We start from the raw sequence: 42,448 nt of genomic DNA, 5'->3' as shown, positions 1-42,448 counted from the left end.
CTAGAACTACTGGCGGCTTTGCACTGGTATTTCTACGCATTGCAAAAGACACAATGCTAGAACTACTGGCGGCTTTGCACTGGTATTTCTACGCATTGCAAAAGACACAATGCTAGAACTACTGGCGGCTTTGCACTGGTATTTCTACGCATTGCAAAAGACACAATGCTAGAACTACTGGCGGCTTTGCACTGGTATTTCTACGCATTGCAAAAGACACAATGCTAGAACTACTGGCGCAAGCCAAGTTTTGTTTTATCATCTGGTTTGATCTAACTGATAATTAAGATCTTATTTCAATTTAGGGGGAGAATAATGTTAAATGTTGGAAATAGCATTAAAAGAATTGATGCCATTGCTAAGGTACGCGGTCAAGCTAAATATGTTGATGATCTCGTTTTAAAAGAGGTTTTAGTGGCTAAGGTGTTACGCAGTACTATTGCAAACGGGTGGGTTAAACGAATTGACGTCAGTAAAGCCAGAACTGTTCCAGGTGTTGAGGCCATAGTTACCTATGAGGATGTTCCCAGACACACTTTCCCTACAGCGGGCCACCCCTACTCTAAAGATCCCAATCATCAGGATGTGGCAGATAGAAACCTGCTTTCTAGGAGAGTACGTTTTTATGGTGATGAAATAGCCGCAGTTGTAGCAGTAGATGAATTAACTGCAGAACAAGCATTGAGACTGATTGAAGTGGAATATGAAGAGTATGAACCAATTTTGACAGCAGAAGATGCTCTCAAGGAAGGTGCTGTTGAAATACATCAAGGGACAAAAAATATTATTAAAAATACCGGGTATGAATTAGGTGATCTAGAAGCAGCTTATGCAGAAGCAGATTATGTTTTTGAAGACGAATTTAAGACCAGTACTGTGCAGCATTGTCATTTGGAAAACCATATTTCTTACGCTTACGTGGAAAGTGATGGACGTATTGTTATTAACACTTCTACCCAGATACCCCATATTGTAAGAAGAATAGTTGGGCAGGCACTAGATATTCCCTGGGGTAAGATTCGTGTGATTAAACCTTATGTGGGTGGTGGTTTTGGCAACAAACAAGACGCAGTACAGGAACCCCTCAATGCCTTCCTTTCACTTGTTGTACATGGACGTCCTGTTAAGCTGGAGTATTCCAGAGAGGAAGGCATGGTTGCGACCAGGGTTAGGCATGCTATAAATTTTAAAATTAAAACTGGTGTAAAAAAAGACGGCACCATAGTTGCTAGGGAACTTGAAGCAGTTTCTTTAAATGGAGGTTATGCTTCCCAAGGACATGGAGTAGTATCTAATTCAGGGACAAAGTTTAGACATCTCTATTCTCAAGAGGCAATTAAATTTAATGCCACTACAGTATATACTACCATGCCTGTGGCAGGAGCCATGAGAGGTTATGGAATTCCTCAGGTTAAATTTGCTCTTGAATCTCACATGGAAGATGTAGCCATATCACTTGGTCTGGACCCTATAGAGTTTCGCAAAAAAAATCTTGTGCAGGAAGGGTATGTGGATCCTCTTACAAATATCCGGGCTGGAAGCTGCAAGATTAGGGAATGTATTGCAAAGGGTAAAGAACTCATCCGTTGGGATGAAAAGAAGGATAAACAAAAAGGTGAAAAACCATTAGAAAAAGGATCGAAACGACGCGGTCTTGGTATGGCCTGTTTCAGCTATGGTTCTGGTACTCATCCCATAGGATTGGAAGTAGCAGGTGCACGGATAGTCTTAAACCAGGATGGTTCCATACAGCTGCAGATAGGTGCTACTGAAATTGGACAGGGTAGCGATACAGCTTTAGGTCAAATTGCTACTGAAGCTATTGGCATTCCAATGGATATGGTTCATGTTATTTCTACTCAGGATACAGATATTACTCCATTTGATACGGGATCTTATGCTTCGCGTCAGACATATATTTCAGGTATGGCCGTAAAAAAGGCAGCTGATGAGATCAAGACAAAGGTCTTGAATTATGCTTGGGGCATGACAGATATTCCAGCTGATTCCATGGACATAGTTAATGCCTGGATTGTCTACAAGCATAATGGTGAACAAATCATACCCCTTGCAGAAGTAGCTCTGGATTCTTATTATAACCAGGTCTTTTCAGCACCTATTACTGCTGATGTTTCCAACAATGCCAGGGTTAATGCGCTTTCCTTTGGCTGTACCTTTACTGAGGTAGAGGTGGACATTACCACAGGGAAAGTAGAAGTACTAGAAATCTATAATGTCCATGATGCCGGAAAAATAATTAACCCGCAGCTAGCAGAAGCCCAAATACATGGAGGCGTTAGCATGGGACTTGGGTATGCTCTCTCTGAGCAGTTGCTTTTCGATCCCAAAACTGGTAAACCTTTAAACAATAATCTCTTGGATTATAAATTACAGACAATCATGGATACACCTGAAATTGGTGCCAGCTTTGTAGAAAGCTATGAACCAACTGGCCCGTATGGAAGTAAGTCGGTAGGCGAGCCCCCTGCTATTAGTCCGGCTCCGGCGATTAGAAATGCAATTTACGATGCTACAGGTATTAAATGTAACCAATTACCCATGAACCCGCAAACCCTATTTAATAAATTTAAAGATGCAGGATTGATTTAGAAAGGATGTGATGACATGTACAATATTGTCAAATTTGAGGAGGCTCATTCCGTCAAGGAAGCTATTCAATTATTGCAGGAAAATCCTAAAGCACGCCTTATAGCTGGGGGCAGCGACGTGTTAATTAAAATTCACGGAGGGAAAATTGAAGATACTGAATTGATAAGTATTCATGGGATACCTGAACTTTCTGGTATTTCCTATGAAGCAGATGGTACCATTGTTATTGGGTCAGGTACTACTTTCAGCAAGATAGCTAATCATCCTCTAATTATAGAAAATGTACCTGTTTTAGGTGAAGCAGTAGAGATGGTAGGTGGCCCTCAGATTCGTAATATTGGTACCATCGGTGGGAATATTTGCAATGGTGTTACTTCTGCCGATAGTGCTTCTACTCTCTTTGCATTAGATGCTAGTTTAAGAATTCAAGGTGCCTCAGGCATCCGAATTATTGCTATTGAGGATTTTTATCAGGGTCCTGGCAAAGTAGATTTACAACATGATGAAATTCTAACAGCTGTGTTACTTTCCCAGGAAAACTACAGAGGTTTTGGAGGCCACTATATTAAGTACGCCATGCGTAATGCCATGGACATTGCTACTCTAGGATGTGCAGTTGTTTGTAAAATAAAAGATAAAATGTTGGTTGAAGATTTCAGGCTGGCCTTTGGAGTGGCTGCCCCTACTCCTGTTCGCTGCAGAAAGGCTGAAAAGTTGGCAATTGGAAAAACCTTTAGTGAGGAATTGCTAGATGAAATTAGCAAAGCAGCTGTCGCAGAGGTGAATCCGAGAACATCATGGCGTGCTTCCAAGGAATTTAGACTGCAATTGGTTGAAGAATTGAGCAAGAGAGCATTTAAAGAAGCCTTTATCAAAGCCGGGGGGGAGCTATAATGACTACTAAAAAAATTACTTTTAAAGTAAATAACAAGGAAGTGACTGTGGAGGTTGATGTACGTGAATCCTTGTTGGAAGTACTGCGTAATGAACTCAATTTAAAAGGCGTGAAAAAAGGTTGTTCTGTGGGTGAATGTGGTGCCTGCACGGTGCTTGTCAATGGGGAGGCAATTGATTCCTGTATTTACCTGGCTATATGGGCTGACGGTAAAGAGATAAAGACTATTGAAGGGGAAGAAACAGAGGGTAAATTGTCTAAATTACAGCAGGCTTTTGTAGATGAAGGTGCAGTACAGTGTGGTTTTTGTACTCCTGGATTTGTAATGTCTGCCAGAGCCCTTCTAGATAGTGGTAAAAAACTATCCAGAGAAGATATTAAGAAGGGCATGTCCGGTAACATGTGCCGATGTACAGGCTATCAAAATATAATCAAGGCCGTAGAAAAGAGTATAGAGGACTGAACCTCCTTTTTTGTTAATACGTAAATTGGGTTAAGCAATTAGCCCAATTTTTTTGTTTTTTACTATCAGAAACTTCAACTTTTGTCGGTAAATAGTATTCACAAAACTAAGGCTTCCATCTGCATTAAAGACTTGGAGCACTATAGTACTGGTATTTCTACGCATTGCAAAAGACACAATGCTAGAACCACTGGCGCAAGCCAAATTTTGTTTTAATTGCAGGGCCTATTCCCATTGTAGAAGCTTTCTGAATAGGACTAAGCACCACTGCATATATTGTACAAAGCCTTAACCTAATTTTTAAAAAATTACTACACTAGGGCCATTAAGTAAAGGAGCGATATCATGAATGCAGCTACAGTATTAATGCTAGTTATTCTAATACTTGGAATAGTTGGAAGATCAAATGTAGTAGCCGCTGCCGCTGCTATTATGTTGCTCATACATTTTACAAATTTGCAAAGGTTGTTTCCAATCATAGAAAGACGTGGATTGGAGATGGGCTTGCTTTTTTTAATGTTATCAGTCCTTGTTCCATTTGCCGCTGGGAGAGTTCCCGTAAAAGAAATATTTAAGTGTTTTATCTCTATACCTGGTCTAATAGCTATTGTGAGTGGGGCTGTTGCAACATATATGAATGGCAAGGGATTGGATATGCTACAACATGCCCCCGGACTAATGATTGGGCTGGTAATTGGTGGTATTATTGGTATTGTTTTTTTTGGAGGTATTCCTGTTGGACCCCTTATGGCAGGAGGAATAGCTGCAATATTGATGCATTTCTACCAAATGTTCCGATAACATAGTATAATAGAAAAAACTGCTGGAATATTTAAGGATTGTGCATTATCTATTGAGAGATATATCCAATATTTTGTTACAGTTACCCTAATACTAGGAGGGGAGAAAGTGAATGTTTTTGATATTATTATAATTTTCATTGTGGTTTGGGGTTCCTATAAGGGATTTAAAAATGGGCTTATAAGAAGTCTAGGTGGTGTGTTTGGGTGGATAGCTAGCATACTAGTAGCTGTAAAATATAATCAAGCATTGGCAGGTTACTTGGACAAGCAGTTTGATGTGGTTGCTAGTTTTGGAGAAATTATAATTAAGGTTCTCCCGCTACCCAATTTTTCCTTTGAAGCAGAAAATATTAGTCAAGCTATAGTAAATGCTGGGGTCCAGGAAATGGCTCTGCCAGATTTTTTGAAAACAAGTTTAATTAAAAATATAGAGCAATTAATAGTTACCGGTAATTATTTTGATGTAAGCTTATCTGAAATAATAGCATATGGTTTGGCAGGAATGTTTCTTAAAGGCTTCAGCTTTCTTATTTTATTTGCAGTTACAGGAATTATAGTTAAATTAGCAGTTAATTTTTTATCTGGATTATTTGCTTTTACTCCCCTTGGACCAGTAAATAAATTGTCGGGTGCGGCTTTGGGATTTACAATTAATATAATAGTCTTAGCGATAATTTTTGGATTACTTTCACCCATGGTCATCCTTTCAGCTTCACAAAATGGTAGTATAGCAGGTATCATTGAATCCTCCTATGCGTTTTCTTATTTATTGGATTTATTTGTTCTAATAGGCAACTATATCTTTGGGTTAATAAGTATATAATGCATAGAAAAACTTGGCAATAGCCAAGTTTTTTCTAGATCGGCGCTACATTTGCTCTAATTCTTACAATAATAATGCCTTTGTTATTTCTTCGATTTTTTTCTTTATTTCCTCGGTTTCTTTTGCATACTCCTTATTAAGGTATCCTGGAACGTGTTGACTGGTGGTTTTGCCCAAAACATAATATCTTTCCGCTTCAACTTCTTCAAGAAGTTCTTTTTGCTCCTTAAGTTTTTGTTCAAGTTCTTCCTTAGATAGTTTTGTATAATCCATAAAAGACCTCCAGTACTAAGATATAGATTCAATCTCGTATATCTTTTAGTTTAACAAAACTTTAGTTATTGATAAAGTACATGAATGAACAAAATTATTTAGTTGTTTTAATAGGCCTAGAAATGGTATCCGCTGGCAAAACTATTAAAAAACGTGTAATATATAATTAAATACTAGATAAAGGGAGGTGTTAGGGCATGAAGGCTAACAAAATACGTTTAACAGAAATGGTTAGGGCAGCTGGATGAGCAGCTAAAGTCGGTCCTCAAGTACTCTCTCAAATTCTTGGGAGATTACCGAAAATTGAGGACCCAAACCTGCTGGTCAGCGGGGAAAAACTGGATGATGCTGGTGTCTATAAAATTAATGAAACTACTGCCCTAGTCCAAACACTTGATTTTTTTACTCCCATGGTAGATGATCCTTACCTATTTGGGCAAATTGCTGCTGTCAATTCCCTCAATGACGTTTATGCAATGGGTGCTAAACCATTGACAGTTATGAATATAGTTTGCTTTCCCAACTTTTTGGATATTCAAGTATTAGGTGATATTCTCGAAGGAGGGTGTTCTAAAATACAAGAAGCTGGAGCAGTTCTTGTTGGAGGTCATACCGTTGAGGATAATGAACCTAAATATGGACTTTCTGTAACCGCTCTTATAGACCCTAATAAGATTATTTCCAATGCAGGTGTAAAACCTGGCCAGACCATTGTTTTAACAAAACCCATAGGTACAGGTATCATAAGTACTGGAATCAAAGGAAATGTTGCTGATGAAAAATCCATTAAAAAGGCTATCCAAGTAATGACTGCCTTAAATGATAAGGCCTGTCAAGTAATGATAGAAGTGGGAGCTACTGCTTGTACTGACGTAACAGGGTTTGGTTTACTTGGCCATATGATTGAAATGGCAGAGGCTAGTAATGTTACCATTGAAGTTGAATTATCATTAGTACCCATAATTGATGGAGTAATTGATTTAGCAAAAATGGGTATTGTTCCAGCTGGGGCACGAGAGAATTTAAAATATATAGAGTCCAAAGTAAAATGGAGTAAAAATGTGAATGAGGTATACAGGGATATTCTAGCTGATCCCCAAACAGCTGGGGGCCTTTTGATTGCTGTAGATTCTCATAGATCAAGGGACTTAATTAGTGGATTGCAAGCAGCAGGGGTAGAAGGCTATATAATAGGCCAGGCACTAGAATTCACCGGAAAATACATAACTGTGGAGGGAAAATAATGGATAATTTGGTAGATGCGAGGGGTATGGGTTGCCCTAAGCCAGTAATATGCACTAAAAAGGCTTTAGAAGAAATAAAGTCTGGTGTTTTAACAACTATTGTAGATAATGATATAGCTAAAGATAATGTAATAAGACTTGCCAATAGTTTTGATTATCCGGTTGAGGTTGAAAAGAAAGAAGATAATTATTATATCAGGATAAAAAAAGAAAATGTTATGCTTGAAGAAATAGATTCTGGCAGAGACATCGCGGTATTAGTTTCGTCTCAGTATATAGGTAAAGGCAATGATGAGTTAGGAAGAGTACTTGCAAAAAGCTTCTTCTTTACGTTAACTGAGACATATCCACTACCTAAAACAATAATATTTATTAATAGCGCAATCATTCTGACCTGTGAAGGCTCCCACGTATTAGAGGAAATAATACAATTAGAGAAACAGGGAGTAGAAATACTTTCCTGTGGAACTTGTCTAGATTATTACCAGGTAAAAGATAAGCTTTGTGTAGGAAGTATTTCTAATATGTATACCATTGTAGAAAAAATGTATAATAACAAATTAATTAGTGTATAAACAGGTGAGTTAATGAGAAATTTTTTAGGTAGTCTAAAAAATAAAATCAAAAATGCAAAGGTAGATAAGCTTATTAGAAATTTCTTATCAATGGAGCAACAAATTTCCCCATGGGTTATTAATTCCTTACAAGAGCTTTCTGAAGAAGAGGTAACTTATGTTTTAAAGGAAGTATATCCAAATTTAGAGTCCTACCTACAGAAACAATTACTTGTTGTGTTAGAAGATATAGGTTATATGAAGATGATCTATAACAAGTTAAATAAAGGAAGCGAAAAAGAAATTCTTTTTTCATTAGATTTATTAGGACTTTTAAAACCATTTAAAGCTTTAGATTTTATTTTTAAAAGGCTAGCTGATAACAGAGAGTCTATTCGGTTTGAGGCTGCACATACCTTAATTTTATATAAAAACAAAAAAGTAGTTGAATTGACTGTAAAAGAGCTGAAAGAAGATAGCTCTTGTTTACCTGCTAGACTAGCGCAGATCCTTGTTGGATATGGATCCATTGCTGCTTTAGAATTAATCAATAATATAAACAACCCAAAATTGAGCAATGTAGTTATTATAGAAATTCTTGGACTTCTGGAATTTGAAAAAGCCAACGATATAACAAATGACATAATAAATTATAAAATAAATGGGGAAATGTTGAAATGCTTAGATTCGCCAAACATTGAAACTAGAGTGGCAGCTTTAAAATATTTGGCAGGAAAAAAAGATATTAGTTTTAAAAACGTTTTTGAAAAGGCAATTTCTGGGTCATCTGATCAGATTAAACAACAAATGTATAAAAGCTTAAAAAATTTAGGAACAAAGGAAGCTATGGATGTAGTAATGAATAATCCAGTAATCATTGATACTGTGGAACAGTCAGCTGTTGCGTATCCACGTAGGGTTATTTATCAAGGAAGGGAGAAATAATTCTATGAGTAAATACAAGATTTATCCATTTCAAGTAGGGGATGTTGTAAGGATGAAAAAAGTTCATCCATGTGGAAGTGATAAGTGGGAAGTGCTTAGAACAGGAGCTGACTTTAGAATTAAATGTCTTGGGTGTACAAGAAGTCTTATGATTTCAAGGCCCAAATTTGAGAAATCTGTGAAAGACATAGTTTCTAGCAAAAGCACAATTAATGAATGAAACTACTAAACCTCCTAAACGGAGGTTTCATAAGTTGCATAAGTTGGGGACATTGAAAGGAGGGTTTATCTTTAATGTTTTGGGATATGAAAGTTTTTTCAAAAGATCAAATTGAAGAACTACATTTTCAAACCATGGATTTGTTGAATGATCGTGGTATTGCTATTCACCATCAAGCAACAAAAGAATTGTTGGTTGAAAATGGTGCTGTGACTGGGAATGGGGACATAGTTAAGATTCCTAAAAATCTCATTGAAGAAATGATTAAATTAGCTCCAAGCTTCTTTGAAATTACAGCTCGCAAAAGAGTTAACAGCATTACTATTGGAAAAGGCGAAATAGTTATGGCTCCTACTGGAGGGCCAGTATTTGTTCATGACCATAAATTAGGAAGAAGAAAAGGAAAGTTAACTAATGTGGTAGATTTCTATAAATTAGCTCAGACTAGTGAACAGATACAAGCTGTATGTGCTGGTATATTAGATCCATCAGATATAAAGGAGGAATACAAGCACTTGGTCTTCATGAAAGAGTTGCTACAGCATTGTGATAAACCCCTTATGGGAATGTCTATGGGTACAAAAGTTTCCACACATTGTATTGAAATGGCAAAACTAGTAGTTGAACCGGCATCTGAAAAAGACAGCTTTATCTTTGGTGTTGTAAATGCTTTATCTCCAATGGCATGGGATGAGAGAATGCTTGAAGCTATTTGGGTTTACTCAAAAAATAATCAACCTGTAGTGGTGACCTGCTGTTCAATGGCTGGGTTTACATCTCCAACTAGTCTATGGGCAACTATACTCCAAAATAATGCAGAGATTATGACAGGTATTTTAGTGACTCAACTGGTTAACCCAGGAAGTCCTGTAGTATATGGAAACACCTCAACTATTACAGACATGAAAACAATGAACCTCTGTATAGGCGCTCCGGAATATGGTTTGCTTACTACTGCTTTTAAACAATTAGCCAATTATTATGGTATTCCATATAGAGGTGGTGGAGGGCTTACCGATAGTAAAGAGGTTGATATTCAAACAGGGATAGAAGCGACTACTAATTTATTATTTACTTTTGGAAATGGCGTGGATATTGTGCTACATGGTGTAGGTGTCATGGAGTCTTTCCTAACAATAAGCTTAGAAAAATGGATTTGGGATGAGGAGATTAGCGGTAGGATAAAAAGAATACTTCAAGGTATCAATATGGTTGATAGAAATGATGCTATTTCTCTTGCCAAAGATGTTGTGACTGGAGGTCATTATCTAGAGCACTCTGACACTTTGGCTAGGTATCGTACTGAGTTTTATACTCCAATGGTATCTGATAGAAGCAATTGGAGTACTTGGCAGGATAAGAAAAAAAATGCCATAGAAATTGCATGGGAAGAGGCTCAGCAGCGTATAAAGAATTTTGAACAACCAGAGTTGGAAGAATATAAGATGGTTTCTTTACAAAACTACCTTAAAGACAAACTTCCTTCATAAGTAAATAAGTGAACGGATATTATACAAGTAATTAGAAAATTAGAAGTTATTATTCAACAAGCTTGTGTTAGAAGGTGCCTTGTGCTATAATTTTTATGGTATTCCCTGCTCCATTTTAGAAATGGGGCCATAGACCATAGGGAGGAGGTGTTAATAGTGCGTAATTATGAATGTATGTATATTTTACATCCTGAACTGTCAGAAGAAGAGACTACTCAGAATATAGAAAGATTTAAAAACATAATTGTTGATCAGGGCGGGGTTGTAGAAAAAGTGGACTTGTGGGGCAAAAGAAGATTGGCCTACGAGGTAAAGAAAATAAAAGATGGATACTACGTACTACTTCTATTCCAGAGTGAGCCTGCAGCGGCTCAGGAATTAGAAAGAGTATTTAAGATAACTGAGAATGTTATTCGTTATCTAATTGTCCGATTAGAAGACACAAAAGTTGTAGAAGATATAAAAGTTGTAGAAGATACAAAAGTTGTGGAAGACACAAAAGTTGTGGAAGAGGATAAAGGGTAATTCATTTGGGGGGTGTCTTGGTTGCTTAATAAAGTAATTCTCATTGGGAGATTAACTCGTGATCCAGAATTAAGATATACAGGCTCAGGTATACCTGTCGCTAATTTTTCTCTTGCCGTTGACAGACCTTTTGCTAATAAGCAAGGAGAAAGAGAAACGGATTTCATCAGAATAGTAGTTTGGCGTAAGCTAGCTGAAGTTTGTGCAAAAAACCTTGGTAAAGGCAGGTTAGTAGCTGTTGACGGACGTATACAGATAAATAGCTACGAGGCACAAGATGGAAGCAAAAGGCAGGCTACAGATGTTGTAGCAGAGAATGTACGATTCTTGGATTGGCCAAAGGATAAAGTAGGAGCATCCAATGACACAAATTTCGGAGAAGAACTTGGAATACCAGATGATAGTGAGTTTCCATTCTAATATAAAGGAGGCAAACCATGAAAAAAGATCGTAGGCGCTCACGGCGTAAGGTTTGCGGCTTCTGTGTTGATAAAGTAGAGCATATTGATTACAAAGATATAAACCGTTTACGTAGACATATAACAGAAAGAGGCAAAATTCTACCTAGAAGGATTTCTGGTAATTGTGCTCAACATCAACGACAGCTTACAGCTGCTATTAAAAGATCTAGACATATTGCATTACTACCATATACAATCGAATAAACAGGATTCTTTATTCAGGTGGAGTTAGCCATCGGATAAATGCAGTAGTATTACGGGGAGCAAAAACTTTGCTCCCTTTTATATAAGTTAAAGAGGCAGGAGGCATGATGCAGGATTCAGGATTTTCTCATGCTTCTTGTTTCTTGCATTTTATGCATTGCTAATGCAAAATCTATCAGAAACCAAGAAAGCTGTATATAGGAGCGTTGATTGACATGGATAGTCAAATGAAGTTAAAAAACTACATAGAAGGAGCTTTAATGGCTGCTTTAGCAGCAATGATTGCCTTAATTGGTTTTTACATTCCCCCATTTCAAGTTATAACAGTTTTTGTATGGCTTGTACCCATAATAGTTGTAGCTGTTCGGAGAGACTTTTATACTGGAATATTGGCCTTGATTACTTCTGCAATTTTGCTAATGATATTGGCTACTCCGTGGAGAGCATTTATTTTTATTGTTCAGTTTGCAGGTCTTGGTGTAGTTTTTAGTTATTATTTTAGTAAAAGGGCCGAATTTTCAAAAATAATAATGATGGGAACTATAGTAGTTGCTATTTCTACTGTAATATCTTTTCTATTGAGTTTTCTAATAATGGGATTTAGTATAGCTGATCTTACAGCTGCCTTTGAAGAAACTACTGATAGTGTTATTATAATGTATGAGAGTATGGGGGTTCTTGATAGACTTCAAGAACAAGGTCTAACTATAGAAGAAATACGAAATACTATCATGTCCATGTCAAACTTGTTAGTTAAATTAATACCTGCTACTATGGTGATATATGGGATGACTGTTGCATTTATAACCTATTTTATAACTAGAAAGGTTTTACAAAAGCTAACTATACAGGTTAGCCAGCTCCCAATGTTTCGCTACTGGCAGATACCATGGTATTTTATTTGGGGAGTAATAGTGGGTTTAGCCCTACTGTTGTATGGGGATTTTAGAAGTTGGGAAGTTGGTTCGATAATAGGCATGAATATTATGTATATGTATTTCCCTATACTTTTTATTCAAGGGTTATCAGTATTGGCCTTCTATTATAATAAATGGAAGATTTCCATCTTACTTAAAGTTCTTTTATTGGTTATAATTGTTTTAAACATTCCATTAACTTTAATGGTATTATTAATAACAGGATTGTTTGACCCCTTGTTTAACTATCGTAAAATAGGATACATGAAAGAAAAAAATAATAAGGAAAAAGGTTAGAAGGGTGTGTTGGAAATGAAGGTAATTCTAATTCAAGATGTTAAAAAGCTGGGAAACAAGGGAGACATAGTAAATGCAGCAGATGGATTTGCCCAAAATTTTTTGTTTCCAAAAAAATTAGCTATTGAAGCTACTCCACAAAACATTAAGAATCTAGAAACCATGAAATTAAAGCAGCAAAAGGAAAAAGAATTGGAAAAGGAAAAAGCAAAAGCCGTTGGTGACGACTTAAGCAAAACCCCCTTGGTTATAACCGCAAAAGCTGGTGAAAAGGGAAGACTATTTGGGTCCATTACAAGTATGGAAATTGCTTCTGTTATTAAGGAGCAACTTGGTAAAAAGATTGATAAAAGAAAAATAGATCTGCCAGAGCCAATAAAAAATCTTGGTGATTATCAGGTTAAAATCAAACTACATCCCGAAGTTCATAGGGAAATTAACATAACGGTAAAAGCAGCAGAATAAAGGGAAGGAGTTATTTATGCCTAGTATTCTTGAAGATGTAACAAAAGATTATGAAAAAGATATCAAACTACCATCACTTAAAAAAACAGGATATAAGATTGAAATAATTGATAGGATAACAGCCATCTTTACCATTTTATGTGATTTATATGGGACTGATAGGCTAGTCTTAAAAGCAAGCAAACTCAATGCTTTAGATTTGTTGAATTCAAATCATGTTGGTAAAAGGCTATTAGCTTTGCAAAAAATTGTTTTAGAGGATCCCACATTAGATGAAATTCCTGGGGCAAAAAAAGCAGAAAAAACCCTAGACACACTTGAAGAAGCAATAGCAGAACAGATTGCATTACGTTCTGTGGAAGAAGAATTAGAGCGAAAAATTGCTACTAAAATGTTAGAACGCCAAGAAGAGTATTATCAAGAAATAAAAATGCAGATTCTTAAAGAAAATCAAAATCCTGAAAATGCTCAGACATTAAAAAAACTGGCAGTTTTGGAAAAAATGGATTCTATAAGCCTTGCCAAATCTGCAATGGAAATGTTAAGGCCTAAGGAACTAGATGAAATTGTTGGTCAGGAGAAGCCAGTAAAGGCATTGATGTCAAAACTTTCATCTCCTTATCCACAGCATATTATACTATATGGACCTCCAGGAGTAGGAAAAACTACAGCGGCTAGAATTGCACTTGATGCTGCAAAGAAGTTAAAGAAATCTCCATTTGAAACGGATGCTTCATTTATTGAAGTAAATGGTGCAACATTAAGATGGGATCCAAGGGAAGTAACTAATCCATTACTTGGTTCCGTACATGACCCTATATACCAGGGTGCGCGTAAAGATTTGGCCGAAAGTGGAATTCCAGAACCTAAACTTGGTCTTGTAACAGAAGCTCATGGTGGAGTGTTATTTATCGATGAAATCGGAGAGTTAGATCCTATTTTACTAAATAAGCTGCTTAAGGTTCTTGAGGATAAGAGAGTTGAATTCGAGTCTTCTTATTATGATCCAAGTGATGATAGGATACCTCAGTATATTAAAAAAATATTTGATGAAGGTGCACCTGCTGATTTTGTTTTAATAAGTGCTACCACTAGAAGCCCGGATCAGATAAATCCTGCTATCAGGTCGAGGTGTGCAGAAATATTCTTTGAACCCCTGTCGCCTACTCATATAAAGCAGATAATAAATCAATCTTCCATGAGGCTAGGGATAGATTTACATCCAATGGTAGCAGAAATAATTAGTGAATATACTATAGAGGGCAGAAAAGCAAATAGTATCCTAGCTGATGCCTATGGTTTGGCTTTATATAAGTTACAAACCAAAAAGGGCAGGCCTCCTAAAAGAGTGTATATTACTGAAGAAGATATTTATGAGGTTATCCAAAGTTCAAGACTTGTCCCCTATGTTACATTAAAAGCTAATTCCAAACCTGCCATAGGTAAAGTATTTGGTTTAGGGGTTTCCGGTTTTGTTGGTTCAGTTCTAGAAATTGAAGCTGTTGTTTTTACTGCCAAGGACGAGGGAAAAGGTACCATAAGGTTTAATGATACCGCTGGGAGCATGGCGAAGGACTCTGTGTTTAATGCTGCTTCAGTAATTAGAAGGCTGACTGGAGAAGAGTTATTAAACTATGATGTGCATATAAATGTCATTGGTGGGGGAAATATTGATGGGCCTTCAGCTGGTTTAGCAATCTGTTTAGTATTGTTAAGCTGCATGCAGGAAGTTCCCCTTATGCAAAATATCGCTATTACTGGTGAAGTATCAGTACAAGGCAAGGTAAAACCTGTTGGGGGTATTTCAGAAAAGATTTATGGCGCAAAGCAAGCGGGAATGAAAAAGGTTTTAATTCCCAAAGAAAATGAAAGAGATTTTCCTGCAGACCTAAAGGGAATAGAAATTATTGTTGTATCTACAGTTGAAGAAGCTCTTGAAGAAATAATTGTTAAGGTTACCAAAGAAGAAAAGGTTTGCTAGACCAGGAGGCAAAGATATAGATATGAGTGTTCTTGAAGAGAGATTGCCACCACACAGTATTGAGGCAGAACAGGCAGTATTAGGTGCCCTAATGATTGACCCGGAAGCCATTTATTCAATAGGGGATATTCTAAAGCCTGAGGACTTTTATAGGCAGGCGCATAGGGTTATTTATCAGGTTATTCTTGAACTGGTTGAAAAAAATAAGCCTGTAGATATGCTTACTGTTGTTGAAGCACTCAGACAAAATAATAAAATAGAAGAGATAGGAGGAGCAACTTATATAGCTACGCTATCTTCATCTTCTCCTACTGCAGCCAATATAAATTTTTACGCCGGAATTATTGTAGAAAAAGGAATTATACGTTCATTAATTAGTGCTGCTTCTCAAATAGTGCATAAATCATATCACGGTGGTCTTGAGGTTACAGAACTTTTAGATGAGGCAGAGAAGTCCATATTTGAAATCGGGCAGAAAAAACACAAAGAAGGATTTAGTCACATCAAAGATATTCTTGTGGAGACCTTTGATCAAGTGGAGAAGCTCACCCATCACAAAGGTGACGTTACGGGCATAGCAACTTTTAAAGACTTGGACAAGCTGTTATCGGGATTACAACCAAGCGATTTAATCATTTGTGCCGCTAGGCCTGCAATGGGGAAAACTTCTTTTTGCATGAATATTGCTCAGAAAGTTGCTTGTGAGAGTAAAACGACTGTAGCAATATTTAGCTTGGAAATGTCAAAGGAACAGTTAGTTCAAAGGTTATGGGCGTCAGAGGCAATGGTGGATCAGCATAAGTTAAGAAGCGGCAACCTAAATGAGGACGACTGGAAAAGGCTAATTCAAGCTGCTGAAGGTATTGCAGATGCTCCCATATATCTTGATGATACCCCCTCTATTTCAGTTATGGAGGTTAGGGCAAAGGCAAGAAGACTAAAATCAGAAAGTGGTCTAGGTCTAATAATTATTGACTATTTACAATTAATGAGAGGGTCCCGTAGAACAGAAAATAGGCAGCAGGAAATCTCAGAGATATCGCGATCTCTGAAAAGTCTTGCGAAAGAGTTAAGTGTACCAGTTTTGGCACTTTCACAGTTAAGTAGAGCTGTAGAGCAAACGCACGATAAAAGACCTAACTTAAGTCATTTACGAGAATCAGGCGCATTAGAACAGGATAGTGATGTGGTTATGTTTATTCATAGACCAGATTACTTCGATCCTGAATCTGAAAGAAAAGGTATAGCAGAAATAATTTTAGCAAAACACAGACATGGTCCTACGGGAACAATAGAGCTTGTGTTTTTACCTGAATTTACTAAGTTTGTTGATTATGCAAAGGGTAGCCCGGAAGAGTAAAACAATATAGCCAAGAAGTGAACTCGTTCAGCCAAAGCTGAACATCGGGGAATCAGATGGAGACTCTACTCCACCTGATTTAGCCATATTGGGGACATTCCTGGTTCTACTCACAGGTGTGTCCCTTTCCTTAAAAGAAGTGGGGGTCTTAACCCATATAGAGTATTTTTGGATGAAGGTAAAGGCACGGTGCTTTTACCTTTTTTTAAGTTTATAAAAAAATCATAAAAAGTTCATAAATTTTAAACATTATATGCAACGACTAAATGATATTCTTAGGATAAATGGTATGTTAAAAAAAGAGTTTAATTTCAGATTATTATGGTATAATATGGAAATGGGTGAAACTTTTTTTGTATTTATAGAGTCTATTTAGTAAGGAGGAATAATCATGAAAAATTCAAACAAGTACATAATAATAATCTGCATCTCTTTAATATTACTTTTTGGTTGTTCACCTTCCAATATAGGACTTGTTGATTCTGAAGAAACCCCTAGTAAGGACCTAGGAAAAGACATAATTGTTGATAATGGTTTGGGATTAAATGGCCAAGATGATCAGGTTAAAGATGAACCTGATTTTAAAGATCCCCAGGAAGAGGTTAAAGATAAAGATAAGGATAATGCGGGTGAATATTCTCCGCCCGAGGGTTCTTTTGTACTAGGAGAATATTTTTCGCCAAATGAACTAAAAAGTATAACTCTTTTGGGATGGCATGATGTGCATAGTAATAATCTGCAGATAGATTATATTTATTGGGATTGGCATAATAAGAATAATAAAAAACTATTAACTTCATATAAAGAAAATACAAGAGACGATAATGCACCTATAACTTGGTTGGATAATAGCAGAGTATTAATTGAAGGTGTTAACTTGTATAACGAAGCTACTCAAAAGCTAAAAGAGCTTTTGCCTGATGAAGTCAGTTGGGTTATGTCTTATGAAGTTGACACAGAAAAGACTAAAGTTGCCATACTTGGTGAAAGTAATGATTATATGGGAGTTTGGCTAATTGACCTTGATACTGAATATATTCAAGAAGTATATTTATTTGATAAAGATTATTCAGGAGAGTTGGGACAGTTTAGGATTTCTTGGGGAGCTGATGAAACCATCTACTTTGACTCTGTAGATACAGGAGGTGTAGCTACAATATATAAGTATAAGATCAATGATCATGATCTTGTACCTGCATATGAAGACGCTAAACTAATTGATGTTGATAGGAAAACTGGTATAGTTAACTATTTGCATTTGGAGAGTAAAAAAAGCCAGGAGAAGGAAATAGCAGGTTCAGATATAGAGAAGGCGATTACTGAAGCAACCGCTGAATATTTGAATAAAATAGGATTTAAGGTTGGAAATGATCCAGGGGAAATATCGGTAATTGTTGATAGTATATTTGGAGATAAAGCAGTAGTGCTTTATGGGTTTTGGTCTTCTGAATTTTTGGGGGAGGTAGTATTAAAGAACGTTGATGAGGGTTGGTTGGTACAATTTGAAAGGCAAAGATATTATCTACCATATCAAGAGAGATTTACAGAAGCTAGTGATTTCTTAGCCGGAAAAGAAGGTATTCGTTATGGTGAAGAACATGGGAAAAGCATTGTAGGTACTCCGTATTGGAATGAAGAACTTATAGTATTCCTTGTTGGAAATTACGGAGAGCCTTGGCAATGGGAATACCATGTTAAATGGGAGAATAATTCTTGGAAAATTGATAACAAAATTCAATTAAAAGGTGATATGACTCAATGGTGGTCTTCGGATTCTCCAACTAATGTGGTAAATGAATTTTTAAAGGACTTTTTTAGAAGTAATTATTCCTCTGCATATGATAGAGTAGATTTTGGTAGTAAATCTCTAACTCTTGAAGATTTCAAAATAGAATTAAATGACCTGCAAACAAAAATGAATGCTATTGAGTTTGATTTAGGTGAAGTTCGTATTCAGCAAGAACAGGGATTGGCAAGTGTTCAGATCTGGTTTGTTGGTGAAAAAAACAATCAACACGAGATTTTCTATGGAAGATTGAATCTTATAAGAAATGAAGGCAACTGGAAAATTAGCTGGCCTCTAAATACACTCGGAATCTAGCTAAGGCGCCTAATCTAAAGAAAGAGAAAAGAGGAGTATTGGAATCCAAAATAGAAGTAGTAATAAGTATTCTTGCTGATGAAATAGTTGGAGGTCCAAAATTGAAGACAGCAGTTATAGTTAACCCTGTTGCAGGTAGAAGGAAATCATTTGAAAAATGGAAAGAGATTAGACAGAGGTTAATTGATAATCAATTAGATTTTGAGGTGTTCTTCACAAGTGCAAGAGGTATGGCGTCAAACTTAGCTAGAGAAATTCAAAAAGCAGGGTATTCAAGAATTCTAGTTGCCGGTGGTGATGGAACTTTACACGAAGTTATAAATGGACTTGATTTGCCTGGGGATATTGAAATAGGAGTTCTTCCAACAGGTACGGGTAATGATTTTGCAAGGGAGTTAGGAATTACATATGATAAGGATTTAGCTTTAAAATTAATGACAAAGGGTAGAATAAGAATCATCGATCTAGGAGAAGTAAACCAAAGGAAATTTATTAATATAGCTGGGGTAGGATTTGATGCTCAAGTAGCCCATGAAGTAAATTCTGGGTTCAAATTTGTTACTGGAACTGTAGCTTATCTTTTCGCTTTAGTAAAGGTCTTACTAACTTATAAATCATTACCAGTAGACATCTTCATTGAAAATACAAGACAAACAGAGGAAGTTCTTTTCTTGTCTGTAGCAAATGCTCCTTATATTGGCGGAGGAATGAAAATTGTTCCGCAGGCAAAAATAGATGATGGTTTTCTCCACATATGCTTAGCGAAAAAGGTAAGTAGAATGGATATTTTGAGAACTTTACCGAAGATTTATAAAGGAACCCATGTTAAGCACCCCAGAGTTGATACATTGATTACTAAGGAAATAAGAATTAGTTCAAATTCTCCATTAGTGTTGCATGCTGATGGAGAGATAATCGGTACTTTACCAGCTTATTTTAAAGTTCTTCCTAGTATCCTGCACTTATTAGTTCCCTGAAAGGATAATTACTGTGATATTAATAAGCGGTTGCTTGGTAGGGATAAATTGCAAGTATAATGGTGGTAATAACCTAAAGCCAGAGCTTTTAGAGCTTATGAATCAAGGTAAGGTTATTCCTATTTGTCCTGAACAATTAGGAGGCGCACCTACTCCCAGGATTCCTTGTGAGATCACGGGAGGAAGTGGTCTTGATGTCTTAAAGGGTCAGGCAAAGGTCATCAATGAATTGGGAGAAGATTTAACGGAACTGTTTCTTAAAGGAGCAGAAGAGGTCTTAAAAATTGCTTTAGATGCAAATGTCTCTCAAGCCATACTAAAGGAGAGAAGCCCATCATGTGGAGTGGCGCAAATCTATGATGGTTGTTTTACAGGAAAAACTATTAGTGGAATTGGAGTTACAGCAGCTTTATTAAGAGAAAATGGTATTAAACTTTGGACTGAGGAAAACTATTAGCCATCGGATAAATTAGGAACATTCTATTCAAGAGGCACATACGATTCAGGTATGTTGTCCCCTTCCAAAAGTTGACTATCAAACATAGATATGGTAAAATGTTACGGGTTGAGAAGAAATATACAAAAAAAGGTGGTACTCAAATAGAAGGCTAATTTCTAAGTCTGTATTTGAGTAATTTTATGTAAAAATGCTTGTGTAAGGCAATATAGTGAACTCGTTCAGCCAAACCCGAACATTGGGGAATCAGATGGAGACTCTACTCCACCTGGTTTAGAGTCCACTTATAGTAGTGGGGGTCTTAACCCATATTGAATATTTTTGGATAAATGCTACGATGTTTAAGAAATGTGTAAAATAAATATTAAGATATTAATAGTTGAAAAGGGTAATGATATTATAAAGGGCCTGAGGTCTAGTTATGGAGGTGAACTGCAAATGTCTGCAGTTGTATTGGTAGGAGCCCAATGGGGAGATGAAGGAAAAGGAAAGATCACAGATTTTTTAGCTGAGAAGGCAGATGTTATATGTAGATATCAAGGGGGAAACAATGCAGGTCATACAGTAGTGGTAGGTAATAAAACTTATAAGTTACATTTGATTCCTTCTGGGATCTTGTATCCAGGTAAAACGTGCATTATTGGTAGTGGAGTTGTTCTTGATCCGGCCATTCTATTCAAGGAACTAGAATATTTAACAGAAAATCATATTGATAGTAATTCATTAAAGATTAGTACAAATGCACATCTTATTATGCCATATCACCGATTATTAGATGAGTTACAGGAAGAGAAACGAGGAGACTTTAAAATTGGTACTACTAAAAGAGGTATTGGTCCATGTTATATGGATAAAATCTCTAGATTGGGAATAAGAGTTATTGATGTAATGGATTCAGAAGATTTTAAAGGAATCCTTGGTAGAAATTTAGAGGAGAAAAACTTCTTTTTAGACAAGATTTATGGGCATAAAGGCTTTGATTTTAATGAAATGTATGAGAATTATCTTGAGTACGGGCAAAAGATGAAACCATATTTAGTTGACTGTTCATTGCAGATAAATACTGCTCATAATGAAGGTAAGGATATTCTTTTTGAGGGTGCCCAAGGTACATTATTAGATGTGGATCATGGTACATATCCATTTGTCACATCTTCGAACCCTACATCAGGTGGAGCTTGTATAGGCTCCGGAATTGGGCCCACAAAGATTAAAGGGGTTATAGGAGTAGTAAAAGCATATACAACAAGGGTTGGGGAAGGGCCGTTCCCAACTGAATTGAATGATACTATAGGTGAGCAATTACTCAAGGCAGGACAAGAATTTGGCACTACCACAGGGAGAGCCAGAAGATGTGGTTGGTTTGATGCCATTATTCTCAAATATTCTGTACGTATTAATGGGATATCTCACCTAGCTATCACAAAGCTTGATGTGCTAGATGAACTTGATGCAATAAAGATATGTGTGGGTTATAAATATAATGGGGAATTATTAAAAGAGTTTCCTCAATCCTTGAAAAAACTTGCTGACTGTGAACCTGTATTTGAAACCTTGCCAGGATGGAAACAGTCAATTTCAGGGCTTAGTGACTACAAGAAACTACCACCTAATGCTAAAAGATATATTGAAAGAATAGAAGAGTTAGTAAAGGTTAAAGTAAGTATAGTTTCTACTGGACCCGGAAGAGAAGAGACGATGGTTATTGATAAAATATTCTAGAGGATAAGTGGAGAGCAATTCCTGTCACCAAGAAGGGATTGTTTTTTTAGTTGTTTATTACCAATTTATGGGGAAGCTATAAGAATATTTTATAGAAAATAGAAAAGAATCTGACTTTTTAAGAAGGAATCTTACCAGAAACGTATAATATATCTGTTAAAGGTGGTCGGGAAGGATACTTGTCCGATGGTCGGACCATTCGGCCAGGACGACGGTTCTTAAGGTCTTTTTAAATTTTAGTTTCTAAAATCAATTATAACCTGACTACCTTGAACAGTTTGAAGGGGGTGGAGAATAAGGAGCATAGTTGGGAAAGGCTGTATACTATATACAAGCGTACAGTTTTAAGAATGGTATAAAAAAAGGAGGATTTATTTATGGCGTTTTTGGCTTTTACACCTATACTAGTGGTATTCATTTTCTTAGTATTCTTAAGATGGCCAGCAAAACATGCAATGCCAGTCGCGTGGGCATATACAGGAATTATGGGTTTGTTCGTGTGGAAGATGGATATAGTAGATGTTGCTGCTTCTAGTATACAGGGGGTAATTGTTGCAATTACTCTTCTATACATTGTATTTGGTGCTATCTTATTACTTAATACCTTAACATATAGTGGTGCCGTTACTACTATTCGTCGTGGCTTTATGGATATTACTCCTGACCGCAGGATTCAAGCTATAATTATCGCTTTCTTGTTTGGTGCCTTTATTGAGGGTGCCTCAGGTTTTGGTACTCCAGCTGCTGTTGCCGCTCCTCTGCTAGTGGTTGTTGGTTTTCCGGCAATGGCTGCTGTTTTAGTATCATTAATAATTCAAAGTACTCCAGTTTCCTTTGGTGCAGTTGGTACTCCAATGCTTGTTGGTGTAAGGACAGGTCTTGATAACCCTGTTGTCCATGATTATATTGGTGTTGCAAGTGCAGCTGATCCTCAATTTCTGGACTATGTTTACTCTGTTGCTGCAAACGTTGCAGTATTTCATGGTATTATTGGAACATTGATACCATTAGCAATTTGTATGATGTTAACAAGGTTCTTTGGCAAAAACAAATCATTTAAAGAAGGGCTAGAAGTTGCTCCATTTGCAATTTTTGCTGCTTTATGTTTCACAATTCCATATATGCTAGTAGGTGTATTCTTAGGACCAGACTTTCCATCATTATTAGGTGGTTTAATAGCTCTACCAATAGTTATTACTGCTGCCCGTAAAGGCTTTTTAATGCCAAGCAAAATATGGGACTTTCCACCAGAAAAAGAGTGGGAATCTGATTGGATGGGTACTTTAAGGCCGAAGCTAGAGGAAGAAAGAGCCAATATGACCCTTATCAAAGCATGGGTTCCATATATTATAGTGGCTGTATTGCTTGTACTTACAAGAATATGGACGCCGCTTAAAGGCTTCTTGACTGGAGAAAGTACTACTTTTTGGGTACGAGATATATTCGGAACTGGAATTAGTCAGAACTGGCAAATTCTATATTCTCCAGGTTCGGTTTTTCTTGTAGCTATTGCCATTACTTTCTTTATTCAAGGTATGAAGGGGTCGGAAATGTCAGAAGCACTTTCCGTATCTCTTAAAACTATGGTTGGAGCAAGTGTTGCTTTAGGTTTTGCAGTACCTATGGTTCGTATCTTTATTAACTCTGGTATGAATGACGCAGGTCTGCTTAGTATGCCTATGCAGTTAGCCCAAGGTGTTGCTTCAATTGCAGGAGGTGCTTGGCCAGCACTTGCAGCTGTAATCGGTGCTTTAGGAGCATTCATTGCTGGAAGTAATACGGTTAGTAATATGATGTTTTCATTATTCCAGCATGGTGTTGCTACTGAGATTGGTGTAAGTGGTGCAACGGTAGTTGCTCTCCAGGCTGTTGGTGGAGCTGCTGGTAATATGATTTGTGTTCATAATGTTGTTGCTGCCTGTGCTACAGTTGGTCTAGTTGGTGTAGAAGGTAAATTAATTAGATGGGCATTAATCCCCATGACCTATTATCTTATCGCTACAGGTATCCTAGGTATTCTGGCTATATATGTTTTAGGCATTGGTTTTGGATTTTAAATAACAGATTAAGAAAAATATGAGGAGTATATGACAAATGCGGGAGGTTTTTTTCCGCATTTGTCTCAATTTTATGTTTTAATACAAATCTTATGGAATCATTCTTTAACTATTAGTCAATTATAAGTATAACTATTATTAAGTCGCAACTATCTAACCTATGCTAATGATAATTAGTTTTATTAAACAGAAGAACATGGTACAATATAGTCGTCAAATAAGATAACATATAAGATAATACTACCTGGTTTGGTCTGACCACTAGACTGCTAGAAATGTATATAGTTCTATTTAAACGAAGGGGGTTTTTCAATGGACAAAAATATTATTAATGAGTTGACCAACCTGCTGGGCCAAGGCAACGTGATTACTGATAAAGAATCTCTTCATTGCTATTCTTACGATGCTACTGCCGATATGCCATCAGAAATGCCTGATGTAGTCGTTACCCCGAGCAAGAAAGAACAAGTTGTAAGTATTGTAAAATGTGCTGCTAAGCATAAAGTGCCTATGTATACAAGAGGTTCTGGGACAAATTTAAGCGGAGGTACTATACCAATTAAAAAGGGTATAGTTATGTCTATGCTAAAGATGAATAACATCCTAGAAATAGATTCTGAGAACCTGACAGCTACTGTAGAACCAGGAGTTGTTATTCAAAATCTGAATGATGCAGTAGCTAAGCATGGCTTGATTTATCCACCAGATCCAGGAACAGTTACTACCGCAACCATGGGTGGCAGCGTGGCGGAGAACTCCGGTGGCTTAAGGGGCCTTAAATATGGTGTTACTAAACATTATATAATGGGTCTTGAAGTAGTTTTGGCAAATGGTGAGGTCATGAAATGTGGCGGTAAAACTGTGAAAAATGTTACTGCTTATGATATGGTTAAGTTGTTTACAGGCTCAGAAGGAACTCTAGGAGTTACTACTGAGATAATTGTAAAGCTAATACCTGCACCTGAAGACAGAAAAAGTATGTTAGCAGTATTCAATAATCTTGATGATGCAGCTAAAACAATAACAGGTATTATTGCTAATAAGGTTATACCTGCTACTTTAGAAATAATGGACAATGTAACTATTAGGACAGTCGAGAATTATGCTAAAGTTGGATTACCTATAGATGCAGAAGCAGTTCTATTAATAGAGGTAGATGGCATTCCAGAAGTGGTAGTTAAAGAAGCAGAAGCTGTAGCAAAGGTATGCAAAGAGAACAACGGCGAACTTAGAATAGCAGAAACTGCAGAGGAAAGAGAAAAGTTGTGGACTGCTAGAAGGGCAGCTTTACCGTCTTTAGCTCAGGTAAGTCCAACTACTGTTTTGGAAGATGCAACTGTTCCTAGAAGTAAAATACCTGATATGTTAAAAGCTTTGAAAGAGATTGCTAAAAAGTATGACTTGACTATTGGTACTTTTGGTCATGCAGGTGACGGGAATTTACACCCTACTATCCTAACTGATGAAAGAAATAAGGAAGAAATGGAAAGGGTGCATAAAGCTGTAGATGAAATCTTTACAGTTGCCTTAGAATTAGGTGGTACCTTATCAGGAGAGCATGGCATTGGAATAGCGAAAATGAAATATTTGGAGCAAGAGTTTGGAGCCGTAGGTATTGAGGCTATGAAAGCAGTTAAAAGGGCTCTGGATCCTGATAATATATTTAACCCTGGCAAAATTGTTAATATCTAAAGGGGGAATTAAGCATGGCAATCTATGATGATCTTAAAAATATTGAAAGTGAAATTATAAAATGCATGAACTGTGGCAACTGCCAGGCTGTGTGCCCTATTTATAATGAAACACATACAGAAACAGGTGTAGCCAGGGGCAAAATCCAACTAGCTAAAGGCTTACTTGAAGGAAAGTTGGAATACACAGATAAAATGGCTGAGATATTAAGTCTTTGCTTAACATGCAGGGCTTGCGGAGCTAATTGTCCTTGTGGTGTTCAGCCTGAAAAGATTATTCTTGCTACCAGGGCAGCTATGGCTAAGAAAAAAGGAATCCATCCATTAAAAAGAAGAATCTTTGATGTTCTTAAAAGACCAAAACTATTTAAGTTTGGTATGATAGCAGGTAGTAAGTTTCAAGGTATGGGGATGAAAAAGGTCAAGGGGAAAAACCTTGCGTCACCTAGATTGCCAATTGGGTTAGATATGAGGAGAGTTATTCCTCCATTGGCAGATAGGTATTTGATTAAAGAATTACCAAGGGTTAGTAAAGTTGACAATCCTAAATATAAAGTAGCCTTTTTCATAGGATGTGTTAATAACTATATCTATACGGATGTAGGTAAGGCAGTTGTAAATGTTCTTTTAGCTAATGATGTTGAAGTTATTATACCTGAGCATCAGCACTGTTGTGGTATCCCAACCTTAATGCACGGGGATGTTGATACAGCTAAGAAGATTGCAAAATACAATTTAAATGAGCTTAGCAAAGAGAATGTCGACTATATTGTTACAGCTTGTGGAACGTGTGGAAGTGCCCTGTCTCATCATTATCTTGATTTATTGGCAAATGAAGGTGGATATATAAATGTAGCAAAAAAGATAGCGCCAAAGGTATATGATATTTCTGAGTTTTTGGTAGAAGTTATTGGGTATAAAAAACCACAGGGGGCTATTAAGGAAAGGGTAACGTATCATGATCCTTGTCACCTTGTTCGAGGGGATAAAGTGGTAGCTAAACAGCCAAGGGAGATTTTAAATTCAATACCTGAACTGGATTTTGTAGAAATGTCCAAGCCAGATCGTTGTTGCGGAAGTGCCGGTTCCTTTAGTTTGACCCATTATGAAATGTCTAGCTCGATTAGAAACAAGAAAACTGATGATATTCTGTCAGTTAAACCCACAATGCTTGTAACAAGCTGTGGTGCTTGTAGGATGCAGTTGGAGGATGGCCTACATCAAGCTGGAGAAGATATTCCAGTACGTCATGTAGCCCAATTGTTAGAGATGTCATATGAAAATGCAGAAAAGAAAAACAAGTAAATATGTAACTAGAATTCAGATGAAAACCGAAAATCCATCTGAATTTACATCACCTTATATATGGAGGAGTGAGAGTATATGGGTCAAGTAGCTCAAATTATAGACTGGCAGAAGAGTATTCCAGCAAACCAGGATATTGAAGTGTTATTTAATACATTTAAAGAAAAAGCAGAAGCTCTTACAGTTAAGGTCATCAGATGTTCATCTGTTCAGGAAGCTGAAAATGCTGTCAATAGAGAAATTAAAGAAGGCGGCTATCAGAAAGTGGTAGCAGTACCACTTGAGAAAATTAATTTTGATAATGTTAAGAAACAGGCTGAGCAAGATGGAGTTGAATTTATTACAGACCTAAATAGAGATGTTGTGGAAAAAGCTGACCTAGGTATTACCGAATTTGATCTTGGCATAGCTGGCTTAGGTACAATTGTGCAGGATGCTACAGATGTGTATAAAAGGCTAGTTTCCTCCTTAACTCCAACTCATTTAGCCATTATAAATACTAGGTCATTAGTGGAAAGCTTTGAAGATTCGTTAGATGTTATTCAAAAGACCTATGGAAACCAAGTGCCTGGATATATATCTTACATTACAGGGCCAAGTAAGACTGCTGATATTGAGCGGGTATTGACCGTTGGTGTTCATGGCCCTGGACGACTGATAATTGTATGTGTTGAGTAGGGTTTTAAAAAACTGAGCAATTTTGGTTATGGGGGAGTGTGAATTATGCCTATAGATCAAGCATTTAAAAAAAGTGTTAATAAAGCACTTAATGATCCTAATTTAAGAGGTGCTTTGGGAAAGTTTGGAGACGAATTCCCAGTTTCAAGGGAAGCTGTATATACTGGCATTGATTTTGAAGAACTAAGAAGTCAGATTGCTGAATTAAAATCCTCGGCTGGATCGCGTGCTGAGGAATTGGCATGTGAATTTGAAGAAAATATTCTTAAAAAAGGTGGTCACGTTCATAGGGCTGCTGACGGTGATGAAGTAGTCAAAATTTTAACTGGGATTGCACAAGAAAGAAACGCAAAACTATGTGTTAAAGCAAAATCTATGGCAACAGAAGAGATAGAACTTAATGAAAGAATGAAAGATGTTATGGAAATGGTTGAAACTGACCTCGGTGAATGGATTATCCAACAAGTTGGTGAAAAGCCTTCCCATATGGTAATGCCAGCTATTCATTTGAGTAAGGAACGGTGTGCAGAAATTTTTACAGAGGCATTAGGAAAAGATGTTGAACCTGATATTGGATTAATGGTTAAGCTTGCTAGACAGACTTTAAGAGAAAAATTTTTAAAGGCTGATATCGGTATATCAGGATGTAACGTGGCTATAGCTGAAACTGGTACTATGTGTATATTTACGAATGAAGGTAATGGACGATTGTCTACTACTGTGCCACCAGTACACGTTGCAATTTTTGGTTATGAAAAACTCGTAGAAAAGTTCAAAGATCTAGCTCCTATAGCTAAGGCTCTTCCAAAAAGTGCTACAGCACAACCACTAACAAGTTATGTAACAATGATTACTGGGGCTGTACCAACCCTTAAGGATGGATCAGGAACAGAAGTTGTTGATAAGGAACTTCATGTAATTATCTTGGATAACGGCAGAAAAAAGTTATTAAAGGACCCATTATTTAAACAAATAACACAATGTATTCGTTGTGCAAGTTGTCTAAATGTATGTCCAACCTATCAATTAGTAGGAGGGCATGTTTATGGACACATCTATGCTGGTGGTATTGGAGTTCTGCTAACTTCCTATTTTAATAGTATGAAGGATGCAGATAAGCCCCAAGAAATGTGTATTGGATGTGGACGGTGTAAAGAGTTTTGTCCTGGTAAAATTGATATTCCTGGTCTCATAATGGAAATGAGAAATAGGATTAGAAAAGATATACCTTTAGACTTTTTACAAAACTTTATTGTAGGGTCAGTTCTGAAAAACAAGGGACTATTTCATTTTGGAATGCGCCAGGCTTCTTGGGCACAGAAGCCTTTTACTGCAGAGGGGAAGGATGGAAATAAGTTTATCCGTAATCTACCATTAGGGTATTCTAAACTTTCTCATTGGAGGAGCTTGCCCGCAATTGCTCCAAAGCCATTTAGAGATATCATAAAATCCATGAAACAAAATGTGGAGAATAAGAAAGGGACAATTGCTTTTTATGGAGGCTGTGTTATAGATTTTGCTTATCCCGAAATAGGTGAATCATTGGTTAGGGTTTTAAATAAAAAGGGATATGGGATTGTTTATCCACAAGATCAAACATGTTGTGGAGCACCAGCAAAATATATGGGAAGGCAGGATGTGGCTGCAGAGATTGCCAAACAAAATTTAGCTGGTTTTGCAAAAGATGAATACGACTATATTGTTAGTGCTTGCCCAACTTGTACATCAGCACTTAAGCACGATTGGGTTCAGCTATTAGAAAATGATTCTAAAGCAAAGGCTGATGCTGAAAAGATTTCTGAAAAAGCAGTTGACTTTATTAAACTAATCCATATGCTAGATTCAAATGAACAAGGACTTAGTGAAAAGGAAGTTGCAACTACATGTGATGTAGCATGTACTAGTGCAATCAAGGTTACCTATCATGATGCATGTCACTTAAATCGTGGTATGGGTGTTAAGGTAGAACCGAGAGAGATATTAGAATCTTTGTCGCATTTAGAATATAAAGAAATGGATGAAGCTGATCGTTGCTGTGGTTTTGGAGGATCCTATTGTATTAAGCTACCTGAAGTATCCGCAGAAATGTTAAATAGGAAGCTAAAAAATGTACAAAATAGCGATGCTTCAATAGTTGCTGTAGATTGCCCTGGTTGTTTAATGTCATTAAGGGGTGGCCTAGATACTAAAAAGTCAAACACTAAGGTATTACACACGGCACAGATTTTAGATGGCAAATATTAGGATAAAATGCCCTGTTAAGTGCAAACTTTCAGGTTTGTTTTATCGAAATAAGTTTGATTTTATCCTTTTGGGTCGAATTTTGTGTAGACGGTGATAGTAAGAAATGCTACTATTAAATTTAAGTGAAATAAGTAATTTATAATCTACAAAAAAGAGATTAAATGAGGGATATTTATGCAATTTACACCCATTAAACCCAGAAAGATATACGAGCAAATTGTGGAACAAATAAAGGCAATGGTAACAGAAGGAAACTTAAAACCTGGAGACAGACTACCATCGGAAAGAGAGATGGCTGACAGGCTTACGGTTAGTCGAGCTTCGGTTAGAGAGGCACTAAGTGCATTACACCTAATGGGCCTTGTTGAGATAAAATCCGGAGAGGGGACCTTCATTAGGCAGACCAGTATAGATTCAATTATTGAGCCATTAGCTATGATTTTATTAATGGAAAGAGATACAGTATTAGAAATATTAGAGGTGCGTAAGGGGTTAGAGGTTGAGGCAGCTGGGCTAGCTGCTATGAGGCATGACAAAGAGGACCTGGGGAAGATGAGAGAAGCCTTAGATGAGATGCACAGGGACATTGAATCTTTAGAAATTGGTGAAAAAGCAGATTGGAAATTCCATTATACAATAGCCCAGGCTTCCCGAAATGTATTATTGGCAAGGCTAATGAATACAGTATCAGATACCATTGAAAATACAATGCGTACCAGTCGCCAGAATCTTTATGCAACTAAAAATATGCCCAAAACACTCTTAGATGCACACGAGGGAATATATGAAGCAATATCACAAGGAAATTCACTCGAAGCTCGCAGGAGAATGTATGAGCATTTATTGATGGTAGAAAATAATATAGTCATGGAATAGTCTTTTCTTAAAGAAGGTGTTGACACATATTGTCGAATAGTGTAGAATTATAAACTGTTGGTAAGGGCCATTAGCTCAGTCGGTAGAGCACCTGACTTTTAATCAGGGTGTCCCGCGTTCGAGTCGCGGATGGCTCACCATTAATCTCAAAATGGCCCGTTGGTCAAGCGGTTAAGACACCGCCCTTTCACGGCGGTATCAGGGGTTCGAGTCCCCTACGGGTCACCAATATTTGCCTCGGTAGCTCAGTCGGTAGAGCAGAGGACTGAAAATCCTCGTGTCGGTGGTTCAATTCCGCCCCGAGGCACCATATTAATTTAAAAGAGCTAACAAAAACTGTCATTGGAAACTATAACCTGGCAGTTTTCTTGTACAAGGAGACAAATGGACGTTTCGCTTGTCATATAAAAATTTGTTTACATGTTGAATTACCAAATCATGAGACAAAGGGACGTTTCGCTTGTCATATAAAAATTTGTTTACATGTTGAATTACCAAATCATTAAAGATCTTATAGGAATGGAGTAGTGGATTTCATGAATGAGATAAAAGACACTATTGAAAGTACAATCAAAGGAGCTGTAAAGAAAAATTCTTATGGTATTAAGGAACCTTTGATTGGTTACGCCAGCCCAAATGATCATTTGTTTCAAGAGTTGAAGAGATTGCACCCTCATCATTTAATGCCGGAGGATCTCTTAGGGGATGTAAAATCTATTGTAGCTTTCTACTTGCCTTTTGACTTAGAAATTGCCAGGTCCAATAGAGGAGGAAATAAAGTATCAGAAAAGTGGGCAAGTGCTTATATTAATGCAAATTCTCTGATAAATAAAATATGTACATTGTTAACTGATAGGTTAAAGGAACTAGATGTAAAAGCAACATATCAGAAGGCTACTCATAATTTTGATGAAGAAACCTTAAAAGCTGCTTGGTCTCATAGAAGCATTGCTTATATAGCGGGTCTAGGTACATTTGGTGTTAATAAAATGCTTATAACCCCAGTTGGGTGCGCAGGTAGATTTGGCAGTATTGCAATCAATTACTTAATCGAGCCTACAGTTAGACCTGATAAAGAATATTGTTTATTCTATCAGGGAAGAGGTTGCTTAAAGTGTGTAAAAGCCTGTCCAGTTGGGGCTTTGACTGAGAATAGTATTGATAAGTATTTATGTTATGATAGACTTCTAAAGGTAGCTGAAGATTACAGCTCCATGGGACTTGCAGATGTATGTGGTAAATGTATAGGGCCATGTGCTAATTACTAAAATATATGAGATATTATTAACTTTTGCATGAAGTTGTGAATAATTATATTGATATTTATATCGGGTTTAGACTATAATATAAGTATATGAATATCTAATATGTTAGGTGCCCGTAAAGGGGTAATAGGGAAGCTGGTGAAATTCCAGCACGAACCCATCACTGTAACCAACGAGTTAGGCTATACCACTGGACTATATCTGGGAAGGTAAGCCGCGTGACGATTGAGTTGGAAGTCAGGAGACCTGCCTAAACCATATTACTTTAAGGATGATGGAAAAGTTCTTGAGCTGTTATTTAAGCTTGAGGACTTTTTTTTATTAGTTGGGGACATTCCTCAAGGACAGAATATAACTTTAAAAGAGGTGTGTCCCCGTACATTAAAAAGGAGGTAGTAACATGAAACTTATGAAAGAAACGCTAGAAAAAATTGTCAGAACTAATCCAGAGGTAGGAGTAGAAGCACAAAACAGATTGGATAATCTAACGAAGCCACCTGGGAGTTTGGGAGTATTAGAAAAAATAGCAGTAAAGCTTGCCCGTATCCAGAATAATCCAATGCCAACTTTAGGCGATAAAGTAGTTATGACAATGGCAGGTGACCATGGAGTAGTAGAAGAAGGTGTTAGTGCTTTTCCACAAGAAGTAACTCCCCAGATGGTACTAAACTTCCTTTACCAGGGTGCGGCTATAAATGTATTAACAAAGCATGCTGGGTCCAGAGTGATAGTAACTGATGTAGGAGTTGCAGGAGAAACAATTAATCATCCAGACTTAAATAATTGTAGGATTAGAAGTGGCACAAGAAATATGGCTAAGGAATCTGCAATGACAGAAGAAGAGGCTGTTGCAGCAATAGAAGTTGGAATTAAAATGGTTAATAAAGAAATAGATAATGGGGCTACTTTAGTAGGTACTGGTGAAATGGGAATTGGAAATACAACTCCTAGTAGTGCCATTTTAGCATGTTTTAGTGGAAAAGATATTGAACTTTTAACTGGAAGAGGTACTGGAGTAAATGATGCAGGATTGGTTAAAAAGCAGCAGGTAATTAGAAAGGCCCTTGAAGTAAATAAGCCGGATGCAAGTAATCCACTTGATGTCTTGCAGAAAGTGGGTGGTTTGGAGATAGCTGCTTTAACAGGTGTGATTCTAGGAGCATCTGCTAGAAGAATTCCCGTTGTAATTGATGGTTTTATCTCAACAGCAGCAGCACTGATAGCATACAATATGAAAAATGAATGTAAAGAATATATGCTAGCATCCCATGTTTCTCAGGAACCAGGACATAAGATTATGTTGGATATGATGGAACTACAGCCAGTACTATATTTAGATTTAAGGTTAGGAGAAGGCACAGGGGCAGCTTTAGCTTTCCACCTCATTGAAGCATCTGTTAAGATTATTCATGAAATGGCTACCTTTGCAGAGGCTGGAGTAAGCAATAAACAATAATTAGGTAAATGGTGACAATTTCGATTGTCACCATTTTGATTCGCTTAATCTGCATAGGGTAAATGGCCATAATCTTAAAAAAAATTAGTAAATATATGTAGAATAAACAGGTAATTGTAATATTATGTAGAATTCTCAATAATGTCTTTTGTTTTAAACGGAGGTAAAAAATGTATAATACAAGCCAAAGCAAAAATGAAACGGGAATTTACATAACAGAAAACAAGCATTTTGAAGCTCTTTTCAAAAATGCAAGCGATGCTATTATATACTTTGACCTGGAAAATAGAATAGTAGAGGTCAACTCAAAATTTCTAGAGCTATTTGGTTATTCTATTGAGGAAATCAAAGGTAGAAAAATTGAAGATATATTGCTAAGTGATTTAGGAGATGAAACTTATTCTTACGAATATTCCATTGCAGTTGAGACTTCCAAGGAGATATTAGCTGGAAAAGCAAATTCCTTTGAAACAATAAGATACGGCAAGGGAAATATCCCAGTCAATGTTATAGTAAAAGGTGTTCCTGTGATAATTGATGACGCGATAATAGGTGGTTATGGAATTTATACAGATATTACTCCTCAAAAACAAGTAGAAAGTGCCTTAAAAGAGAGTGAGGCACGGTATAGATCATTCTTTGAAAATGCATCTGTAGGAATCGGAGTTTCTAATTTTGCTGGCTTTATAATGAACGCAAATGAGGCTTTATGTAGATTTTTGGGATATTCATTAGAGGAACTCTCAAAAATCCATTTTACTGAGTTTACCCATAAAGCGGATATAGAAAAGGATCTTGCGTTACATAATTCCCTTATAAATGGTGAAATATCTAGTTACGTCATGGACAAAAGATATATTCGTAAAGATGGTCAGGTTGTATGGGGCCGACTAAATATATCTATCATAAGAGAAATCGATGGTGAATTTAAGTATTTAACTACTGCCATTGAGAATATAGATGAAAGAAAATGTGCAGAAGTAGCTCTAAAGGAATCAGAGCGGCGTTTAGCAGATATAATAGACTTTCTTCCAGATCCAACATTTGTTATTGATAAAGATAGCAAAGTGGTACTTTGGAATAGAGCAGTAGAAAAAATCACAGGTGTAAAGGCAGAAGACATGCTAGGTAAAGGAAATTATGAATATTCCTTGCCTTTTCACAACTCTAGAAGGCCTATATTGATAGACATGGTTTTGGATTATGATAAAAAAATGGAAACTGAATATAAGTATATAAAGAGATTTAATAATGATTCGCTAATTGCGGAGGTTTACTCACCTTTCCTTGGTGAGGGAGGTTCTTATCTTTGGGTTAAAGCAACACCGTTGCGCGATATTGATGGAAGTATTGTTGGTGCAATTGAATCTTTTAGGGATACTACTGAGCGTCATAAGTCCGAAAAGGAACTAATATATCAAAAGCAATGTTTCGAGACATTGTTTAAAAATTCTTTTGAGGCGATTACACTTTTGGACAGGAATCACAGAGTAATAGATTTAAACTCGGAATTTCAAAATCTTTTTGGTTATTGTGTGGGAGATATTAAAGGAAAGAATATTGATTCCTTGCTAGCACCTGGGGAAAGAATTACCGAAGCAAAGGAAATAACCAATAAAGTATGTAGTGGGCAACCAGTATCGTTAGAAACAATCAGATATTCCAAGGCGGGCCGACCAATAAATGTACAAATAAAAGGAGTTCCTGTGACTATAGAAAATGAAGTGGTCGGTGTATACGGAATCTATGACGACATAACAGAAAGAAAGCTTCATGAAGAAAGATTGAAATATCTTGGTATGCATGATGTATTAACAACTTTATATAACAGAAATTATTTTGAAGAAACCTTAAGACGCATCGATACCGAAAGGCAACTACCTATAAGTATTATAATTGGCGATGTAAATGGGTTAAAGCTTGTTAATGATGCTTTTGGCCACAATGAAGGTGATAAGCTTCTTAAGAGGATTGCTAAGGTTTTTAAAAAGATATGTAGAGCAGAAGATATAGTATGCCGCCTTGGTGGAGATGAATTTGCATTTATTTTTCCTAAAACAGATGAGTATGTAGCAGAGGAAATTTGTAACCGTATTAAAGATGAGTGTCATAGAGCTGGAGGTGAGCCTATACCCTTAAGTGTTGCATTTGGAGTTGCGACAAAAAAGCTTAATACTGACAATATGCTCGATACTCTTAAGGAAGCTGAAGAAAGAATGTATAGAAATAAGCTTCTAGAAAGTAAGAGTTCTAGAAGTTCCATAATATTGTCACTTCAAAAAACTCTTTCAGAAAAAACACATGAAACAGACCAACATTGTCAAAGGTTGAAGGAACATGCGGTAACTATTGGTAAAGCCATAGGTCTAACAGTTAGTGAACTGGATGAACTAGTTCTTTTGACAACCTTACATGATGTGGGTAAGGTTGCCATTCCCGAACATATTTTACAAAAACCTGGACCGTTGGATGATGAAGAATGGGAAATCATGAAGAAACATACTGAAATTGGACATAGGATAGCCCAGGCTGCTCCAGAGCTGGTTCCTATTGCCGACAAAATTCTTTACCATCATGAACGCTGGGATGGAACTGGTTACCCTCATGGTTTGCGAGAAACACAAATACCGCTTGCTTCAAGAATTTTAGCAATAGTTGATGCTTTTGATGTTATGACAAAGGGAAGACCATATAAAAGAACCCTTACACTTAATGAAGCTTTAATAGAATTAGAAGAATGTGTAGGTACCCAATTTGATCCAGACTTGGTTGAAGTGTTTATTAAAAGTATAGAGATAGGATTTCATCAATAACTAAAAAAGGCAAACTGAATTATGAATAACCCCATTAAGATATACATTACCAATCCTACTTCGTTTGACCTTCCAGCTAAGGTTTTAAAGATTGCGTAAGATGTAAATCCAAAAGCAATGCCTTGCGCAATACTAAAAGTTAGCGGCATCAGAATGATTGTTAAAAAGGCTGGGATCGCTTCTGTAAGGTCAGTAAAATTGATATTTAAAACATCAGTCATCATTAAAACACCAATTAGTATTAAAACTGGGGCTGTGGCAATAGCTGGAACAGAGGTTACAAGGGGAGCAAAAAAGAGAGCGGCTAAAAAGAGTAGTCCAGTTACTAGAGAAGTTAGACCAGTTCTTCCTCCTTCTTCAATACCTGCGGCACTTTCAATGTATGAGGTGGTTGTACTAGTACCTACTACAGCACCAAATAATGTCCCAATAGCATCACTTGTTAGAGCCTTATCCATTCCTGGAACATTACCATCTTCGTCCATAAGCCCGGCCTTTCGAGTAACACCCATAAAAGTTCCAATAGTATCAAATAAATCAACAAATGTAAAAGAGAATATAACTGTAATTAAACCTACTCCTAAAGCGCCCATAATATCTAATTTTAAGAGTGTAGGTCCGATACTTGGTGGTGGTCCAATAATATGAGTAACAGCTATTGGAAGTGTAGCGTTACCTATATTAAATACCATGGAAATTAATGTAATTATAACTACTCCAATCAAAAATGCACCCTTAATTTTTCTAATTACAAGAAAGCCAGTAAAAATTAAACCAAATAATACTAATTGAACACTTGGATCAGAGAGATTACCAAGTCCCACAAGAGTATCTGGATCGGATACTATTATTCCAGAATTATTAAAGCCGATTGTGGCAATAAATAATCCTATTCCTACAGCAATAGCACTTCTTAATGACCTCGGGACTGCTAGAATTATGGCTTGTCTAACTCTTGTGATTGTTAAAATAAGAAAAATAATTCCTGATATAAAAACAGCTCCAAGGGCTGTTTCCCATGGAAGTCCCATTCCTAAGACGATTGTGTAAGCAAAAAAGGCATTCAACCCCATTCCAGGTGCTAAAGCAATTGGAAAATTAGCATACAAACCCATAAGAATAGTAGCAAAGGCAGATGCTAAAATAGTGGCACCAATTGCAGCTTCATGGGGCATACCAGCATCAGCTAAAAATAGCGGATTCACAAAAATGATATATGCCATGGTTATGAATGTAGTAAAACCAGCTATTATTTCCGTTCTTATACTAGTACCATGGTCCTTTAACTTGAAGTAATTTTCCAAGAAACCTTGATTTGAATTTTGCATCTGCTACCTCCCAATGAATCTATTTGAAGATTATTTTACCCATTACACTAAGAGTTATTATAAATCTAATGACTTTTTATATAGGTGTTATGCTAGAATAGAATAATACCAACTGTGAAGGGAGAAGAAAGATAGATATGGATGCAATCATAATACGCCCTTTAACTGAAATGAAAGAATTTCGGGATTGTCATCAACTTCAGGCTATTGCTTGGAATCTTAAAGACATGGAGGAGGTAGTTCCTGATCACCAATTACTTACCGCCCAAAAAAACGGTGGACTCGTTCTGGGGGCTTACCTGGATCAAGAGATGATAGGGTTTAGCTATGGATTTGTTGGTTTAAACCTACAAAAGCAAGTTATCTTCTGTTCTCATCTTTTGGCTGTACTTCCACAGTACAGGGGGCTTAGTATTGGATACAGTTTGAAACTAGCACAAAGAGAAGAGATTTTAAAAAAAGGAATAAGCATCATAACCTGGACCTTTGATCCACTAGAAACAGCTAATGCAAAGCTCAATTTAAAAAAATTAGGAGGTGTAGCAAATACATACTATATTAATCATTATGGAAGCCTTGATGGAATTAATAAAGACTTACCCTCTGACCGCCTGGTAATTGAATGGCATATAAATAGTGAAAGAGTTAGGAGTATTATTCAAGGCAATGATATTGAAATGCCCAGGGAAATTTACAAACCACTTGAGCTACTACCTGCGGAGGATGGTACAGAACCCCTAATGAAAGAGTTTGAAGAAAAAGAAACAATTTTACTTGAGGTTCCCACACAAATTCAAAAAATAAAGAAAGATAATAGCTCACTAGCCTTAAGATGGCGATTTGCACTAAGAGAAGCTATGTGTAATTACTTTGCTAAGGGTTATTACGTTGATAATTTACTTAATATGTCGGATGATTCAGTATCATATGTTTTAAAAAAAGGAGGAGTCCTATCATGAAAATAGAGAAAATTGAAATTAGGCAGGTTGATTTACCATTTATCAGCTACTTCGAAACAAGTTTTGGAAGGGAAGAGGTCAGAGATGCTATAATTATAGGCGTTCATGGAGATGGACTAGTGGGATACGGTGAAGTAGTAGCTTCAGAATTTCCTGGGTATAGTTATGAAACCCTTAGTACTGCTCGGCATATAATTAAGGATTTTTTAATTCCTATTTCCCAAAGAAATAACTGGAATACACCCGAGGAGCTATCTGACCTTTTTGAGGTGGTAAAGGGACATCCAATGGCCAAAGCGGGATTTGAGGGGGCTGTATGGGACTTATATGGAAAACAGCAGGGAAAATCATTATCTCATTTAATAGGTGGAGTTAAAGACAAAATAGCAACGGGAGTTAGCATTGGAATACAGGAGAGTGTTCCAAAACTTGTTAATCTAATAGAGGGTTATCTTGAAGAAAACTATCAAAGGATTAAGGTTAAAATAAAACCTAAATGGGATTTGGAAATGCTCAAGGAGATACGCAAGAGGTTTCCCAATATTAAGTTAATGGCAGATGCAAACTCAGCCTATAGCTTAAGTGATGTTGATCTTTTTGTAGAAATGGAAGATTTAAATCTAATGATGATTGAGCAGCCTTTAAGTCATGATGATATCATTGACCATTCATTTTTACAAAAGGAATTAAAAACACCTATTTGCCTTGATGAAAGCATTCTAAATCCGGAAGATGCAAGAAAAGCCTATCAGTTGGGAAGCTGCAAAATAATTAATATTAAAATTGGTCGTGTTGGAGGGTTAACTAGGTCAATCAGGCTTCACGATATCTGTTCTAATCTTGGAATTCCAGTATGGTGCGGAGGAATGCTTGAAACTGGCATTGGCCGAGCTCAAAACTTAGCAATTGCTTCTTTACCTAACTTCACAATTCCAGGGGATACGTCAGCATCTAAGAGATACTTTCTAGAAGACATTGTTGATAATCTTGCAGCAATCAATCCTGATGGAACCATAGATGTGCCAACAGGACCTGGTATCGGTGTCAACCCAATATTAGGAGTTATGGATAAATTTACCGTTGCAAAAGAAGTCATAAAGCTCTAAAAGACAAAGGAAAGACAAAGGGACGTTTCGCTTGACATATAAAGGAATAATTAGTGGTTAGTTATTTTAATAGGAAAGTTAAAGATCAAAGGGAGTCTTCAATGGGCTTCCTTTAATTTTTTCTCTAGAATTAAATTTCTAAGGTAGATTAATGATAAAATTAGCAAAAGAAAGTGTAACTTTCTTCATCAGTCAAACGTTCTTTATAGGAAGGAGGGTGGCCATGGAAGCAAAGTCTTTAGAAGATGTTTATAAATATTATATGAATGATTTGTACAAATACCTGCTTCAGCTTTCAGGTCACCCTCAAATTGCTGAGGATTTGGTGCAAGATACTTTTATCAAGGCCTATGAACATTTAGAAGGGTATCAAGGGGAAAAAGTACGCCCATGGCTTTTTCGTGTAGCATATAACGCATACATTGATTGGTACCGTAAAAATAAAAAACTAATCCACACAGATCCCCAACTACTAGCAGACCTGAGCAAAGATATGGAAACAGGTCCCGAAGAAGACTACTTAGAGCAAGAGAGATTAAGGAATTGGTTTAGGGTAGTGAATTCTTTACCAGAAAAGGGCAGGCAGGTTATTCTCTTAAGAGATTATTACGACTTTACATATGAGGATATTGCTCAGGTTCTAAAGCTTAACTTATCTAATGTAAAAGTAACTTTATATAGGGCTCGTCAGAAAATTAAAGAGGTGATGGGAAATGAAAATGAGCTGTGAAAAATTTAGACAATTAAAGGATAGATATCTGCAAGGTGTAATAAGTGGAGAAGAAGAGCAAGCGATTGAAAAACATTTAGAAGGTTGTCATGAGTGTCAGCAATTATTTGATGAATGGATTAAAGAAAGTGAAAAACGAAAAATCCTTCCAAATGGATTTATGAATAAAGTAACAACCCCTTACAACAGCCTAGATGATAAAAAACAACAGAGAATTCTCAGATGGGCTAAATACAGAAATCGGTTGAGCATGGCTACTTCCGTACTTCTGCTATTTCTAGTAGCTAGCTTTGTCGGTTCTCTTCTTTCAAGCTTATATTTTACCTTAGGTGGAGAAGGCTCACGTATGTATAGAACACAAAATACTGCAGTTGTCTTAACGGAATTAGCATTTCCCAATGTGACCATGCCTGCTGTTATAACCGCACCTTCTGGTGGTCCACATATATTTACTAGTAGAGGCTGGGGTCACAGCAGCATAAAAATTAAACCCTACTTTGTAGCCCTCGGAGAATATGCATTAGAGAAACAAATTGGAAAAGAAAAACATTCAATAGGGCAGCTAAATATTAATCACCTTTTAATGCTTACAGGGACTAAGTGGCAATGGAAAGATAATGGTTATCAACAATTCTTATATTTTTATCACCCCGATCAAATAACTGAGTTTATTGGTAATGGTATTGATGAAAGGGACCTTGATAATCAAGAGACATGGCAGACATTAGATGCTATATCTGAAGGTACTGTAGCAGAATTAGCTATATCTTTCTTTGAAACCTACTCAATTGACCAGGTAATGAATATGCTAAAAGATTATGATTTAGATATTACGTGGTATGCAGTTTCAACAGGAGTAGAGGGTAAATATGTGTCAGATAGGGATAACAGTCCTTTATCTGCATTTAACGGAGTTTGGGGAGTGCCCCATATGTCCAGCAATATGCTTAATAGCTACAACCCAATCCGCTCAGATGATAGTTCTGCTCGAGAAGGGTATTTTATAAATTCCATTGAGTTTTTGCTTAAAAATGAGAGGATCGCAAAAAAGATATACCGAGGGAATTCTAGAGAATTACTTTTATCCGAAAGATACGAATATGTAAAGGAAAATGGAGTGCAGGTTTATGGTGTAGTGGTTACTGGGCCAACTAAAGAACTATTAAAGCTGCAGGAACTAGAAACAATCCACTCTCCTGCCTTGGGGGAGATTCAGTTATGGAATTGGTTTCACCGAAGCTTTGAAGGGACCCTTTATTAAACATTTTGTGCTTATGTATATATTTGACAGGTAATTTTATATATTATAAAATAATAATGGGTAGATATATAGATTATGTATCTTATTTTGCAATAAATATACTTGAATATGCAAACCAATGGAAACATAAATTCATTAAAATATAAGTGATTTAACTGAGAATAAGGAGGATTTTAGAAATGGCGAAGAAGAAATTTGAGAGGAACAAACCTCACGTTAACGTAGGAACAATCGGTCACGTTGACCATGGTAAGACAACATTAACAGCAGCAATGACAACTTGTTTATCAAAGACAGGTGGAGCAGTAGCAACAGCATACGATCAGATTGACAATGCACCAGAAGAAAGAGAAAGAGGAATTACAATCAGTACAGCACACGTAGAATACGAAACACCAAACAGACACTATGCACACGTAGACTGTCCAGGACACGCTGACTATGTAAAGAACATGATTACAGGAGCAGCTCAGATGGATGGAGCTATACTAGTAGTAAGTGCAGCAGATGGACCAATGCCACAGACAAGAGAACACATTTTACTAGCACGTCAAGTAGGAGTTCCTTATATAGTAGTATTCCTAAACAAAGCAGACATGGTAGATGATGAAGAATTAATGGAACTAGTAGAAATGGAAGTAAGAGAATTACTAACTGAATACGAGTTTCCTGGTGATGACATTCCAGTAGTATCTGGATCAGCATTAAAAGCATTAGAATGCGGATGTGGAGAAGCAAGCTGTGAATGGTGCAGCAAGATAAATGACTTAATGGATGCAGTAGACAGCTATGTACCAACTCCAGAAAGAGACAAAGATAAGCCATTCTTGATGCCAATAGAAGATGTATTTAGTATTACAGGCCGTGGAACAGTAGCAACAGGAAGAGTAGA

Annotated in this window: 35 protein-coding genes, 3 tRNA genes, 2 pseudogenes and 1 other annotated feature; of the genes and pseudogenes, 38 read left to right on the top strand and 2 right to left on the bottom strand. The window is 36.8% G+C overall.

The genetic code is table 11. The features are described from left to right. Positions 1–315: 315 nt before the first annotated feature. From APF76_02205 to APF76_02185, 5 genes are all read left to right on the top strand, one after another. Positions 316–2,610, top strand: coding sequence for a xanthine dehydrogenase (locus APF76_02205; protein ID KUO52953.1), 2,295 nt, complete (start codon positions 316–318; stop codon positions 2,608–2,610). A 15-nt stretch (positions 2,611–2,625) separates the two neighbouring features. Next, positions 2,626–3,504: a xanthine dehydrogenase gene (locus APF76_02200; GenBank protein KUO52952.1), complete on the top strand. Its 879-nt coding sequence runs from the start codon at positions 2,626–2,628 to the stop codon at positions 3,502–3,504. After that, the gene (locus tag APF76_02195) at positions 3,504–3,968 is read left to right on the top strand and encodes a xanthine dehydrogenase (GenBank protein ID KUO52951.1); all 465 of its coding nucleotides are present in this window, start codon (positions 3,504–3,506) and stop codon (positions 3,966–3,968) included. The genes APF76_02200 and APF76_02195 overlap by 1 nt, the downstream gene beginning before the upstream one ends. 345 nt (positions 3,969–4,313) lie before the next feature. After that, positions 4,314–4,769 (top strand): hypothetical protein, encoded by a 456-nt coding sequence (locus tag APF76_02190; GenBank protein KUO52950.1) that lies wholly within the window; start codon positions 4,314–4,316, stop codon positions 4,767–4,769. Positions 4,770–4,877: 108 nt separating this feature from the next. Continuing rightward, the gene (locus tag APF76_02185) at positions 4,878–5,594 is read left to right on the top strand and encodes a hypothetical protein (GenBank protein KUO52949.1); all 717 of its coding nucleotides are present in this window, start codon (positions 4,878–4,880) and stop codon (positions 5,592–5,594) included. A 63-nt stretch (positions 5,595–5,657) separates the two neighbouring features. Here APF76_02185 and APF76_02180 read toward each other — a convergent pair whose 3' ends face one another. After that, the gene (locus tag APF76_02180; GenBank protein KUO52948.1) at positions 5,658–5,867 is read right to left on the bottom strand and encodes a hypothetical protein; all 210 of its coding nucleotides are present in this window, start codon (positions 5,865–5,867) and stop codon (positions 5,658–5,660) included. Between the two features lie 281 nt (positions 5,868–6,148). Here APF76_02180 and APF76_02175 point away from each other — a divergent pair, with 281 nt between their 5' ends. The 28 genes and pseudogenes from APF76_02175 (at position 6,149) to APF76_02040 (ending at position 36,172) form a co-directional block, all read left to right on the top strand. After that, positions 6,149–7,111, top strand: coding sequence for a selenide, water dikinase (locus APF76_02175; GenBank protein ID KUO52947.1), 963 nt, complete (start codon positions 6,149–6,151; stop codon positions 7,109–7,111). Then, positions 7,111–7,686, top strand: a complete 576-nt coding sequence (locus APF76_02170) for a SirA family protein (protein ID KUO52946.1) — start codon at positions 7,111–7,113, stop codon at positions 7,684–7,686. The genes APF76_02175 and APF76_02170 overlap by 1 nt, the downstream gene beginning before the upstream one ends. Positions 7,687–7,698: 12 nt before the next feature. Continuing rightward, complete coding sequence (locus APF76_02165; GenBank protein ID KUO52945.1) at positions 7,699–8,610, top strand: hypothetical protein; 912 nt, start codon at positions 7,699–7,701, stop codon at positions 8,608–8,610. Positions 8,611–8,614: 4 nt separating this feature from the next. Then, positions 8,615–8,830, top strand: a complete 216-nt coding sequence (locus APF76_02160) for a hypothetical protein (protein ID KUO52944.1) — start codon at positions 8,615–8,617, stop codon at positions 8,828–8,830. Between the two features lie 74 nt (positions 8,831–8,904). Further along, positions 8,905–10,320, top strand: coding sequence for a hypothetical protein (locus tag APF76_02155; GenBank protein KUO52943.1), 1,416 nt, complete (start codon positions 8,905–8,907; stop codon positions 10,318–10,320). A 156-nt stretch (positions 10,321–10,476) separates the two neighbouring features. Then, positions 10,477–10,761 (top strand): annotated as a pseudogene (locus APF76_02150). Positions 10,762–10,866: 105 nt separating this feature from the next. Beyond that, positions 10,867–11,265, top strand: a complete 399-nt coding sequence (locus APF76_02145) for a single-stranded DNA-binding protein (protein ID KUO52942.1) — start codon at positions 10,867–10,869, stop codon at positions 11,263–11,265. A gap of 17 nt (positions 11,266–11,282) precedes the next feature. After that, positions 11,283–11,510 carry a 30S ribosomal protein S18 gene (locus APF76_02140; protein ID KUO52941.1) on the top strand — a complete coding sequence of 76 codons (228 nt, stop codon included), beginning with the start codon at positions 11,283–11,285 and terminating at the stop codon, positions 11,508–11,510. 215 nt (positions 11,511–11,725) lie between these two features. Continuing rightward, positions 11,726–12,724: a hypothetical protein gene (locus APF76_02135; protein ID KUO52940.1), complete on the top strand. Its 999-nt coding sequence runs from the start codon at positions 11,726–11,728 to the stop codon at positions 12,722–12,724. 15 nt (positions 12,725–12,739) lie between these two features. Beyond that, positions 12,740–13,189 carry a 50S ribosomal protein L9 gene (locus APF76_02130; protein ID KUO52939.1) on the top strand — a complete coding sequence of 150 codons (450 nt, stop codon included), beginning with the start codon at positions 12,740–12,742 and terminating at the stop codon, positions 13,187–13,189. 61 nt (positions 13,190–13,250) lie between these two features. Further along, positions 13,251–15,170 carry an anti-sigma factor gene (locus tag APF76_02125; protein KUO52954.1) on the top strand — a complete coding sequence of 640 codons (1,920 nt, stop codon included), beginning with the start codon at positions 13,251–13,253 and terminating at the stop codon, positions 15,168–15,170. 22 nt (positions 15,171–15,192) lie between these two features. After that, positions 15,193–16,530 (top strand): replicative DNA helicase, encoded by a 1,338-nt coding sequence (locus APF76_02120; GenBank protein KUO52938.1) that lies wholly within the window; start codon positions 15,193–15,195, stop codon positions 16,528–16,530. A gap of 391 nt (positions 16,531–16,921) precedes the next feature. Next, a complete protein-coding gene (locus APF76_02115) occupies positions 16,922–18,631 on the top strand; it encodes a hypothetical protein (GenBank protein ID KUO52937.1) in 1,710 nt (569 codons plus the stop codon). Between the two features lie 38 nt (positions 18,632–18,669). After that, entirely contained in the window at positions 18,670–19,608 is a 939-nt protein-coding gene (locus APF76_02110; protein ID KUO52936.1) for a hypothetical protein, read from the top strand. A 13-nt stretch (positions 19,609–19,621) separates the two neighbouring features. Beyond that, positions 19,622–20,065, top strand: coding sequence for a hypothetical protein (locus APF76_02105; protein ID KUO52935.1), 444 nt, complete (start codon positions 19,622–19,624; stop codon positions 20,063–20,065). Positions 20,066–20,503: 438 nt separating this feature from the next. Continuing rightward, positions 20,504–21,787 carry an adenylosuccinate synthetase gene (locus APF76_02100; GenBank protein KUO52934.1) on the top strand — a complete coding sequence of 428 codons (1,284 nt, stop codon included), beginning with the start codon at positions 20,504–20,506 and terminating at the stop codon, positions 21,785–21,787. A gap of 377 nt (positions 21,788–22,164) precedes the next feature. Next, complete coding sequence (locus tag APF76_02095; GenBank protein ID KUO52933.1) at positions 22,165–23,844, top strand: lactate permease; 1,680 nt, start codon at positions 22,165–22,167, stop codon at positions 23,842–23,844. A 312-nt stretch (positions 23,845–24,156) separates the two neighbouring features. Continuing rightward, entirely contained in the window at positions 24,157–25,536 is a 1,380-nt protein-coding gene (locus APF76_02090) for a glycolate oxidase subunit GlcD (protein ID KUO52932.1), read from the top strand. 14 nt (positions 25,537–25,550) lie between these two features. After that, positions 25,551–26,840: a hypothetical protein gene (locus APF76_02085; protein ID KUO52931.1), complete on the top strand. Its 1,290-nt coding sequence runs from the start codon at positions 25,551–25,553 to the stop codon at positions 26,838–26,840. Positions 26,841–26,918: 78 nt separating this feature from the next. Next, complete coding sequence (locus APF76_02080; GenBank protein ID KUO52930.1) at positions 26,919–27,518, top strand: hypothetical protein; 600 nt, start codon at positions 26,919–26,921, stop codon at positions 27,516–27,518. A 45-nt stretch (positions 27,519–27,563) separates the two neighbouring features. Next, positions 27,564–29,762 carry a hypothetical protein gene (locus APF76_02075; protein ID KUO52929.1) on the top strand — a complete coding sequence of 733 codons (2,199 nt, stop codon included), beginning with the start codon at positions 27,564–27,566 and terminating at the stop codon, positions 29,760–29,762. 174 nt (positions 29,763–29,936) lie between these two features. Further along, a complete protein-coding gene (locus tag APF76_02070) occupies positions 29,937–30,638 on the top strand; it encodes a GntR family transcriptional regulator (protein KUO52928.1) in 702 nt (233 codons plus the stop codon). 64 nt (positions 30,639–30,702) lie between these two features. After that, positions 30,703–30,778 (top strand) — tRNA-Lys (locus tag APF76_02065). A 13-nt stretch (positions 30,779–30,791) separates the two neighbouring features. Then, a tRNA-Glu gene (locus tag APF76_02060) sits at positions 30,792–30,866 on the top strand. Between the two features lie 6 nt (positions 30,867–30,872). Next, positions 30,873–30,948 (top strand) — tRNA-Phe (locus APF76_02055). A gap of 226 nt (positions 30,949–31,174) precedes the next feature. Continuing rightward, positions 31,175–31,906 (top strand): hypothetical protein, encoded by a 732-nt coding sequence (locus tag APF76_02050; protein KUO52927.1) that lies wholly within the window; start codon positions 31,175–31,177, stop codon positions 31,904–31,906. An 87-nt stretch (positions 31,907–31,993) separates the two neighbouring features. Beyond that, positions 31,994–32,172: a binding site (cobalamin riboswitch), on the top strand. A gap of 131 nt (positions 32,173–32,303) precedes the next feature. Then, entirely contained in the window at positions 32,304–33,359 is a 1,056-nt protein-coding gene (locus APF76_02045; GenBank protein ID KUO52926.1) for a nicotinate-nucleotide--dimethylbenzimidazole phosphoribosyltransferase, read from the top strand. Positions 33,360–33,529: 170 nt separating this feature from the next. After that, positions 33,530–36,172 (top strand): hypothetical protein, encoded by a 2,643-nt coding sequence (locus tag APF76_02040; protein ID KUO52925.1) that lies wholly within the window; start codon positions 33,530–33,532, stop codon positions 36,170–36,172. Here the strand turns inward: APF76_02040 and APF76_02035 are convergent. Next, on the bottom strand, positions 36,166–37,500 hold the full coding sequence (locus APF76_02035; protein KUO52924.1) for a guanine permease: 1,335 nt from the start codon (positions 37,498–37,500) through the stop codon (positions 36,166–36,168). The genes APF76_02040 and APF76_02035 overlap by 7 nt on opposite strands. A gap of 137 nt (positions 37,501–37,637) precedes the next feature. Between APF76_02035 and APF76_02030 the strand changes: the two genes are divergently transcribed. From APF76_02030 to tuf, 5 genes and pseudogenes are all read left to right on the top strand, one after another. Then, the gene (locus APF76_02030) at positions 37,638–38,459 is read left to right on the top strand and encodes a hypothetical protein (protein KUO52923.1); all 822 of its coding nucleotides are present in this window, start codon (positions 37,638–37,640) and stop codon (positions 38,457–38,459) included. Further along, positions 38,456–39,565 carry an o-succinylbenzoate synthase gene (locus APF76_02025; protein ID KUO52922.1) on the top strand — a complete coding sequence of 370 codons (1,110 nt, stop codon included), beginning with the start codon at positions 38,456–38,458 and terminating at the stop codon, positions 39,563–39,565. Before APF76_02030 ends, APF76_02025 begins: the two co-directional genes overlap by 4 nt. 223 nt (positions 39,566–39,788) lie before the next feature. Beyond that, positions 39,789–40,295, top strand: a complete 507-nt coding sequence (locus APF76_02020) for a hypothetical protein (GenBank protein KUO52921.1) — start codon at positions 39,789–39,791, stop codon at positions 40,293–40,295. Further along, positions 40,279–41,556 (top strand): hypothetical protein, encoded by a 1,278-nt coding sequence (locus APF76_02015; protein ID KUO52920.1) that lies wholly within the window; start codon positions 40,279–40,281, stop codon positions 41,554–41,556. The genes APF76_02020 and APF76_02015 overlap by 17 nt, the downstream gene beginning before the upstream one ends. A 179-nt stretch (positions 41,557–41,735) precedes the next feature. After that, positions 41,736–42,448 (top strand): annotated as a pseudogene (gene tuf / locus APF76_02010).

The sequence above is a fragment of the Desulfitibacter sp. BRH_c19 genome, from assembly GCA_001515945.1.
Classification (GTDB): Bacteria; Bacillota; DSM-16504; order Desulfitibacterales; family Desulfitibacteraceae; genus Desulfitibacter.
The sequence above is the reverse complement of the archived record's forward strand: the minus strand, read 5'-3'. Positions and strand labels throughout refer to the sequence as shown.

Excerpts from the sequence above, each read along its gene's own strand:
- APF76_02090 (KUO52932.1), top strand. The coding sequence starts at position 24,157 with ATGGACAAAAATATTATTAATGAGTTGACCAACCTGCTGGGCCAAGGC.
- APF76_02015 (KUO52920.1), top strand. The coding sequence starts at position 40,279 with ATGAAAATGAGCTGTGAAAAATTTAGACAATTAAAGGATAGATATCTG.
- APF76_02170 (KUO52946.1), top strand. The coding sequence starts at position 7,111 with ATGGATAATTTGGTAGATGCGAGGGGTATGGGTTGCCCTAAGCCAGTA.
- APF76_02130 (KUO52939.1), top strand. The coding sequence starts at position 12,740 with ATGAAGGTAATTCTAATTCAAGATGTTAAAAAGCTGGGAAACAAGGGA.
- APF76_02190 (KUO52950.1), top strand. The coding sequence starts at position 4,314 with ATGAATGCAGCTACAGTATTAATGCTAGTTATTCTAATACTTGGAATA.
- APF76_02200 (KUO52952.1), top strand. The coding sequence starts at position 2,626 with ATGTACAATATTGTCAAATTTGAGGAGGCTCATTCCGTCAAGGAAGCT.
- APF76_02020 (KUO52921.1), top strand. The coding sequence starts at position 39,789 with ATGGAAGCAAAGTCTTTAGAAGATGTTTATAAATATTATATGAATGAT.
- APF76_02040 (KUO52925.1), top strand. The coding sequence starts at position 33,530 with ATGTATAATACAAGCCAAAGCAAAAATGAAACGGGAATTTACATAACA.
- APF76_02045 (KUO52926.1), top strand. The coding sequence starts at position 32,304 with ATGAAACTTATGAAAGAAACGCTAGAAAAAATTGTCAGAACTAATCCA.
- APF76_02025 (KUO52922.1), top strand. The coding sequence starts at position 38,456 with ATGAAAATAGAGAAAATTGAAATTAGGCAGGTTGATTTACCATTTATC.
- APF76_02155 (KUO52943.1), top strand. The coding sequence starts at position 8,905 with ATGTTTTGGGATATGAAAGTTTTTTCAAAAGATCAAATTGAAGAACTA.
- APF76_02050 (KUO52927.1), top strand. The coding sequence starts at position 31,175 with ATGAATGAGATAAAAGACACTATTGAAAGTACAATCAAAGGAGCTGTA.
- APF76_02180 (KUO52948.1), bottom strand. The coding sequence starts at position 5,867 with ATGGATTATACAAAACTATCTAAGGAAGAACTTGAACAAAAACTTAAG.
- APF76_02075 (KUO52929.1), top strand. The coding sequence starts at position 27,564 with ATGCCTATAGATCAAGCATTTAAAAAAAGTGTTAATAAAGCACTTAAT.
- APF76_02195 (KUO52951.1), top strand. The coding sequence starts at position 3,504 with ATGACTACTAAAAAAATTACTTTTAAAGTAAATAACAAGGAAGTGACT.
- APF76_02115 (KUO52937.1), top strand. The coding sequence starts at position 16,922 with ATGAAAAATTCAAACAAGTACATAATAATAATCTGCATCTCTTTAATA.
- APF76_02085 (KUO52931.1), top strand. The coding sequence starts at position 25,551 with ATGGCAATCTATGATGATCTTAAAAATATTGAAAGTGAAATTATAAAA.
- APF76_02035 (KUO52924.1), bottom strand. The coding sequence starts at position 37,500 with ATGCAAAATTCAAATCAAGGTTTCTTGGAAAATTACTTCAAGTTAAAG.
- APF76_02140 (KUO52941.1), top strand. The coding sequence starts at position 11,283 with ATGAAAAAAGATCGTAGGCGCTCACGGCGTAAGGTTTGCGGCTTCTGT.
- APF76_02095 (KUO52933.1), top strand. The coding sequence starts at position 22,165 with ATGGCGTTTTTGGCTTTTACACCTATACTAGTGGTATTCATTTTCTTA.
- APF76_02030 (KUO52923.1), top strand. The coding sequence starts at position 37,638 with ATGGATGCAATCATAATACGCCCTTTAACTGAAATGAAAGAATTTCGG.
- APF76_02100 (KUO52934.1), top strand. The coding sequence starts at position 20,504 with ATGTCTGCAGTTGTATTGGTAGGAGCCCAATGGGGAGATGAAGGAAAA.
- APF76_02135 (KUO52940.1), top strand. The coding sequence starts at position 11,726 with ATGGATAGTCAAATGAAGTTAAAAAACTACATAGAAGGAGCTTTAATG.
- APF76_02120 (KUO52938.1), top strand. The coding sequence starts at position 15,193 with ATGAGTGTTCTTGAAGAGAGATTGCCACCACACAGTATTGAGGCAGAA.
- APF76_02165 (KUO52945.1), top strand. The coding sequence starts at position 7,699 with ATGAGAAATTTTTTAGGTAGTCTAAAAAATAAAATCAAAAATGCAAAG.
- APF76_02080 (KUO52930.1), top strand. The coding sequence starts at position 26,919 with ATGGGTCAAGTAGCTCAAATTATAGACTGGCAGAAGAGTATTCCAGCA.
- APF76_02205 (KUO52953.1), top strand. The coding sequence starts at position 316 with ATGTTAAATGTTGGAAATAGCATTAAAAGAATTGATGCCATTGCTAAG.
- APF76_02160 (KUO52944.1), top strand. The coding sequence starts at position 8,615 with ATGAGTAAATACAAGATTTATCCATTTCAAGTAGGGGATGTTGTAAGG.
- APF76_02070 (KUO52928.1), top strand. The coding sequence starts at position 29,937 with ATGCAATTTACACCCATTAAACCCAGAAAGATATACGAGCAAATTGTG.